At 71.4% G+C, this 57,303-nt stretch carries 53 protein-coding genes and 1 tRNA gene (1 of these 54 cut by a window edge); 30 read left to right on the forward strand and 24 right to left on the reverse strand.

All coding sequences use genetic code 11. The annotated features are described in order from the left end of the window. Together AB0M36_RS21915 and AB0M36_RS21920 are read right to left on the reverse strand one after the other, a co-directional pair. Window positions 1–916 carry the 5' portion of a long-chain fatty acid--CoA ligase gene (locus tag AB0M36_RS21915; RefSeq protein WP_364160236.1) on the reverse strand. The gene continues 908 nt to the left of window position 1, outside the view, so the window shows 916 of its 1,824 coding nt (coding positions 1–916); it begins with the start codon at window positions 914–916; its stop codon lies off the left edge, out of view. Between the two features lie 176 nt (window positions 917–1,092). After that, a complete protein-coding gene (locus AB0M36_RS21920) occupies window positions 1,093–1,539 on the reverse strand; it encodes a hypothetical protein (protein ID WP_364160238.1) in 447 nt (148 codons plus the stop codon). Window positions 1,540–1,641: 102 nt separating this feature from the next. Between AB0M36_RS21920 and AB0M36_RS21925 the strand changes: the two genes are divergently transcribed. The 4 genes from AB0M36_RS21925 to AB0M36_RS21940 all read left to right on the forward strand — a co-directional run bounded on the left by AB0M36_RS21925 (window position 1,642) and on the right by AB0M36_RS21940 (window position 5,770). After that, window positions 1,642–2,325 (forward strand): response regulator transcription factor, encoded by a 684-nt coding sequence (locus AB0M36_RS21925; RefSeq protein WP_364160240.1) that lies wholly within the window; start codon window positions 1,642–1,644, stop codon window positions 2,323–2,325. Further along, on the forward strand, window positions 2,322–3,572 hold the full coding sequence (locus tag AB0M36_RS21930; RefSeq protein WP_364160242.1) for a HAMP domain-containing sensor histidine kinase: 1,251 nt from the start codon (window positions 2,322–2,324) through the stop codon (window positions 3,570–3,572). Before AB0M36_RS21925 ends, AB0M36_RS21930 begins: the two co-directional genes overlap by 4 nt. 74 nt (window positions 3,573–3,646) lie before the next feature. Continuing rightward, entirely contained in the window at window positions 3,647–4,285 is a 639-nt protein-coding gene (locus tag AB0M36_RS21935) for a PepSY domain-containing protein (protein WP_364160244.1), read from the forward strand. A gap of 87 nt (window positions 4,286–4,372) precedes the next feature. Next, complete coding sequence (locus tag AB0M36_RS21940) at window positions 4,373–5,770, forward strand: PLP-dependent aminotransferase family protein (RefSeq protein ID WP_364160246.1); 1,398 nt, start codon at window positions 4,373–4,375, stop codon at window positions 5,768–5,770. On the opposite strand, the gene AB0M36_RS21945 is transcribed toward AB0M36_RS21940, so the two are convergent. Then, window positions 5,662–6,954, reverse strand: coding sequence for an amino acid permease (locus AB0M36_RS21945; RefSeq protein ID WP_364160248.1), 1,293 nt, complete (start codon window positions 6,952–6,954; stop codon window positions 5,662–5,664). The genes AB0M36_RS21940 and AB0M36_RS21945 overlap by 109 nt on opposite strands. Window positions 6,955–7,021: 67 nt before the next feature. After that, window positions 7,022–7,639, reverse strand: a complete 618-nt coding sequence (locus AB0M36_RS21950) for a TIGR03085 family metal-binding protein (RefSeq protein ID WP_364160250.1) — start codon at window positions 7,637–7,639, stop codon at window positions 7,022–7,024. A gap of 172 nt (window positions 7,640–7,811) precedes the next feature. On the opposite strand from AB0M36_RS21950, the gene AB0M36_RS21955 reads away from it, so the two are divergent. Together AB0M36_RS21955 and AB0M36_RS21960 are read left to right on the forward strand one after the other, a co-directional pair. After that, the gene (locus tag AB0M36_RS21955; protein WP_364160252.1) at window positions 7,812–9,599 is read left to right on the forward strand and encodes an ABC transporter ATP-binding protein; all 1,788 of its coding nucleotides are present in this window, start codon (window positions 7,812–7,814) and stop codon (window positions 9,597–9,599) included. Next, a complete protein-coding gene (locus AB0M36_RS21960; protein WP_364160254.1) occupies window positions 9,596–11,368 on the forward strand; it encodes an ABC transporter ATP-binding protein in 1,773 nt (590 codons plus the stop codon). The genes AB0M36_RS21955 and AB0M36_RS21960 overlap by 4 nt, the downstream gene beginning before the upstream one ends. Before the next feature lie 83 nt (window positions 11,369–11,451). On the opposite strand, the gene AB0M36_RS21965 is transcribed toward AB0M36_RS21960, so the two are convergent. The 3 genes from AB0M36_RS21965 to rpsD form a co-directional block, all read right to left on the reverse strand. Next, window positions 11,452–12,501: a LacI family DNA-binding transcriptional regulator gene (locus AB0M36_RS21965; RefSeq protein WP_364160256.1), complete on the reverse strand. Its 1,050-nt coding sequence runs from the start codon at window positions 12,499–12,501 to the stop codon at window positions 11,452–11,454. Window positions 12,502–12,612: 111 nt separating this feature from the next. Further along, complete coding sequence (locus AB0M36_RS21970; RefSeq protein ID WP_364160258.1) at window positions 12,613–12,804, reverse strand: hypothetical protein; 192 nt, start codon at window positions 12,802–12,804, stop codon at window positions 12,613–12,615. A gap of 118 nt (window positions 12,805–12,922) precedes the next feature. Continuing rightward, window positions 12,923–13,531, reverse strand: coding sequence for a 30S ribosomal protein S4 (gene rpsD, locus AB0M36_RS21975; RefSeq protein WP_364160260.1), 609 nt, complete (start codon window positions 13,529–13,531; stop codon window positions 12,923–12,925). Window positions 13,532–13,617: 86 nt separating this feature from the next. Here rpsD and AB0M36_RS21980 point away from each other — a divergent pair, with 86 nt between their 5' ends. Continuing rightward, complete coding sequence (locus tag AB0M36_RS21980) at window positions 13,618–14,358, forward strand: DUF2470 domain-containing protein (RefSeq protein ID WP_364160262.1); 741 nt, start codon at window positions 13,618–13,620, stop codon at window positions 14,356–14,358. On the opposite strand, the gene AB0M36_RS21985 is transcribed toward AB0M36_RS21980, so the two are convergent. The 4 genes from AB0M36_RS21985 to AB0M36_RS22000 form a co-directional block, all read right to left on the reverse strand. Continuing rightward, window positions 14,355–14,957: a TetR family transcriptional regulator gene (locus tag AB0M36_RS21985; protein ID WP_364160264.1), complete on the reverse strand. Its 603-nt coding sequence runs from the start codon at window positions 14,955–14,957 to the stop codon at window positions 14,355–14,357. The two genes, AB0M36_RS21980 and AB0M36_RS21985, sit on opposite strands and share 4 nt — an antisense overlap. Window positions 14,958–14,978: 21 nt before the next feature. Next, entirely contained in the window at window positions 14,979–15,716 is a 738-nt protein-coding gene (locus AB0M36_RS21990; protein WP_364160266.1) for an ABC transporter permease, read from the reverse strand. Then, complete coding sequence (locus AB0M36_RS21995; protein WP_364160268.1) at window positions 15,713–16,438, reverse strand: ABC transporter ATP-binding protein; 726 nt, start codon at window positions 16,436–16,438, stop codon at window positions 15,713–15,715. Before AB0M36_RS21995 ends, AB0M36_RS21990 begins: the two co-directional genes overlap by 4 nt. Window positions 16,439–16,606: 168 nt before the next feature. Beyond that, a complete protein-coding gene (locus AB0M36_RS22000) occupies window positions 16,607–18,046 on the reverse strand; it encodes a hypothetical protein (protein ID WP_364160270.1) in 1,440 nt (479 codons plus the stop codon). Between the two features lie 215 nt (window positions 18,047–18,261). Between AB0M36_RS22000 and hisI the strand changes: the two genes are divergently transcribed. From hisI to AB0M36_RS22015, 3 genes are read left to right on the forward strand one after another with little or no spacing between them, the layout of a single operon-like run. After that, complete coding sequence (gene hisI, locus AB0M36_RS22005) at window positions 18,262–18,678, forward strand: phosphoribosyl-AMP cyclohydrolase (protein ID WP_364160272.1); 417 nt, start codon at window positions 18,262–18,264, stop codon at window positions 18,676–18,678. Further along, window positions 18,675–20,213: an anthranilate synthase component I gene (locus AB0M36_RS22010; protein WP_364160274.1), complete on the forward strand. Its 1,539-nt coding sequence runs from the start codon at window positions 18,675–18,677 to the stop codon at window positions 20,211–20,213. Before hisI ends, AB0M36_RS22010 begins: the two co-directional genes overlap by 4 nt. Beyond that, on the forward strand, window positions 20,210–20,884 hold the full coding sequence (locus AB0M36_RS22015; RefSeq protein ID WP_364160276.1) for a Trp biosynthesis-associated membrane protein: 675 nt from the start codon (window positions 20,210–20,212) through the stop codon (window positions 20,882–20,884). Before AB0M36_RS22010 ends, AB0M36_RS22015 begins: the two co-directional genes overlap by 4 nt. A gap of 16 nt (window positions 20,885–20,900) precedes the next feature. On the opposite strand, the gene AB0M36_RS22020 is transcribed toward AB0M36_RS22015, so the two are convergent. Next, window positions 20,901–21,185: a hypothetical protein gene (locus AB0M36_RS22020; RefSeq protein ID WP_364160278.1), complete on the reverse strand. Its 285-nt coding sequence runs from the start codon at window positions 21,183–21,185 to the stop codon at window positions 20,901–20,903. Between the two features lie 352 nt (window positions 21,186–21,537). Here AB0M36_RS22020 and trpC point away from each other — a divergent pair, with 352 nt between their 5' ends. The 5 genes from trpC to AB0M36_RS22045 all read left to right on the forward strand — a co-directional run bounded on the left by trpC (window position 21,538) and on the right by AB0M36_RS22045 (window position 26,783). After that, on the forward strand, window positions 21,538–22,341 hold the full coding sequence (trpC, locus tag AB0M36_RS22025) for an indole-3-glycerol phosphate synthase TrpC (RefSeq protein WP_364160425.1): 804 nt from the start codon (window positions 21,538–21,540) through the stop codon (window positions 22,339–22,341). Beyond that, complete coding sequence (trpB, locus tag AB0M36_RS22030) at window positions 22,338–23,579, forward strand: tryptophan synthase subunit beta (protein ID WP_364160280.1); 1,242 nt, start codon at window positions 22,338–22,340, stop codon at window positions 23,577–23,579. The genes trpC and trpB overlap by 4 nt, the downstream gene beginning before the upstream one ends. Before the next feature lie 76 nt (window positions 23,580–23,655). After that, window positions 23,656–24,462: a tryptophan synthase subunit alpha gene (gene trpA / locus AB0M36_RS22035; RefSeq protein WP_364160282.1), complete on the forward strand. Its 807-nt coding sequence runs from the start codon at window positions 23,656–23,658 to the stop codon at window positions 24,460–24,462. Window positions 24,463–24,496: 34 nt separating this feature from the next. After that, window positions 24,497–25,576 carry a prolipoprotein diacylglyceryl transferase gene (gene lgt, locus AB0M36_RS22040; RefSeq protein WP_364160284.1) on the forward strand — a complete coding sequence of 360 codons (1,080 nt, stop codon included), beginning with the start codon at window positions 24,497–24,499 and terminating at the stop codon, window positions 25,574–25,576. Between the two features lie 16 nt (window positions 25,577–25,592). Beyond that, on the forward strand, window positions 25,593–26,783 hold the full coding sequence (locus AB0M36_RS22045; protein WP_364160286.1) for an NAD(P)/FAD-dependent oxidoreductase: 1,191 nt from the start codon (window positions 25,593–25,595) through the stop codon (window positions 26,781–26,783). A gap of 19 nt (window positions 26,784–26,802) precedes the next feature. On the opposite strand, the gene AB0M36_RS22050 is transcribed toward AB0M36_RS22045, so the two are convergent. The 3 genes from AB0M36_RS22050 to AB0M36_RS22060 are packed head-to-tail and all read right to left on the reverse strand — an operon-like array spanning window position 26,803 to window position 28,574. Beyond that, entirely contained in the window at window positions 26,803–27,231 is a 429-nt protein-coding gene (locus AB0M36_RS22050) for a nucleotidyltransferase domain-containing protein (protein WP_364160288.1), read from the reverse strand. Next, window positions 27,231–27,764, reverse strand: a complete 534-nt coding sequence (locus tag AB0M36_RS22055) for a flavoprotein (RefSeq protein ID WP_364160290.1) — start codon at window positions 27,762–27,764, stop codon at window positions 27,231–27,233. The genes AB0M36_RS22050 and AB0M36_RS22055 overlap by 1 nt, the downstream gene beginning before the upstream one ends. A 30-nt stretch (window positions 27,765–27,794) precedes the next feature. Then, the gene (locus tag AB0M36_RS22060; protein ID WP_364160292.1) at window positions 27,795–28,574 is read right to left on the reverse strand and encodes a HEAT repeat domain-containing protein; all 780 of its coding nucleotides are present in this window, start codon (window positions 28,572–28,574) and stop codon (window positions 27,795–27,797) included. A gap of 89 nt (window positions 28,575–28,663) precedes the next feature. On the opposite strand from AB0M36_RS22060, the gene AB0M36_RS22065 reads away from it, so the two are divergent. Then, window positions 28,664–29,326 carry an ankyrin repeat domain-containing protein gene (locus AB0M36_RS22065; RefSeq protein ID WP_364160294.1) on the forward strand — a complete coding sequence of 221 codons (663 nt, stop codon included), beginning with the start codon at window positions 28,664–28,666 and terminating at the stop codon, window positions 29,324–29,326. On the opposite strand, the gene AB0M36_RS22070 is transcribed toward AB0M36_RS22065, so the two are convergent. The 4 genes from AB0M36_RS22070 to AB0M36_RS22085 form a co-directional block, all read right to left on the reverse strand. Further along, window positions 29,251–30,021 carry a rhomboid-like protein gene (locus AB0M36_RS22070; protein ID WP_364160296.1) on the reverse strand — a complete coding sequence of 257 codons (771 nt, stop codon included), beginning with the start codon at window positions 30,019–30,021 and terminating at the stop codon, window positions 29,251–29,253. The genes AB0M36_RS22065 and AB0M36_RS22070 overlap by 76 nt on opposite strands. Further along, entirely contained in the window at window positions 30,018–31,118 is a 1,101-nt protein-coding gene (locus AB0M36_RS22075) for an AAA family ATPase (RefSeq protein ID WP_364160298.1), read from the reverse strand. The genes AB0M36_RS22070 and AB0M36_RS22075 overlap by 4 nt, the downstream gene beginning before the upstream one ends. After that, complete coding sequence (gene pnuC / locus AB0M36_RS22080; RefSeq protein WP_364160300.1) at window positions 31,115–31,744, reverse strand: nicotinamide riboside transporter PnuC; 630 nt, start codon at window positions 31,742–31,744, stop codon at window positions 31,115–31,117. The genes AB0M36_RS22075 and pnuC overlap by 4 nt, the downstream gene beginning before the upstream one ends. A gap of 206 nt (window positions 31,745–31,950) precedes the next feature. Then, a complete protein-coding gene (locus AB0M36_RS22085; protein WP_364160302.1) occupies window positions 31,951–32,832 on the reverse strand; it encodes a GNAT family N-acetyltransferase in 882 nt (293 codons plus the stop codon). 130 nt (window positions 32,833–32,962) lie between these two features. Between AB0M36_RS22085 and gltB the strand changes: the two genes are divergently transcribed. After that, on the forward strand, window positions 32,963–37,534 hold the full coding sequence (gltB, locus tag AB0M36_RS22090) for a glutamate synthase large subunit (RefSeq protein ID WP_364160304.1): 4,572 nt from the start codon (window positions 32,963–32,965) through the stop codon (window positions 37,532–37,534). Beyond that, window positions 37,527–39,005 carry a glutamate synthase subunit beta gene (locus tag AB0M36_RS22095; RefSeq protein WP_364160306.1) on the forward strand — a complete coding sequence of 493 codons (1,479 nt, stop codon included), beginning with the start codon at window positions 37,527–37,529 and terminating at the stop codon, window positions 39,003–39,005. Before gltB ends, AB0M36_RS22095 begins: the two co-directional genes overlap by 8 nt. A gap of 44 nt (window positions 39,006–39,049) precedes the next feature. On the opposite strand, the gene AB0M36_RS22100 is transcribed toward AB0M36_RS22095, so the two are convergent. Genes AB0M36_RS22100 through AB0M36_RS22110 form a run of 3 tightly spaced genes read right to left on the reverse strand, consistent with a single transcriptional unit; the run spans window position 39,050 to window position 41,106 of the window. Continuing rightward, window positions 39,050–39,655 carry a hypothetical protein gene (locus AB0M36_RS22100; protein ID WP_364160308.1) on the reverse strand — a complete coding sequence of 202 codons (606 nt, stop codon included), beginning with the start codon at window positions 39,653–39,655 and terminating at the stop codon, window positions 39,050–39,052. A gap of 1 nt (window position 39,656) precedes the next feature. After that, window positions 39,657–40,154, reverse strand: a complete 498-nt coding sequence (locus AB0M36_RS22105; protein WP_364160310.1) for a hypothetical protein — start codon at window positions 40,152–40,154, stop codon at window positions 39,657–39,659. Further along, complete coding sequence (locus tag AB0M36_RS22110) at window positions 40,132–41,106, reverse strand: hypothetical protein (protein ID WP_364160312.1); 975 nt, start codon at window positions 41,104–41,106, stop codon at window positions 40,132–40,134. The genes AB0M36_RS22105 and AB0M36_RS22110 overlap by 23 nt, the downstream gene beginning before the upstream one ends. Before the next feature lie 490 nt (window positions 41,107–41,596). Between AB0M36_RS22110 and pyk the strand changes: the two genes are divergently transcribed. Further along, window positions 41,597–43,033, forward strand: coding sequence for a pyruvate kinase (pyk, locus tag AB0M36_RS22115; protein WP_364160314.1), 1,437 nt, complete (start codon window positions 41,597–41,599; stop codon window positions 43,031–43,033). Beyond that, a complete protein-coding gene (locus tag AB0M36_RS22120; RefSeq protein WP_364160316.1) occupies window positions 43,030–43,905 on the forward strand; it encodes an acyl-CoA thioesterase II in 876 nt (291 codons plus the stop codon). Before pyk ends, AB0M36_RS22120 begins: the two co-directional genes overlap by 4 nt. Before the next feature lie 85 nt (window positions 43,906–43,990). Here AB0M36_RS22120 and AB0M36_RS22125 read toward each other — a convergent pair whose 3' ends face one another. Beyond that, the gene (locus AB0M36_RS22125; protein WP_364160318.1) at window positions 43,991–45,367 is read right to left on the reverse strand and encodes a hypothetical protein; all 1,377 of its coding nucleotides are present in this window, start codon (window positions 45,365–45,367) and stop codon (window positions 43,991–43,993) included. Window positions 45,368–45,470: 103 nt separating this feature from the next. Next, window positions 45,471–45,544, reverse strand: a tRNA-Leu gene (locus AB0M36_RS22130). Window positions 45,545–45,770: 226 nt separating this feature from the next. Here AB0M36_RS22130 and AB0M36_RS22135 point away from each other — a divergent pair. From AB0M36_RS22135 to polA, 10 genes are all read left to right on the forward strand, one after another. Further along, complete coding sequence (locus tag AB0M36_RS22135; RefSeq protein WP_364160320.1) at window positions 45,771–46,388, forward strand: response regulator; 618 nt, start codon at window positions 45,771–45,773, stop codon at window positions 46,386–46,388. A gap of 218 nt (window positions 46,389–46,606) precedes the next feature. Next, window positions 46,607–47,773, forward strand: a complete 1,167-nt coding sequence (locus tag AB0M36_RS22140; RefSeq protein ID WP_364160322.1) for a branched-chain amino acid ABC transporter substrate-binding protein — start codon at window positions 46,607–46,609, stop codon at window positions 47,771–47,773. A 79-nt stretch (window positions 47,774–47,852) separates the two neighbouring features. After that, window positions 47,853–48,803, forward strand: a complete 951-nt coding sequence (locus AB0M36_RS22145) for a branched-chain amino acid ABC transporter permease (protein ID WP_364160324.1) — start codon at window positions 47,853–47,855, stop codon at window positions 48,801–48,803. After that, window positions 48,800–49,939: a branched-chain amino acid ABC transporter permease gene (locus AB0M36_RS22150; protein ID WP_364160326.1), complete on the forward strand. Its 1,140-nt coding sequence runs from the start codon at window positions 48,800–48,802 to the stop codon at window positions 49,937–49,939. Before AB0M36_RS22145 ends, AB0M36_RS22150 begins: the two co-directional genes overlap by 4 nt. Before the next feature lie 128 nt (window positions 49,940–50,067). After that, window positions 50,068–50,832, forward strand: a complete 765-nt coding sequence (locus AB0M36_RS22155) for an ABC transporter ATP-binding protein (RefSeq protein WP_364160427.1) — start codon at window positions 50,068–50,070, stop codon at window positions 50,830–50,832. Next, window positions 50,822–51,532 carry an ABC transporter ATP-binding protein gene (locus AB0M36_RS22160; protein WP_364160328.1) on the forward strand — a complete coding sequence of 237 codons (711 nt, stop codon included), beginning with the start codon at window positions 50,822–50,824 and terminating at the stop codon, window positions 51,530–51,532. The genes AB0M36_RS22155 and AB0M36_RS22160 overlap by 11 nt, the downstream gene beginning before the upstream one ends. 28 nt (window positions 51,533–51,560) lie before the next feature. Then, window positions 51,561–52,469: an ABC transporter substrate-binding protein gene (locus tag AB0M36_RS22165; RefSeq protein ID WP_364160330.1), complete on the forward strand. Its 909-nt coding sequence runs from the start codon at window positions 51,561–51,563 to the stop codon at window positions 52,467–52,469. Window positions 52,470–52,476: 7 nt separating this feature from the next. Further along, window positions 52,477–53,502 carry an amino acid ABC transporter permease gene (locus AB0M36_RS22170; protein WP_364160332.1) on the forward strand — a complete coding sequence of 342 codons (1,026 nt, stop codon included), beginning with the start codon at window positions 52,477–52,479 and terminating at the stop codon, window positions 53,500–53,502. Then, window positions 53,499–54,263 carry an amino acid ABC transporter ATP-binding protein gene (locus AB0M36_RS22175; protein WP_364160334.1) on the forward strand — a complete coding sequence of 255 codons (765 nt, stop codon included), beginning with the start codon at window positions 53,499–53,501 and terminating at the stop codon, window positions 54,261–54,263. The genes AB0M36_RS22170 and AB0M36_RS22175 overlap by 4 nt, the downstream gene beginning before the upstream one ends. Window positions 54,264–54,330: 67 nt before the next feature. Further along, entirely contained in the window at window positions 54,331–57,030 is a 2,700-nt protein-coding gene (gene polA / locus AB0M36_RS22180) for a DNA polymerase I (protein WP_364160336.1), read from the forward strand. The last annotated feature ends 273 nt before the right edge of the window (window positions 57,031–57,303 follow it).

A 57,303-nucleotide genomic window follows, 5' to 3' on the forward strand; every position in this document is an offset into this window, starting at 1 on the left:
CCACCGCCCAGCTGAAGATCTTGGCCTTGAGGCCGCCGGCGCTGACGGCGGTGGTCACGGTCTTGTTGTAGACCTTCTCGAAGATGCGCGGTGCGGCGCACATCAGCGTCGGCTTGACGACGGAGAGCATGTCGACCAGCTTCTCGACCCGGCCGTCGATGTACGTCGGGACGCCCACGTGCAGTATTCCGCAGAGCAGCGTCTTGCCGAACGAGTGCGACAGCGGAAGCCAGAGGTACTGCAGGTCGGTGGACTCGAACAGGCCGAGTCCCGCCTGGGCGACGCCTTCCCAGGTCCAACCTCCGTGCAGCAGTTGCACGCCCTTGGGCCGCCCGGTGGTGCCCGAGGTGTAGATCAGCGTGGCGAGGTTGTCCGGCCCGATGTTCTCGACGATCCCCTCGATGAGGTCGGGGGTCTCGGCGAGCGCGGCCCGGCCGCGCTCCTCGAGCTCGGCGAGGGTGAGCTGGGGCGGTTGGGCAGCGGGGTCGGCGGCGCCGTCGATGAGCACCACGTGGGTCACCGAGGTGGTGGCGCCGGAGATCTTGAGCGCCTGCTGGGGGTTTTCCGCGACGAGGATCTTGGAGCCGGAGTCCGTCACGATGTAGGCGGCGTCCTCGGGCTCCGTCGTCGGGTAGACCGTGGTGGTCGCACCGCCGGAACAGTTGATGCCGAGGTCGACCAGCGCCCACTCCAGGCGGGTGTTCGACAGGATCGCGACGCGGTCCTCCAGGCCGATCCCCAGGCCCACCAGTCCGGCGGCGATCGCCTTGGCCCGCTCGCCCACCTGGGCCCAGCTCAACCACACCATGCCGGAGTCGTCGGCGTTGGGAGCGGCGAACGCCCGGCCGTTCGGAGTCGCTCGCACGCGCTGCAAGAACATATCTGGGATCGAGCGGTAGGGAACCTCGAGAACCATAAGGCGCCGCCTTTTGCGTCTAAGGGGGTTACAGCCGTGTTACCGGAGAGTATTGCCTTGGTAGTGAGAGCACCAGAGCGCTCCGGCACCGGCGAATTGATCCTATCCGCCGGTCAGTACGCATCTCGGACGCGAAACGGCTCAATAATCGGCGACAAAACCCGTCGATGCCGTGATCAGCGGCTGACCAGGGAGGGACGGCCACCCGAACAGACGATCGTGAACCGGACCCGATCGTGATTGTCGGAGGTGCCGCGGAACTCGCCCTCGTCGCCCTCCTGCTCGTGCAGGGCGAAGCCCTGCGCCGGCGACATGGAGACGATTCGGGGACCGGTCGAGGCGCAGCGGGCGACAACCGTGCCGCCGCGAGTGGGCAGGGTGCGGCTGGCGGCGGGCCGGCTCGAATTCCCACTCGGCCTGGGCTCCGAAGGCGTGGGCCGCGCCGACGGCCCGGGCGACGGCAGTTCCGCCAGCTCGCGAGCCACCTGGGCCTCGCTGCGCGGGCTGTTTCCGGCCGAGGTCAGGCCGGCGCCGAGGACACCGATTCCGGCGATGCCGGCCAACACCGCGAGGAAGGCCGCTCCGGCCCACCCCGCGGTCACGAGCAGCGTACGACGGTTCACCCGGTCGACTATGCCCGGACACGGGCTAAGGCGGGCTCGCGGCGACGATAAAGGAAGGTTAAGGTCCGCGCCTGGCGCCGTATGCCGGGATAGGTTCCGTGCGTGGCACACCTGTTGCTGATCGAGGACGACTCGGCGATCCGGACGACCCTCCTGCGCGCGTTGCGCGAGCGTGGGCACGCCGTCGCCGCCTCGCACACCGCGATGGACGGGCTGCGGACCGCCCTCGACGAGCGTCCCGAGCTGGTGGTGCTCGATCTGGGGTTGCCCGACCTCGACGGGCGGGAGCTGCTGCGGATGCTGCGGGCGGTCAGCGCCGTCCCGGTGATTGTGGCGACCGCCCGCGACGACGAGACCGAGATCGTCCAGGTGCTGGACTCGGGTGCGGACGACTACATCGTCAAGCCCTTCACCGCCGCGCAGCTCGACGCGCGGGTGCGGGCGGTGCTGCGCCGGGGCGCCGGGCCCGGGACCGCGTCGGCGGCGCTGACCGTCGGCGGGCTGCGGATCGACGCCGGCGCGCGCACGGCGACACTCGACGGCGCGAGTCTCGACCTCACCCCGCGCGAGTTCGATCTGCTGCACCACCTCGCGGCCCGGGCCGGGCAGGTCGTCACCAAGCGGGAACTGCTCAGTGAGGTGTGGCAGGTCCCGTACGGCGGCGCCGACAAGACGGTCGACGTGCACCTGTCCTGGCTGCGGCGCAAACTCGGCGAGACCGCGCAGGAGCCGCGCTACCTGCACACGGTGCGCGGGGTGGGCGTGCGGTTGAGCGAGCCGGCGTGAGACGGCGGCTCGCCCTGCTCGTCGCGGCCACGACCTGCCTGGTGCTGATCGCCTTCCTGGTGCCGCTCGCGCTGCTGGTCCGGCAGGTCGCCGAGGACCGCGCGGTCAGCCGCGCCCAGGGGGTGCTGCAGACCATCGTCCCGCTGATCGGCACCAGCGAGCTCGTCCTCGCCGTCGAGGGCCAGCCGGTGCCGGTCAGCGTCTTCGTCCCGACCGGGGAAGTGATCGGACAGGACGCGACCCGCACCCCGGCCGTCGAGTTGGCCGCCGCGCGGCGCGAGTCGTTCACCGTCGACACCGCCGCGGGCCGGGAGCTGGTCGTGCCGGTCGTCAGCGACGACACCGGCACCTATGTGATCCGTACGGTCGTGCCCGCCGCCGAGCTGACCAGGGGCGTCACCAACTCCTGGCTGGCGCTCGCCGGGCTGGGCGCGGCGCTGGTCGTGCTCGGGTTGCTCGTCGCGGACCGGCTGGCGCGCACCCTCGTCGCCCCCATCGCCGATCTCGCCGCGGTCTCACACCGCCTGGCCCGGGCGGAGCTGTCCGCGCGGGCCGCACCCGCCGGCCCGCCCGAGGTGCGCGAGGTGGCGGCGGCGCTCAACCACCTCGCCGGGCGCATCCAGGATCTGCTCCGCGAGGAACGCGAGCAGGTGGCGGACCTGTCCCACCGGCTGCGGACCCCGCTGACCGCGCTGCGGCTGGATGCCGAGTCGCTGCGCGACCCGGAGGAGTCGGCCCGGGTCGCGGCGGCCGCGGACGGCATCGCGCGGGCGGTCACGGCGGTGATTCAGCAGGCCCGCCGCCGCGGCGGCGAGCAACAGGCCTGCGACGCGGCGGCGGTGGTCGCCGACCGGCTCGCCTTCTGGGCCGTGCTCGCCGAGGACACCGATCGACCGGTACGCCGGCAACTGCCGCCCGGTCCCCTCCCGGTGGCGATCCCCGCCGACGAGTTGGCGGCCGCCCTCGACGCCCTGCTCGGCAACGTGTTCGCGCACACCCCCGACGGCACGGCGTTCGAGGTGACGCTGGCGCCCCGCCCCGGCGGGGGAGCGGTGCTCACAATCGCCGACGACGGCCCGGGCTTCCCGCCGGACTCCCTGCGCCGCGGCGCGTCCGGCAGCGGCTCGACCGGTCTGGGGTTAGACATCGCCCGTCGCGCGGCGGAGGCCGGCGGCGGCACCCTGCGGGCCGACGCGGCACCCGGCGGCGGTGCCCGGGTCACCCTCGAGCTCTTAACCCGCCTTTAGGGATCACACAGCGTGGCCATAGCGCGCGCCGAGGCACCTTGTCGGTGTCAGATTCACCGATCTCGGAGGTTCTCATGATCAGGCTTCGTACCGCTTCCGCACTGGCCGCGGGTGCGGTCGCCGCCCTCGCGCTCGGAGGCGTGGCTCTCGCGGCCGACGGCGCCGACGACTCGTCCGGCGCGGTGCGGATGCTGCCCAACGGCGACGTGGTCACGCCTTCGCCTTCTTCCTCTTCGTCCTCCGCCGACGACTCCGACGACTCTGCCGATGACTCGTCGTCGGCCTCGGCGGGTGCGGGTCCGGCCGCCGCGGGGGCCATCAGTCTCGACGCGGCCAAGGCGATCGCGATCCGGGCGGCCGGTGGCGGCCGGGTGGAGAAGATCGAGAGCGAGACCGAGCACGGCCGCGCGGTGTGGGACGTCGACGTCGTTGTCGGCGGCGTGGAGCACGACATCCACGTCGACCGGGCGACCGGCGCGGTGCTGCGCAACCGCACGGACGACAAGGGCGGCGACCGTGGTCGCGGCCGGGGGAGCGACGACGCCGCGGGCGATGACCGTGGTCGCGGCCGGGGGAGCGACGACGCCGCGGGCGACGATCGGGGTCGGGGGCGTGGCAGTGACGACGCCGCGGGTGATGACCGTGGTCGTGGCCGTGGCAGTGACGACAAGGGCGGCGACGACCGTGGCCGGGGGCGTGGATCCGACGACTGATCTTGCGGGTGCCGGGAGAGCGGCGCGGGGGGCTGGAGCATTCTTCAGCCCCCAGCGCCGTTCCACGCGCACCCGGAGAATGAGCACGTGGACCTGATCATCAGCCTCGACGGCGCGGGTGGGACGACGGTCCGGGTCTACCGCGCGATCCGCCAGGCGATCGCGGACGGCCGCCTGCCCGCGGGGCACCGGCTGCCGGCGACCCGGGTGCTCGCCGCCGATCTGGGCGTGGCGCGCAACAGTGTGGCGACGGCCTACGAGCGGCTCGTCGCCGAGGGACACCTGGTGGCGCGGACGGGATCGGGCACGTTCGTGGCGGCCGCCCCCGCCGCGCCAGCGCCGCGCCTCGCGCCGGCCGACCCGCTGCGGCCCCGGGCGGCCTGGACCTACACCCCGTTGCCCACCAGCGCCGGCGTGCTCGCGCCGCGCTACGACTTCCGCACCGGCATCCCGGACGCGCGGCTGTTCTCCTTCGAATCGTGGCGCCGGCTCGTGGCGGCCGAGCTGCGCCTGCGGGCGCACGACCCCGGCGGGTACGCCGACCCCTTCGGCCATCCGGCGCTGCGGGCGGCGATCGCCCGCTATCTGGGCTACTCGCGGTCGCTGCGGGCCGACGCCGAGGACGTGCTCGTCACCAACGGCGCCCAGCACGCGCTCGATCTGATCGGGCGGGTGCTGCTGCGCCCCGGTGACGTCGTGGCCGTCGAGGAGCCCGGTTACCCGCCGGCACGGCGGCTGTTCGCGTCGCTCGGCGCGCGCGTGGTCGGCGTACCCGTGGATTCCGAGGGGCTGGTGGTCGACGCGCTGCCGCGCGCCGCGCGGGTGGTCTACACGACGCCGTCGCACCAGTTTCCGCTGGGCCGAACCATGGGCGTCGACCGCCGGCGGGCGTTGCTGGACTGGGCGGCCGGCCGGCGGGTCGCGGTGGTCGAGGACGACTACGACACCGAGTTCCGGTTCTCGGCCCGCCCGCTGGAGCCGCTGTACGGCCTCGACACCGCCGGGCGGGTGCTCTATGTCGGCACCTTCTCCAAGACCATGGTGCCCAGCGTGCGGACGGGTTTCGTGCTCGCCCCGGCCGCCCTGCGCCCGGCGCTGGCGGCGGCGCGGCAGCTCGGCGACGGTTTCGGGCAGATCGCCGTGCAGGCGGCGCTCGCCCGCTTCATCGACGAGGGGCAGTTGGCCCGGCACGTGCGGCGGGCCGTCAAGGCGTACGCCCAGCGCCAGGCCCGCATCGTCACGGCGCTGAGCGCGCACCGCGGCCTCGAGGTCGTCCCGTCGGCGGCCGGGTTGCACGTCACCGCGCTGGCGCCCGGCTCGGCCCGGGTCGTCGCCGCGGCCGCCGCCCGGGGCGTCGCGGTGGAGGACCTCGGCGCCTACGGCAGCGACTCGACGGGGTTCGTGTTCGGCTTCGGCGCGATCGACCCGGCGTTGCTGGACGAAGGGCTGGCTGTCTTCTCCGAAGTGCTGCGGCGGGAGACGTAGGCCACGGCGCCGGCCGCGACGATCAGGCTGAGCAGGGCGGGCGGTCCGGTGAGCGCCAGCAGGCCCAGGGTCGCCGCGAACGCCAGGCCGGCGCCGCGGCGCGACCATCCCGGCGGCAGCAGCTTGAGGGCGGCCGCGGTGCCCAGGACGTACACCAGCGTGAAACATCCGGTGACCAGCAGCATCGCGGTGTGCAAGCCGATCGGCAACGTCACCGACACCAGGCTGCCGGCGGTCACGACGGCCAGCGATCTGCGCGGGGTGCGCACCGGTCCGGCGGGTAGCGCGCCGTCGCGGGCCAGGGCGACCCCGAGCCGGGAGGCGCCGGCGAGGTAGGCGTTCACCGCGCCGATGGTCAGCAGGACCGCGACGGCGGCGGTGATCACGCGGACCGGCCCGCCGAGCCCCACCGCGAGCAGGTCGGCGAGCGGCGCCGGACTGGTGGCGACGGCCGGACCGAGGACCAGCACGCTCGCGGCGGCCACCGCCAGGTAGAGCACGCCCACGATGGCCACGGCGGCGGCCGTGGCGCGGGGCACGTCCCGGCGCGGGTCGCGGTACTCGCCCGACAGCGACGAGACGGCCTCCCAGCCGGCGAAGCCCCAGACCAGGATCGCCGCGGCGGCGCCGACGCCGGCCCAGCCGTGCGGGGCGAACGGCGTGAGGTTCGCCAGGCGGGCGTGGGGCAGGGCCGCCACGACCGCGACGACGAGCAGCGTGGCGAGGGCGGCCGCGAGGTAGAGCTGCACGCGGCCGGAGATCCGCAGCCCGAACCAGTTCATCGTGGCGACGACGGCGACGATGACCAGGAACGTCGCGACGACCGTTGTGCGCCCGCCGCCGAGCACGTCGGCGACGTACCCGCCCGCGAAGGCGGCGGCCGCGGGCGCGCCCAGCGGCACGGCGAAGTAGAAGCACCAGCCCACCGCCGCGGCGGCGCGCGGCCCGAAGGCGATTCGGACGTACGTGGACACCCCGCCGCCGTCCGGGTAGCGGGCCCCGAGGGCGGCGAACGTCCAGGCCAGCGGCGCCGAGAGCAGGACCAGCGCCAGCCAGGCGAGCAGCGAGGCGGGGCCGGCCACCTGGGCGGCCAGCGCCGGCATGGAGATGACGCCGGTGCCGAGGACGGCGCCGACGCAGAGCGCGGTGCCCTGCGCCCGGGACAGGGTGCCGGTGATGATCATGCGAACACGATAGGCGTCGATTGGCCCCGAGTCCGGACCAATTCCGGGCCGATGAGAGGGGCCAATCTCACATGCTCAGCCGCGCGGTGCGGATGCTGTCGTCGCCGGTCACCTCGACCCGGGCGACCCGCTGCCGGCCGGCGAGGAAGAGCACGAGCTCGCCCGGGGTGCCGGTGAGGCCGGCGGCCGGCGCGCCGTCGCCGACCTGGAATTCGCCGAAGCCCGGCGCCTGGACGCGTACCGGCCGGCGCCACCGGCGCAGGGTGAGCCGCCCGGTGAACCTCGCCGCGCGCCAGAGCGCGGCCTGCTGGCCGTGCGTGAGCTGCCGTGGCTCCCAGTCCGGCCGGGCCCGGCGTACGTCCTCGTGGTGGATGAAGAACTCGACGGTGTTGGCGAGCTCGTCGGTCAGGGGATTGCTGACGGGGCTCCACCAGGGTGGATTGCGCACCTCGTGGACCACGTCGGCGTATTGCCGGGCGGCCGTGGCCCGCCGGACGTGCTCGGTGTGCCCGGCCAGCGGTGGGACCAGCACGCCGAGCATCGCGTCCGGGCGGCGCTCGCGGACGACGAGGTGGGCGGCGAGGTCGCGGGTGGTCCAGCCGGCGCACATGGTCGGCGCGTCCGGGCCCACCTCGAGCAGCAGGCCGGCGAGCAACGTCCGTTCAGTGCGCGCATAGTCACTCATGGGGGCGATCGTAGGCAGTCGCGGGCCGGTTCGCCCGGCGGCGATGACCGGGGCTGCGCGCGGGTGTAACAGCGGACACAATGTAAATCCCGTGGCAATGGGCGGCCGGTTCGGCAGGATGGATAGGTAAGGCCGAAACAGGCCAACGGGCACTTACCAGAAGCGGGGGATCTTGACCACGAAGGCCAGCCGCGACGTGCTCGGCCGCGGCCTTCGCGTCCTCGGCCGCGCGATCCGCACCGAGCCCCGCCTGTTCGCCATCGGCACCGCGGGCAGCAGCCTCTTCGGGCTGCTCGTCATCGCCAACGCGTTCGTGGTGGGCGCCGTCATCGGCCACGTGGTCGTGCCCGCCTTCACCGAGCGCCGCGCCGGCACGGCCACGCTGGCGCTGATCGCGGCGGTGTTCATCGGCATCTCCGTCCTGCGCGTGGCCGCGATCTTCGGCCGTCGGCTCGGCGCGGGCTTCATGCAGTTCCGGTTGCAGGCGCGATACCGCCGGGCGGTCACCCGCCGCTACCTCTCCCTGCCGCCCGCGTGGCACCAGCGGCACGCCACCGGCACCCTGCTGTCGAACGCGAACTCGGACGTGGAGGCCGCGTTCGTGCCGATCGCCCCGCTGCCGTTCGCGGTCGGGACGATCGTCATGATCTTCGCCGCGATGGTCTCGCTGTTCCTCACCGACTGGGTGCTCGCCCTGGTCGGCGCCGCTCTCTTCCCCACGCTGTTCGGCCTCAACCTGGTCTACTCCCGCCGCATGTCGCCCCGGCAGATCCGTGCCCAGCGACTGCGGGCGGCGGTGAGCGCGGTCGCGCACGAGAGCTTCGACGGCGCCCTGGTGGTCAAGACCATGGGCCGCGAGGCCGACGAGGCGCGGCGCTTCCGCGAGCACGTCACCGAGTTGCGCGACGCGCTCGTCTCGGTCGGCCGGCTGCGCGGCCTCTTCGACCCGCTGATGGACAGCCTGCCCAGCGTGGGCACCCTGGCCGTGCTGCTGCTCGGCGCCTGGCGGCTGCAGACCGGCGCGCTCACCGTCGCCGAACTGGTCAGCGTCGCCTTCCTGTTCACCGTTCTGGCGTTCCCGGTGCGCGCGATCGGCTGGGTCGTCGCCGAGCTGCCGCGCAGCGTCGCCGGCTGGGAGCGGGTCCAGGCCGTGCTCGCGGCCGACGGCGACCTCGCGTACGGGCCGGTCGAGCCGGCGGGTCACAGCCCGGCGGCGCTCACCTTCGACCAGGTCCACTTCGCGTACGGCGAGGGCGCCGAGGTCCTGCACGACGTCTCCTTCACCGTGCCGGCCGGCAAGACGGTGGCCCTGGTCGGCGCGACCGGCTCCGGCAAGTCCACGATCGCGTCGCTGGCCGTACGCCTGGTCGACCCGGACAGCGGCACGGTCCGGCTGGACGACGCGCCCCTTCCCGACCTCAGCGAGCCGGCCCTGGCGTCGGCGACCGCGCTCGTGCCGCAGGTCCCGTTCATCTTCGACGACACCGTGCGCGGCAACGTGACCCTGGACCGCGAGGGCGTCGACGAGGCCGCGGCCTGGTCGGCGCTGCGGTTGGCAGAGGCCGACGGCTTCGTCGCGAGCCTGCCGGAGAGCCTGGACACCGCGGTCGGCGAGCGCGGCACCTCGCTCTCCGGCGGCCAGCGGCAGCGGCTCACGCTGGCCCGAGCCCTGGCCGGGCGGCCGCGCCTGCTCGTGCTGGACGACGCGACCAGCGCCGTCGACCCCCGGGTCGAGGCGGCGATCCTGGCGTCGCTGCGCGGCAACGACGCCGGCGCCTCGATCCTCGTGGTCGCCTACCGGCGGGCCACGATCGCGCTCGCCGACGAGGTGGTCTACCTGGAGGACGGCAAGGTGGTCGCCACCGGCACCCACGTGCGGCTGATGGACACCGAGCCGGGCTACCGCGCGCTGGTCACCGCGTACGAGAAGGCCCACGCCACCGAGGCGGTGCAACCATGACAGCGGCTGTCGCCGAGCAGGGGATGCTCGCCACCGTGCGGCGCGGCATCGCGCTCTCGCCCGAGCTGCGGCCCGGGCTCGCCGGAACGCTCGCGCTGGCGTTCGTGTCCATGGCCGGCCGGGTCGCCGTGCCGATCGCCGTCCAGCAGGGCATCGACCGCGGCATCCGCGCGCCGGGCGGCCCCGACCTGGGCGTGGTCGGCCTGGTCGTCCTGCTCACCCTGGCGGTCCTCGCGGTCTCGACCGCCTGCGCGTACGCGATGACGCGCCGGCTGTTCACGGTCAGCGAGACCGCCCTGGCCGCCCTGCGCACCCGGACGTTCCGCCACATCCACGATCTGTCGATGCTGCACCAGCAGTCCGAGCGGCGCGGCTCGCTGGTCTCCCGGGTCACCGGCGACGTCGACCAGATTACCCAGTTCCTGCAGACCGGCGGCGTGATGCTGCTGATGACCATCGGCCAGGTCGTGGTCACCACCGTGGTGATGTTCGTCTACTCGTGGCAGCTCACGCTCGTGGTGTTCGCCGCGTTCGTGCCGGCCGTCATCGTGATCCGGCTGTTCCAGCGGCGGCTCGCCGGCGCCTACCGGATCGTGCGCGAACACACCGGGGTCATGCTGGGCACGGTCGCCGAGAGCGTCGTCGGGGCCACGGTGATCCGGGCGTACGGTGTCGCCGGGCGCACCGGCAAGCGCCTCGACGGGGCCGTCGAGGACCTGCGGGTCGCTCAGCAGCGGGCCCTGCGTACCAGCGTGATCAGCTTTTCCACCGGTGAGGTCGCGGCCGGTGTCGCGCTGGCGGCCACCGTGGTGGTCGGCGTGCTGCTCGGGGTCGACGGCGGCCTCAGCATCGGCAAGCTCACCGCCTTCCTGTTCCTGGTGACGCTGTTCATCCAGCCGGTGCAGATCGCCACCGAGGTGCTCAATGAGGCGCAGAACGCGGTGGCCGGCTGGCGCCGGGTGCTGGACGTGCTCGACGTCGAGCCGGACGTGGCCGACCCGGGCACCGACGGCGTGGCGCTGCCGCCGGGGCCGCTGTCCGTGCGGTTCCGGGACGTCTCGTACCGCTACCCCGGCGGCCCGGTCGTCCTCTCCGGGGTGGACCTGGAGATCCCGGCGCGGACCAGGGTGGCGGTGGTCGGCGAGACCGGCAGCGGCAAGACGACCTTCGCGAAGCTGCTCACCCGGCTCATGGACCCGGCCGGCGGCGAGGTGCTGCTGGGCGGGACGCCGCTGGCCGCCGTACGTTTCGACTCTCTTCGGTCGCGGGTGGTGATGGTCCCGCAGGACGGCTTCCTCTTCGACGCGACCGTGGCGGAGAACATCCGCTTCGCCCGGCCGACGCTCACCGACGCCGAGCTGACGGCGGCGTTCGAGGAGCTGGGCCTCGCGGACTGGCTGGCCGGGCTGCCGGGCGGCTTCGACACCCCGGTCGGCGAGCGCGGCGAGGCGCTGAGCGTGGGGGAGCGGCAGCTCGTCGCGCTGGTCCGGGCGTACGTCGCCGACCCCGACCTGCTGGTGCTCGACGAGGCCACCAGCGCCGTCGACCCGGCCACCGAGGTGCGGTTGCAGCACGCCCTGGACGCGGTCACCCGTGGGCGCACGACCGTGGCGATCGCGCACCGCCTGTCCACGGCCGAGTCCGCCGACGAGGTGATCGTCGTCGACGCCGGCCGGGTCGTCCAGCGCGGACCCCATGCCGAACTGCTTCGCGACCCGGAGTCGATCTACGCCAAGCTGTACGCCAGCTGGCTCGAGCAGACGCACTGAGGCTTCCGAGCACACCCGCCGGTCACGCAGTGCTCGGCGAGCCCGGACCCGGGCTGGCGATCGACGGCGGTTGTCGACGGTGGTCAGGCCGGGGCCGGTCCGGTGCTGTCGCGGATCACCAGCGTCGCCGGGAGTCGGACGTGCGACACCGGCCCGGTCCCGCCGGTCCGGGATCGGCGGATCGCCTCAGTCAGCGCTGCCGCCGCGACCCGCCCCTTCTCCTCGACGTCCTGACGCACGGTGGTCAGGGCCGGTGTGAGCCGGGTCGCCAGGGGGCCGTCGTCGAAGCCCACCACGGACAGCTCGTGCGGCACCCGTAGGCCCAGGTCGTCGGCGGCCAGCAACACACCGACCGCGGTGGCGTCGGAGAAACACAGGACGGCGGTCGGCCTCTCGGAGCGGCTCAACAAGGTGCGTGCGTCCCGGCGTACGTGATCGGTCTGGTCGAAAGGGTGACAGAGGACGACCGGCTTGATCCCCGCGGGTCGCAGAACGTCGAACCAGCCGAGCCGGCGTTGGCGGGAGGCGTGTCCCTCGACGATGTCGTCCGGGTCGGTGACGAAGCCGTGCTGCCCGTGGTGCCCTTTCATCACGATCGCGATCCGGCGGTGGCCGAGGTCGAGGAGGTGCTGGGCCGCGGCTCGGGCGCCGTCCCGATCGGCGATGTTGACGGTCGGCACGTCGTCGGCGGGATCCTGGTCGACGTAGACGATCGGCAGCCCGCGCCGGCGCAGCCAGGACACGGCCGATGAGGTGGGATCACAGGAATAGACCAACGCCCCGTCGATCGCCACGTCCCGGGCCGGAACGAGATCGGCCGATGCGGATGAGGTGAGCAGGGTGATGGCCAGGCCGGTCGGTGCCAGTTCCTCGGCGATCGCGCCGAGAAAGCCGCCGGCCACCGGGTCGGTGAAGGCGTAGCGCAGGGAATCGGTGAGCAGGATCCCGACCGCGCCGGTGGTGCCCTTGGCGAGCGCCCGGGCGGTGGGGTCGGGTCCGACGTAGCCGAGGTCCTGTGCGGCGGCGAGGATCCGGTCACGCAGGGCGGGAGAGAGCTGATCAGGGCGGGAGAACGCGTTCGACACCGTCATCCGGCTCACACCGACCCGGTCGGCGATGGTCTGCAACGTCACCCTGGGCACTGATCACCGTTCCCTTCCGCAGCCCACACGGTAGCGCCGGTGCCGCCGATTGCCTCCCACCGGACGGTGGGGGAGGAGATCGGCGACCTGCAGAGGCGGTTCTCAGGCGGGGTGATGCCCGGCAGGGGCGACCGCGACGGACGCACGGTACAGCGCGCGGGACACCGTCAGGCGCAGAAGGGAGGTGCGGCGTAGGCGTTGCCGGTGGGGGACGACCGGCGCGTCCGGACGGGCGCTGTTCATCTCGCGGGTCACCTCCTGAACTGCGCGGAGGTACGCGGCGGGCGATTCCATGACAGCCTCCTCAAGCGTCTGTACCGGTACAGTAGATGTCTTTTCTGTACCGGTCAAGAGAGAGGAGAAGCACTGAGGCCCCGGCACGCCGAGGGGTGCCGGGGCCTTCGGTCGGTGCTCAGCGGGCGTAGAACTCGACGACGAGCTGCTCGTCGCAGACCACCGGCACCTCGGAGCGCTCCGGCTTGCGGATCACCGTGGTGCGCAGCTCCTCGATCACCGTCGACAGGTACGGCGCGGTCGGGCCGTCGAGGTGGGCGCCGGCGGCCGCGACCTGGAAGGGCGGCTTCTGCCGGCTGCTCTCGCGGACCTCGACCACCTGGCCGGGCTTGAGCCGGTAGGACGGGCGGTCGACCTTCTTGCCGTCCACCAGGAAGTGGCCGTGTGCGACGAGCTGACGGGCCTGGTAGATGGTGCGGGCCAGGCCGGCGCGCTGCACGGTGGCGTCGAGGCGGCTCTCCAGCAGGGCGACCATGTTCTCGCCGGTCTTGCCCTCCTTGCGGTGCGCGTCGTCGTACGCCCGGCGCATCTGCGCCTCGCTGATGTTGTACTGGTGCCGCAGCCGCTGCTTCTCCAGGAGTCGTACCTGGTAGTCGGACTGCTTGCGCCGGCCCCGGCCGTGCACGCCGGGCGGGAACGGGCGCCGCTCGAAATATTTCACGCACTTGCGCGTCAGCGGGATGCCGAGGGCCCGCGACAGCCGGGCCTTGGGTCGGGAGTTGTTCACGGGCGATCTTTTCCTTCTCCGACGAGGTGCTACGGTAAGCCTCACCTTACTAAGGTCAGCCTAACCGAGGCCCGGAGGTTCCCGACATGCAGCCCACCCATGCCGAGGTCGCAAGGACGCTCGCGGCCGGTCACCTGCCCGCCACCGCGCACATCGCCTGCCGACCGGGCCCGCTGCCGGTGCGTCACGTGACCGACGCCCAGGGCCGAGTGCTGCTGCTCTCGCCGAGCGACGGCGCGCTCGCCGCCGCGCTCAGCCCCGCACCCGGCACCCACGACACCGCCCTGGTCCTGGACATCTCCGATGTGCCGCCGGTCGCCGGCTCCCCGTCACACGGCCGGGTGTGGGTCTCGGGCTGGGCCACCCTGCTGACCGGCGAGGAAGCGCGCCAGGCCGCGCTCGACTACGCCGACTGCGACCCCGCCTCCGACCTGCTCGACGTCGGCACCACCCAGGTCATCCACCGGATGGACGTCGCCGAGGTGCGCTACGAGCGCAAGGGCACCCTGGTGGAGATCGACCCGGACGAGTTCGCCGAGGCGGGCCCGGACCCGCTGCGCGCCGTCGAGTTCGACCTCGTCACCGATCTCGCCGACCACCACGTCGAGGAGATCGACGGCTACCTGCGCCGGCGGCTCGGCCCGGCCCTGCACCCCGGCGACGAGCCGCGCATCGTGCGCATGGACCGCTACGGCTTCCTGGTGCGCCTCGGCTCCCGCCTGGCCCGCCTGTCGTTCCCCCGCCCCGTGGCCGACCGCCACGACCTCGCCCACCTGCTGCACCCGGTGCTGTGCACCCGGTGCTCGCACCAGAACGAGGCGGCCTAGAAGACTCCGGCGAGATCGTCGGTCAGGTAGCGCTGCACGTTCGGGCCGATCGCCGCCACCAGCCGCTCGGGGTCGGCCGACGCGACCGGCTCCACCTTGAGGACGTAACGGACCACGGCCAGCCCGGCCATCTGCGTGGCGACCAGGGCGGCGCGGGTCGGTGCCTCCGCCGCGTCGATGTCCAGCTCGACCATCGCCCGGCGCAGCACCTGCGTGACCACGAACTCGCGCATCAGCCGGGCGGTCCACTCGTTGCTCATCGCCGAACGCATCAGCGCCACCGCCGCCGCACCGGCGGGGGAGTCCCAGACGCTCAGCACCATGCGGACCAGGCGCGCACCGGCCTCCTCCCGGGGCCCGGCGAGGGCCTTGGGGATCAGCTCGGCGGGGTTCACCGGCGAGTTCATGCTCGCCAGGAAGAGCTTCTCCTTGGTGCCGAAGTAGTGATGCACCAGTGCCGGATCGACCCCGGCCCCGCCGGCGATCGCCCGGATCGAGGCCTTGTCGAAGCCGCGCTCGGCGAAGATCGTGCGAGCGGCCTCCAGGATGGACTGCTTGGTGTCCTGGTTGCCCGGACGCCGCCCGCTGCGCCGTACCAAAGAAGATCTCTCCCGTTCGTCTCAGCCGGTGCGTCGGCGCAGGGTCGCGGCCGCCAGCACCAGGGCCACGATCGCCGCCCCGGTCACGATCGCGAGGTCGCGCCACATGGTCGTGGTCGGATCGGCGTGCATGCCGACCTGCGCCAGGGCGTCCACCGCGTAGGACAGGGGGAACGCGTCGCTGACCGCCTGCAGCCAGCCCGCCATCTGCCCCCGCGGCACGAACAGCCCGCAGAGCAGCAGCTGCGGCACGACCACCACCGGTAGGAACTGTACGGCCTGGAACTCGGTGCGAGCGAAGGCGCTGCAGAACAGCCCCAGGGCCACCCCGAGCACCGCGTTGACCACGGCGATGAGCACGACGAGCCCGGCGCTGCCGACGGTGTCGAGCCCGAGCAGCCAGTACGCCGCGCCGACCGCCACCGCCGCCTGCACCGCGGCGGCCAGGCCGAACGCGAGGCCGTAGCCGAAGAGCAGGTCGAGCTTGCCGAGCGGGGTGGTCAGCAGCCGTTCCAGGGTGCCGGTGGTGCGCTCGCGCAGCATCGCGATGCTGGTCACCAGGAACATGATCACGAAGGGGAAGATGCCGAGCATCACCAGCGCGATCCGGTCGAAGGTGGGACCGGCGTTCTCGTACATGTAGAACAGCAGGGTCAGCAGTGCCGCCGGGACGACGATCAGGAGTGCGACCGTACGCCGGTCGTGGCGCAACTGGCGCAGGATCCGCGCCGCCGTGCTGAAGGTGATCCTCAGGCTCATCGCGCCTCGACTCCCTCGCGGTCGCGGATCAGGCGGAGGAACGCCTCCTCGAGATCCTCGGTGCCGGCCGTCGCGCGGATGGCCGCAGGCGAGTCGTCGCCGATCAGCTGCCCCTCGCGGATGAGTAGCAGCCGGTCGCAGCGCCCGGCCTCGTCCATGACATGACTCGACACGAGCAGCGTCGTGCCCTCGGCGGCGAGCGTGTGGAATTTCCCCCACAGGTCGGCGCGCAGCACCGGGTCCTGCCCGACGGTCGGCTCGTCCAGCACCAGCAGGCGCGGCTTGCCGATCATCGCGCAGGCCAGCGAGGCGCGGCTGCGCTGCCCGCCGGAGAGATTGCCGACGAGTTGGCCGGAGGCGCTGCTCAGGCCGACGTCCGCGATGGCTTGCTCGGCGTCGGCCGCGGACAGGCCGTGGAGCGAGGCGAAGTACCGGGCGTTTTCCCGTACGGACAAATCGGCGTAGACGCTGGGCGCCTGCGTGACGTAGCCGACGGTGTGGCGCAGGGCCGCCGCACCCGCCGGCTGACCCAACACGGTGACGGTGCCCGAGCGGACGATCTGCACGCCGACGATCGCCCGGATGAGCGTCGTCTTGCCGCTGCCGCTGGGACCCAGCAGGCCGGTGACGCTCCCGGCCGGCACGGTGCAGGAGATCCCGTGCAGGACCCGCCGTCTGCCGCGCTCGACCACGAGGTCCCGGACCTCGATGGCGCTGGTCATGGTTGCCTCCGAAGAACTCATCAAGTGTTGAGTTCAACGGTAGGTGAATTCTGCGGGCGGGGCAATGACACGGCGGCAAGGTGGCACACCGGCATGACAAAGGCCGCGATCCCGCGCGAAGCGGGACCGCGGCCTGCGGTCGGTTCAGGGGATGCCGGTTCCGGGTGCTTAGAGGGCCAGAATGCGGTCGAGGAACTCGCGGTAGCCGCGCATCGCCATCCGCATGCTCTCGGTGTCTGTGATGGCCGCGTCCCGCAGCGGGTCGAGTTCGTCCCGCTGGGTCAGCATCGACTCGGTCAGCTCCCGCACCGCCTCGGTGAGCAGGTCGTGCGCCCGGGTCAGCGCGGTCACCGGGTCGTCGACGAACTGCGCCTTGACCTCGTGCCACTCACCCCGGAACCGCTCGCTGGCGGTCTCGTCCCAGAACGCGATGGGGCTGTGGTGCAGGTCGCCGGGGCGCAGCGGACCGGCGTCGTCGGCGGCCCGGCGCCCGGCCGGAACCTCCCCGGCGGCCCGCCGGCTCGCCGGCCGGGCCCCGGCGGACTCGTCCCGTCCGGCGGTGCGGGTCTCCGGCTCGGTCTTGGCGCGGGGAGCGTCTGGCGTGATCCCGTAGCGGGTGGTGTCGCGCGCTGCCTCGTCACGGGCGCGCCGTCCGCCCTCCGGCTGCTCACCGCGCACCGGCTCCGGACGCACCGACTCCGGACGCACCGGACTCGGCGGCAGCGGGTCGGTGCGGAACTGGCTGGTGCCCGCGCTCGCCTCGGGGCGGATCCACCGCTCCGGGCCGTCCGCGGACTTCTGCTGCGGGGTGAACGCGTCGGGGAACGGGTCGAGAGACGCCGCGATCCCGTCGGCGGCACCCAGCGGGCTCTCGTGGTGTGACGGCAGCGCCCAGGCGTCGTGCCTGCTCTCGTGCCTGTCCGGATCGGGCGCGGGCGCGTCCGGGCCGGTGTCGGCGGCGCCGCGCCGGGACTCGCTCGCGGGACGGGTGCCGGCGGTGTCGGCCGGGTTGCTCGACGGCGGCGGGACCGAAGCCGATCCGGTCGCCGGCGGCCCGCTCACCGGCAGTCGGGCGGGAGCGTGGCCGTCCGGCTCGTCGGCCGGGGAGTCCGGCCGCGCGGAGGCGAACGGGTCGGGCGGCGGGTCCGGCAGCAGGGGGTTGCTCGCAGCCGCGAACGGCGACGGTGCGTACAGCGGCGGGGTCTCCGGCGGGGGCGCGAACGGCGAGCGTGACATCGGCAGCGAGCCGTTGATCACCGGCGACTGCCCGTTCGTCAGCGGCGTGCCGTTGGCCTGCGCCCGGCCACCGTGGCGCGGTCCGGTCTGTCCATTGCGGTGCCCGTTCGTCTCCACGGGGTGGAAGCCTCCCTGATCGTTCCAGCGCGGTCCGTTGCTGATGCCGCTCGGCCGCGGCCCCGGCTTGGTGAGTGGCGGTCCGTCGGCGCCGGGCCCCGACTCGGTGTCGCTGAGGCTTGGCTCGGTGGTGCTCGGCCGGGCGTGTCCGTTGACCGAGGCGTCGCGCTCCGGCGTCGGCGTCCCCTCCGCCGGCCAGAAGCGAGCGAGGTCACGGGACTGCCGGCCGTCCTCGGGGTTGGCCGTCGGTTCCATCGTCGAGACTCCCGTCGCGGGTGGCGGCGCGACCCGTCCGGGCGAGCCGGGCGGGACGCGGGCGCGCCGGACCCAGGGCAGGCACGGCGCACGACGACGGTACCGTCCCCGGCTGCGCCGTCACACCCCCTGTGCGGGTTGGTGACCGGATCGTGGGTTAGGGGGCCCGAGGGGCAGTCTCGGCGCGCGGCCCCCGTACGGGACAATCTGGCACTGTGCCTGTCACAAACTTCGATAACCAGCCCGCCCGGCCGTCCGCCCTCGACCCGGCCATCGCCGACCGCCTGCGCCGCGACCCGGACGGCCTGGTCGCCGCCGTCGTGCGGGAGCACGCCACCGGCGACGTGCTGATGCTGGCATGGATGGACGACGAGGCGCTGCACCGCACCCTCACCTCGGGGCGGGCCACCTACTGGTCGCGCAGCCGCCGGGAGTACTGGGTGAAGGGCGCGACGTCGGGGCATCACCAGTACGTCCGTTCGGTCGCCCTCGACTGCGACGGAGACGCCCTGCTGGTCACGGTGGACCAGGTCGGGGCCGCCTGCCACACGGGGACGCGTACGTGCTTCAGCGATGAGCTGCCCGTCGCCGGCCCCGCGAATGAACTCACGACCACGGAGGAGAACTCATGACCAGCGGTGCCGTGACGCCCGACGAGGCCGGCTTCGTCGCCGAGGCGGCGCAGCGGCGGGTGGTGCCGGTGACCCGGCGGCTGCTGGCCGACGGGGAGACCCCGATCGGCGTCTACCGCAAGCTCGCCGGCGGCCCGGGCACCTTCCTGCTCGAGTCCGCCGAGCAGGGCGCCGGGTCCGCGGCCTGGTCGCGCTACTCCTTCGTCGGGGTACGCAGCGCCGCCACGCTGGTCGAGCGCGATGGCGAGGCGGTCTGGCTGGGCAACCCTCCGGCGGGCGTACCGACGGGCGGTGACCCGGTGGTGGCGCTGCGCGAGACGGTCGCGGCCCTCACCGCTCCCGACGGCGAGCCGGTCGGCGACGGTCTGCCCCCGCTGACCGGTGGCATGGTCGGATTCCTGAGCTACGACCTGATCCGCCGGTTCGAGCGCCTGCCCGCCACCGCCGCGGACGACCTGCCCCTGCCCGAGCTCGGCATGATGCTGGCGACCGACCTCGTCGTGCTCGACCACTTCGACGGCTCGGCCATCCTGGTCGCCAACGCGGTGCTGCCCGCCGGAGCCGACGAGGCCACCGCGCGCGCCGCGTACCACCAGGCGGTGGGGCGGCTCGACGCGATGACCACCGCGTTGTCCCGGCCCACGCCGCCGATGATCTCCACGGTGGAGCGGGTGCCCCACGAGGTCGTCAGCCGCACCGCGCCGGGCGACTACCGCAAGGCGGTCGACGCGGCCAAGGAGGCGATCCGGGCCGGCGAGTGCTTCCAGATCGTCGTCGCCCAGCGCTTCGAGCGGGCCACCGACGCCGATCCGCTGGACGTCTACCGGGTGCTGCGGGCGACCAACCCGAGCCCGTACATGTATCTGCTGCGGTTCGACGATTTCGACATCGTTGGCTCGTCGCCGGAGGCGCACCTCAAGGTCAGCGCCGACGAGGGTGGCGTACGCCGGGCCCTGCTGCACCCCATCGCCGGCACCCGGTGGCGCGGCGCGACCCCGGAGCGGGACAACGCCCTGGCCGCCGAGCTGCTCGCCGACCCGAAGGAGCGCGCCGAGCACGTGATGCTCGTCGACCTCGGCCGCAATGACCTGGGGCGGGTCTGCCGGGCGGGCACTGTCGAGGTGCCCGACTTCGCGCGCATCGAGCGGTACAGCCACGTCATGCACATCGTCTCCACGGTCGTCGGCGAGCTGCGCGACGACCAGACGGCCTTCGACGCGCTCGCGGCGACGTTTCCGGCCGGCACGCTGTCCGGTGCGCCGAAGGTCCGGGCGATGGAGATCATCGAGAGCCTGGAGCCGACCCGACGCGGCCTGTACGGCGGCACGGTCGGCTACTTCGGCTTCGCCGGCGACATGGACATGGCCATCGCGATCCGTACGGCGCTGATGCGTGGCGGCACGGCCTACGTCGGCGCGGGTGCCGGCATCGTGGCCGATTCCGATCCGGCCGCCGAGGAGCAGGAGACCCGCAACAAGGCGGCCGCCGTGCTCGCCGCGATCGCCGCCGCCGAGACCCTTCGCGCCGCCCGGTGACCGGCTCCGGCCGCGGTCTCGGCGTCACGGTCCTGTGCTGCGCCGCGGGCGCCGGCCTGGCCCTGTACGGGATCACCCGCACCTGGTCGGTCGAGGTGACCACCCGGCCGGGGCTGCCCGACCTGACGGCCACCCGCACCGGCGCCGATCTCGCGCCCTGGGTGGTCGGCCTGGCGCTCGTCGCCCTGGCCGGGGGCGGCGCGCTCCTGGCCACCCGGGGCGCGGCCCGGCGCGGCCTGGGCGCGCTGCTGGCGCTCGCCGGTGCCGCGATGGCGGCCGGGGCGATCGTGGGCCGGGCCGGGGTCGACGCCGGCTCGGCCGGGGCGGGCGCCACGCTGTGGCCGATCGTCTGCGCCGTCGGTGGCCTGCTGGTGGTCGCCGCCGGCGGGCTGGCGCTGCGGCATGGCCATCGGTGGCCGGCCATGGGCGCACGCTACGAGCGCCGTCCGGCGGCGGCCACGCCGCCGGCGGACGGCGAGAATCAGCGGGTCGCCGAACCCGGGGTCGGCACCGATCAGCGGGCCGACGTCGATCAGCGGGCCGACGTCGATCAGCGGGCCGACGTCGATCAGCGGGCCGACGTCGATCAGCGGGCCGACGTCGATCGGAAGGTCGATACCAGGGCGGCGTGGGATGCGCTCGATCGCGGGGACGATCCCACCGCGTCCTGAGCCGGCGCTCGCGGACTCAGCGGGCCGAGACCAGGGTGGCGCGGGAGCCGCCGCGCGAAGACGCGCCCTGACCGGCGTTGCGGCGGCGGGGATGGGCCGCGAGGGTGGCCACCATCGCGTCCGTGTCCGCGCGGGCCTGGGCCCGGGCGCGGTCGGCGCACATCGCGGCCCAGGCGTTGCCCTGGGCGGTGCGCACGTTCTCCTCACCGACGAGCTTGCGCTCCACGCCCGCGATCAACCCGGCGGCATACGAGACGAGGGTGCGGGAGACGGCGGTGAAGCCGATCTCGTCGCTGGTCATGGTCACCTCCACTGTGCTCGCGCGCGGTCCGCCGGACGGGACGCCGCGGACCAGTCTGCCCGATTCCCATGCTGCCGGAGTCGTGTTTCCGACTGGTGACACCCGCATCAACGCAGAGTGCGATCAGCCGATCATCCAGGGGGTCCCAGCTAGGCGCGAGATGCGAAGGGGGAGGATGTGACGGAGGAGACAAGCTCCGCCCGGCAGCGCATTATGCCGCAGCCCACCTCGTGAGGCTCGCCATACCCCGGGCGGCTGGACACGTCGGCGGCCACCTAGCATCGGGCCGAGGACACCCGGAGAGGGGAGTCATTAGGTGACATCCGATCAGCGTGGTGCGGGATCGCAGAACGTGCTGGAAGAGATTCTGACGGGAGTGCGCGAGGACGTCGCGGCACGCCAGGAAGAGGTCTCGCTCGAGCGGGTACGCGAGCTCGCGGCGGCGGCTCCGCCGGCGATCGACGCGTACGCGGCCCTGCGGAAGCCCGGGGTGGCGGTGATCGCTGAGGTCAAGCGATCTTCGCCGTCGAAGGGCGCCCTGGCCGACATCCCCGACCCGGCGGAACTCGCGGGCGAGTACGCGGCGGGCGGCGCCCGCTGCATCAGCGTGCTCACCGAGGGCCGCTGGTTCGGCGGCTCCCTCGACGACCTCGCCGCGGTGCGGGCGGCGGTCGATGTGCCGGTGCTGCGCAAGGACTTCGTCGTCTCCAGTTACCAGGTGCACGAGGCCCGCGCCCACGGCGCCGACCTGGTCCTGCTGATCGTGGCGGCGCTCGAGCAGAACGTCCTGGTCGGCCTGCTGGAGCGGATCGAGTCGCTGGGCATGACGGCGCTCGTCGAGGTGCACAACGAGGAAGAGGCCGACCGGGCACTGGACGCCGGCGCTCAGGTCATCGGGGTGAACGCCCGCGACCTGCGGACGCTGGAGGTCGACCGGTCCGTCTTCGAACGGATCGCGCCGGGCCTGCCCAACAACGTCGTCAAGATCGCCGAGTCGGGGGTGCGCGGCCCGCACGACCTCATTCGGTACGCGTCGGCCGGCGCCGACGCGGTCCTGGTCGGCGAGGGGCTGGTGACGAAGAAGAGCCCCCGCGACGCGGTGGCCGAACTCGTCAACGCGGGTAACCACCCCGCGACGCCCCGGCCCGTCCGATGAGTGCTCCGGCCCTGCCCGACGTCGCCGGTCACTTCGGCCGGTTCGGCGGGCGTTTCGTCCCCGAGGCACTCGTGCGGGCGCTCGACGAGCTCGACGCGGCGTACCGGGAGGCCAAGAACGACCCGGCCTTCCAGGAGCGGTTCACCGGCCTGCTGCGCGACTACGCCGGCACGCCGTCGCTGCTCTACCGCGCCGAACGGCTCTCCGCGGAACTGGGCGCGGAGATCCTGCTCAAGCGCGAGGACCTCAACCACACCGGCGCCCACAAGGTGCGCAACGTGCTGGGCCAGGCCCTGCTCGCCAAGCGGATGGGCAAGCCGCGGGTCATCGCCGAGACCGGTGCCGGGCAGCACGGCGTCGCCAGCGCCACCGCGGCCGCGCTGCTCGACCTCGAGTGCGTCGTCTACATGGGCCAGGTCGACACCGAGCGGCAGGCGCTCAACGTGGCGCGGATGCGGATGCTCGGTGCGACCGTGGTGCCGGTGACCAACGGCTCGCGCACCCTCAAGGACGCCCTCAACGAGGCGCTGCGGGACTGGGTGTCGAGCGTCGACAACACCCACTACCTGCTCGGCACGGCCGCCGGCCCGCACCCGTTCCCGGAGATCGTCCGCGACTTCGTCGGCGGCATCGGCACGGAGGCCCGCGAGCAGTGCCTGACGCGGCTGGGGCGGCTGCCCGACGCGGTCGCCGCCTGCATCGGCGGCGGCTCCAACGCGATCGGCATCTTCCACGCCTTCGTCGGCGACGAGGGCGTCCGGCTCTACGGCTTCGAGGCCGGCGGGGACGGCGTCGAGACCGGCCGGCACGCCGCGTCGATCACCGGCGGCTCGACCGGGGTCCTGCACGGGTCCCGCACGTTCGTGCTGCAGGACGACGACGGCCAGACGATCGAGTCGCACTCCATCTCGGCGGGCCTGGACTATCCGGGCGTCGGGCCCGAGCACGCCTGGCTGCACGACACCGGCCGGGCGGTCTACGAGCCGGTCACCGACGACGAGGCGATGGCCGCCTTCCAGCTGCTCTGCCGCACCGAGGGCATCATCCCGGCGATCGAGAGCGCGCACGCCCTCGCCGGGGCCGCCCGCATCGTGCCGCGGCTCACCGAGGAGCTGGGTCGCACCCCCACCATCGTGGTCAACCTGTCCGGTCGAGGCGACAAGGACGTGCACACCGCGGGCGCCTACTTCGGCATCCTCGACGAGCGTGAAGTTCTCGTACCCGGGGAGCAAGAATGACGCAGCGCAGCGGAGTCATCATCAAGCTCAGCGCATTCGTGCCTCGCGGCGCCACGGAGCGAAGCGGAGTGGTGGCGTGAGCATCGCGGACCTGTTCGGTAAGGCCCGGGTCGAGGGACGGTCGTTGCTGGTCGGCTGCATGCCGGCCGGCTTCCCGACCGTCGACGACAGCATCGCGTCGATGGTCGCCATGGCCGAGGCCGGGTGCGACGTCATCGAGGTCGAAATGCCGTACAGCGACCCGGTGATGGACGGCCCGGTGATCCAGAAGGCCTCCGACATCGCCCTGGCCGGCGGCGTACGCACCCGGGACACGCTGCGGATCATCGAGGCGGTCGCGAACACCGGCGCCGCCGTCGTGCTGATGACCTACTGGAACCCCGTCGAGAAGTACGGCGTGGACGCGTTCGCCCGCGACCTCGCCGCCGCCGGCGCGACCGGCATGATCACGCCCGACCTCATCCCGGACGAGGCCGCGGAGTGGATCGCCGCCGCCGACCGGCACGAGATCGACCGTACGTTCCTCGTCTCGCCGTCCTCGACCGACAAGCGCCTCGCGATGACCGTCGCGAACTGCCGGGGCTTCGTCTACGCCACCGCGCTGATGGGTGTCACCGGCGCCCGCACCTCCGTGTCGTCGCAGGCGCCGGAGCTCGTCGCCCGCGTCCGTGCGGTCGACCCGGACATGCCGGTCGGCGTCGGCCTGGGCGTCGGCACCGGCGCGCAGGCGGCCGAGGTGGCCGCGTTCGCCGACGGCGTGATCGTCGGAAGCGCGCTCATCCGCTGCGTGCTCGACGCCCCCGACCTGGCGACGGGACACCAGCGGCTGCGCGCGCTCAGCGCCGAGCTGGCCGCCGGCGTACGGCAGAGCAAGCCCTCCTGACAACGCGCGCAGGAATCGGCGGTAGGGTGCGCCCGTGACCCTCGCCGCTATCCCCAGCCCCGCGACGTCGGTATGGCACGTCGCCGGCCTTCCCATCCGGGCGTACGCGCTGTGCATCGTCGCCGGCATCGTCGTCGCCGTCCTGGTGATGGAGCACCGGCTACGCCGCCGCGGCGTGGCGCCCTGGGCCTCGCTCGACATGGCCGTGTGGGCGGTGCCGTTCGGCATCGTCGGCGCGCGGATCTACCACGTGATCACCTCGCCGGACGAGTATTTCGGCGACGGCGGCCATCCCATCCGGATCTTCCAGATCTGGGAGGGCGGCCTGGGCATCTGGGGCGCGATCGCCGGTGGCGCGCTCGGCGCCTGGTTCGCCGCCCGCCAGCTGGGCATCCCGTTCGTGGTCTTCGCGGACGCGCTCGCGCCCGGCCTGCCGCTGGCGCAGGCGGTCGGCCGCCTCGGCAACTGGTTCAACAACGAGCTGTACGGCAGCGTCACGACCCTGCCGTGGGGCCTGCGCGTGCACGACATGGACCGCTCCAACCCCGGCCATGCCACGGTCATCGACGGCAAGCCGGTGACCCTGTCCGACCTCTACCACCCCACCTTCCTCTACGAGGCGGTCTGGGACGTCGGCGTGGCGGTGCTCGTCCTGCTCCTCGACCGCCGGTTCAAGTTCGGCCGCGGCCGCGCGTTCGCGCTGTACGTGATGGCGTACACGGTGGGCCGCTGCTGGATCGAGATGCTGCGCATCGACGACGCCACCACGTTCTTCGGCATCCGCCTCAACGTCTTCACCTCCATCGTGGTGTTCGTGGCGGCGCTGGCGTACTTCGTGCTGGTCAAGGGCCCCCGAGAGTACGTGGTGCCGATCGACGCGCCCGAGACCGAGCCGGTGAGCGGGCCGGACAGCGACGTGGACCAGATCGACGTCGGCGCCACCGAGCGGGTCGCCACGGCACCGACGGCCTACCAGGTGGTCAGCGAGGAACGGTTCCGGGCGTACGAACGTACGGGCGTGCTGCCCCCGAACGGCCTCGCCGCGGAGCAGCCGACCCCGGACGGCGACGACGACGCCCGCCCGGCCGCCTCCACCTCCGCCGACGAGCGTTAGGGACCGGGCCGGCGACATGCGCACCGCCGTCGTGGTGGGGGCGGGCATGGCGGGCCTCGCCGCCGCCGGCGCCCTCGCCCGCGACGGTTGGCAGGTCACCCTCCTCGAACGCGGCGAACGGGTGGCCGCGCCGCCGACCGCGCTGGTGCTCTGGCCCAACGGCCGCCGAGCCCTGGAGTCGCTCGACCCGGACGGCGGCTGGCCCGCCATCGCCGCGCCGCTGCCCGACGGCGGCGTCCGCCGCCCCGACGGCCAGTGGCTGTGCGCACCGCGCAACCGCCCGGGCGCGGGCCTGGCCCCCGCGGCAGTGCACCTCGAGGACCTCTACGACGCCCTGATGGCCGGGCTCGGCGACCGGGTCGACATCCGCACCGGAATGCAGGTCACCCGGGTCAGGGCCCGCCACGGGTCCCGGCCGGCGGTCGGCGACGGCAAGACGCTGTTCGAGGCCGACCTGATCGTCGCGGCCGACGGCATCGACAGCCCGATCCGCCAAACGGTGGCCCCCGAGGCCGTCGTCGTGGGCTCCGGCTTCGCCGCCTGGCAGGCGGTCGTGCCCGGCTTTCGCGCCCCCACCCTGCCACCGGACCATCAAGCCGGCGGCGAAACCCTCGGCGCGGGCTACCGCTTCGTGTCGATGCCGCTCGGTGAGCGTGCGGCCGGCCGCGGTGGCATCTACTGGGTGGCGACCGCCGCGGGCGCGCCCCGCCCGGAGTCACCCGCGACCCAACTGACGCTGCTGCGCCGATGGTTCGCCCCCTGGCACGATCCGATCGGGCGGCTGCTCGCCGCCACCCGCCCCGAGGACCTGATCCCGCAGGAGGTCCGCGAGCTGCGGCCACTGCCCCGGGCGTACGGCTTCCGCTGCGGCTCCGGCGGTGTGGTCCTGCTCGGCGACGCCGCCCACGCGATGCCCCACCACCTGGGCCAGGGGGCCTGCCTCGCCTTCGAGGACGCGGCGACGCTGCGGTCCCTGGTCGCGACCGCGCAGCCGGGTCCGGAACTGGGCCAGGCCGTCGAGGCGTACGACCGAGCCCGCCGCCCCCGCACGACGGCGGTGGTGCGGCAGAGCCGGCGCATGTCCGCGGTCGTGCAGGCGCGCGGCCGCCTGGCCCTCCGGGCCCGCGACGCGGCCCTGGGTTCGCTGCGGCCCCGGATGCTGGGCCACGCCAACGGCCTCGCCGCGGACTGGCACCCCCCGGAATAGTCGGCCGCCCGACGCCCGCTCACCGACACGCGGCGGACAGGGCAGCGAGTCTCCCGTCAGGGTCATAGACGACCCGGTGCCCAGCTGTGATCACCCGCGCCGTCCCGGCGTCGACGGGGTCGGTATCCGCCCAGCTCAACGGCGCGATCCCGATCTCGACCTCGAAGCCCGAGGGCTGTTGCAGCCGAACTTCCCGCAGTGGCCCCCACTGCTGCTCGCGAAGGAGCCGCCCGCCGAGCAGCCGCGACCACACCTCGGGGTCGGCGTGGGCGGCGGTGTCGGTGAGCACGACAATGTCGACATCGGAATCCATCCGAGCCTTGTCCAGGGCCCATGAGCCGACGACCACCACGCCACGGACGTCATCGTGCGCAGCGGCCCACCGTTCGACCTGCCGCACGACGGACAGACACTCCTCACGCCGCTGCCGCGTCACCACGCCCGTCATCAGAGTTCTCTGCGGAGCTTGCTGACGGCGGATGCCAGGTCATCCCACGGAAAGAGCGCAGCAGCCGGCGATCCCATGTTCGGCGTCGGGAGTGGATAGCGGTCCGGGTCGAAGAGCAGCTCGACGCCCCACGATCTGAGCGCCTTCACACTGGCGAGGAAAGCCGGGTGCCGGGCGAGCGCCGCATTCGGCGTAGGAACCGCGATGATGGGCAGCGGCAGGCCGACTGCCTCGTTCAGCATGCCGAGCGCGAGCGTGTCGCTCGCTCCCGACGCCATCTTGTTGATGGTGTTGAACGTTGCCGGAGCGATCACATAGGCATCGGGAGGCGGCAGCACATCCGGCTCATCCGGCTGCTTGTAGTCGTAGCGGACCGGGTGACCGGTGAGGGCCGCCAGCGCCTCGACATCGATGAACTTCACGGCAGAGGGCGTGGCGACGACACACACGTGCCATCCGTCAACCTGCACCTGGGTCACAAAGGTGGGCAGATCGGCGGCGGGCCGACCTCCACAGGCCACGACGTAGAGCACGGGTTGACCATGGATGGGCATACCACTCCATTACTCGACCGGTGACCTAAGCGTGCAGGAGATGTCGGGGTCCGGCGCGGCCGGTTCGTTGTCCTGCAGCCGTTGACGCAGCCGCCGCGCCTCGCGGCCCCGATAGACCTGTAGGACGCTGTCCAGGGTGTCACGGACATACGGGTCCGGGTGATCGACCAGATAGGCCAGTTCCTCGGCGCCGCCGCGCCGGCCCCGACCCAGCTCGCTGAGCACGTCGATGATCTCATCGGCGGTGCCCGCGGCCCGCAACCGCGCCATCAGCTCGCTCTTCGGCCGGGGCGGCTCATCGTAGGGAAACCGCCGGCGCAGCTTCGCCACCTTGTACCCGCCCCGGGGCACGCAGCCCGGGCACGGGCACGGGCGGCGGCCGTGGGCTCCTGGCACATAACGCCAGCCCACCCCCTGCGGCACAGCACGGACCCGCCGCACCTCGGCCGCTGTGATCGTCCGGGGCACGAACACCTCATAGCCTCGCGGATCATCCAGGCCACGAACCACAGCGACCGCCTCCGCGGCGGTGACTCGCCGCGGTGGGGCACCGTAGTGGCCTACCGATACCGGCTCGTCGTCGCCCAGCCGCAGCTGCACCGCGACCAGCACGCCGGGCTTCCAGCGCCGCAACTCTCGTACCCATTGATAGGTGAGCGTGAACGACGGGAGCACGGGCATGCAGTAGACGCCGCGTCCGCCGGCACCTCCGAAGCTGCGCGCGGCGATACCCGAGCGCTGGATACGTTGAGCCGCCCGCGTGCTGGTGATGTGTACGAACTCTGCCATCGCGAGCACCGTAGCGGAGGGCGAGCAATGATGATCACGAATTTTCTGGCTGCCGGAGAAGCGTGAGAATCGATCACTAGTGTGCACGCATGGACGCTCTGCGGGAGGGGCCGCTGCACATTGCCGCCAGGGCTGGCGATGGGCCGGAAGTGGCTCGGCTGGTGGCGGCAGGCGCCGTCGTGGATGCTGGCAACTACCGCAAATACACGCCGTTGCATATAGCCGCCGGGATGGCGGCGTCCGGGGTCGTCGCGGTGCTGCTGGCCGCCGGCGCGGACGCGTCAGCCCTCACGGTCTTTAACAACACGCCGCTGCACGAGGTGGCCTCAGGGCGAGTGGGCACTGCTGAGGCGGCGCTGGAGATTGTCGACAGTCTCCTCGGCGCCGGCTGCCCGATCGACGCGGTGGACAGCGGTGGACGCACCGCGCTGTGGTACGCCGCGGCCACCGGTACCGTGCCGTGGGCAGCCGGACAACATGCCGTTCGCTTGCACGTCCTGCGGCGCCTGCTCGATCGAGGCGCCAGTCCGAGCATCGCGGCGCGCGGCGAGCAGGGCCGGCCGATCGACGCGGCTCGGGGACTGCACCAGCCCGACAAGTATCGGATCGAGTGGGCCCAAGGCGCAGCGCTGCTGGAGAGCGCGACCGTGGAACAGATCCTTCAAAGGCCGTGGCCTTACGGCAGCGGATCCGGGACGCCTGCCGGTGACGTCGGTTCCGGAACACGGCTCGGGCCCGGCCCGGCGCCGTGACCCGTAACGGCGCGCGGCCGCCGCACAGCCGGGACGGCGAGCAACGCGAAGCCCAGCGTCGCCGCGACCAGATGGCCGACCGTGGCGAAGTCGGGCAGCGGCCCGGTCGAGTCGTCGGCCCCGCCGATGGGCCAGGCGAGAACGAAGAGCGCCCAGGGCAGCCGCCCCCAGCGAGGAACGGCGAGGGTGCCGATCGCCAGCACGGTCTGCGCGCCGTAGCTGATTCCGAAGTCCGGGGCGTGCCGCACGGCCGCCGGATACCAGCCCTCCCGCAGGGCGACGGTGATGACGACGGCGGTGAGCAGAGTCGCGGCGACATGGCCGAAGAGGAAGAGGGCCACGGCGCGCCGCTTGCCCCAGCGGTGTTCCGCCCAGGCGAGGAAGCCGCAGACGCCGAGACCCAGGGTGATCACCGTGCCGACGAACTCGAGGGATGTGACGTCCGTGAGCGGTGTCTGGATGAACAGCACGCTGGCGAGCATCGCGGTCACCGGATGGTTCTGGAGGTTGTCCAGGTTGGTGCTGACGTAGTCCAGCAGGCGGTCCGCCCGGTCCTCGGGCAGACCGAGGTGGACCACGGCGTGGACGGCCAGGAGCAGGCAGACGTAGCCGAGGGTCAGCGGTGCGCGGCGCGGGTATTCCCCGACAGCGCGCAGCAGTCCATCCAGAGGTCCCGACTGGGGCTGAGGGTTCATGGCCCGACATTGTTCAAGGCGCTGTCCACCGCCGGCCGCAAAGGCGTGGCGAACTGCCACCCCCGCGCGAGCACCGCGTCCGTCGCCGAGACTGCCGCGCGGAGCCGTTGTGCGTAACCGCCGGTCAAGACGTGATGGGGTACGCCCTGAGCAGCCAGTTCGCTGCGGAACCGGCCGGTCATCCAGGGCCGGATCGACTCCCCGTCGCGGAGCCCGTCGTCGTCGAACGGCACCCCGACATCGTCGGTGAGCAGATACAGGTCGGGTGGTCGCACCTGTGCCCGAACTGCCGGCGATGTGCTGCCCAAATAGCGCTCTTCCCAGATCGTCGTCGCGAACGCGTCGGTGTCGCCGAAGAGCACCGGGGAGCCGGCGCGGGCGGCCGCGTCCTCCGCGGCGTTCTGCTCGGTCGCTACCGTGGCGAAGTCGTCGCGATCCCACGTCACGTCGAAGACGGTCGCGTCGGGGCGGCGTCGGCGCAGGGCGGCCAGCTTGCGTTCGGTGAGCTCCCGGCCGTACTCGGGGACCCAGCGCGTGCCCGCCCAGACGCCGCCGCGCAGCCGGAAGTGTCGGGCCAGGGCCCGGGCCATGGTGGTGGTGCCGGTGGATTCGGCGCCGACCACGATCACCCGTTTGGCCAGCCAGCCGCGGGCTCCGGGACCGAGGGAGTTCCAGTGCGCGACCGGGTCCGCGCGGATCGCCGTCCCGGAGACGGGCACGGCCGTGCGGTCCAGGTCGACGATCACGGGTACGGCGTGGAAGCGGCGGGCGAGTTCGACCCCGTACGCCTCGGAGGAGAACACGGCGTCGACCCGGTCCGTGCCCGCCGCGGCGCGGAAGACGGCCATGTGCAGGTCCCAGACCTGGGGGTCGGCGTAGTCGATCGGGTGGTCGTCGTAGACGCCGACGAAGGTGACGTTTCCGTGTGCCTCGCGCAGCCAGGACAGCCGTGGCTCGAGCGGGATGCTCTCGCGCCGGGACGGGGCCACCACCACGGTGAGCCGGTCGCAGGCGGCGGCCGCCGCGTCGATGAGCGCGTGGTGTCCGGCGTGCGGCGGATAGAACTTGCCCACGATCAGGCCGTGCCCGTACGTCACCGGGCGACCGCCGCGGGCGCGAGTCGGACGAGCGCGGCCCGCCACGCGCGGAGTCCCAGCACGCAGAGGATGAGGAAGGCGACGTACAGGATCGCGGTGAGCCACAGGTCCTTGTAGGCGTAGAGCGGGATGTAGATCAGGTCCGCGACGATCCAGATCCACCAGCTCTCCACCAGCTTGCGCGTCTGACCGTACGTCGCGAGCAGGGAGAGCGCGGTGGTGAGCGCGTCGGCGAGCGGCACCGTGGAGCCGGTGAGTCGGTCCAGGAAGAGCCACAGCCCGACGGTCACCACGGCTCCGGCGAGCGCCAGCCCGACCCACTCGGCGCGGGTGGTGGTGCGGACCTTCAGCGCGGTCCGGTCGTGACCGCCGTAGAGCCAGGACCACCAGCCGTAGGCGCCGAGCACCACATACAGCACCTGCAGCGCGGCGTCGGCGTAGAGGCCGACGGACCAGAACACGACGATCAGCAGCAGGACGTTGAGGATGCCGACCGGCCAGTTCAGGATGTGCCGACCGACCAACAGGCCCACGGTCAGCAGGCCGGTGACGAAGCCGAGCAGTTCGGCCCAGGTCGTGGCGGCGCCGAACGCCGTGACCGCGGGGGAGTTCAACCAATCGATCATGGGCGACAGCATGCCGGGAAGACCCGCCGCACTCCAGAGGAAATTCTCCGGCGACGACGCGACCGCGACGCGACGGCGACGCGACCGCGACGCGACGGCGACGCGACGGCGACGCGACGGCGACGCGACGGCGACGCGACGGCGACGCGACGGCGACGCGACCGCGACGCGACCGCGACGCGACGGCGACGCGGCGCGAGGGCGGCTCAGACCGGTGCGACGGCGGGGGCGGCGATGCAGGCCGTTCCGATGCGGCGGAAGCCCACCCGCGAGTAGAGGCGGGCGGTGTCGTCGTCGCCCGCCGACAGGAACACCAGGTCGTCGCCGGCCTCGAGGGCGCGGCGGGCCAGGCTGGCGGTGAGCTGCGAGGCGTACCCGCGGCGCCGGGCCGACGGGAGCGTCGCCACGCCCGCCACCTCGGCGACGCCGCCGACGCGTTGGACCGAGCCGCTCGCGATGATGCCCTCGGCGGGAGACTCGACGACCGCGCTGAAGAAGCGGCCCGAGGCGTGCCGGCGGGTCTGGTCGGCGATCACGTCCTCGGCCGGGTCGGGGAACGCGTCCCGCTGCGCGGGGTCGGCCGGCTCCTTCGCCAGGTCGCCGGCCCGGTCCGTCGTCGGTGCGGCCCCGGTCGCCGACGTGGGGGCGCCGAAGCCCAGGTGGGCGACGGCCCGGCTGGCCGCGATGTCGGCGGCGAAGCCGGGCAGGGCCGGGTCGAGGAAGCGGATCGCGGCGCCGACGACGGGCAGGTCCGGCACCAGCGCGGCCCGGTCGAGCACCATCAGCGGGGCGAGCAGCACCTCGAGACCGGCGGAGCGGGCGATGGCCAGCAGGTCCGGCGTCGTCTCGTGCACCCACTCGAAGGCCTCGGGGACGCCGAGCTCCCGTTGCCGGGCGCGCACGGCGGTGACGTCGGCGGCGGAGGGGGTTTCACCCCCGACCCGGGGCCGCGCGTAGTAGGGCCACCCCGCTCCCTCGCGGATGAAGAGTACGAATTCGCCGATGTCCTCCGTGACGGTGGCATCGCGGGGCACGGAATCGTAGAAACGTTCCAGCCGGGTGAAGACGTCGGTATCCTCTAGCGCCACCGCGCGAGACTACCGAACCCGCCACCACAAAGTGTGATCCATCCGTACCTGGCGGAGATCGGTGACTCCTAACGTAGTATCGAGAGACTCTGCTGGGCCGACGTCGTCCCGACCTTGAACGGAAACATTCGTGACGATCGGAGGCCCGGTGGCTTTTCCGCACCCCCAGGGTTTGTACGACCCGCAGCACGAGCGCGACGCGTGCGGTGTCGCCTTCGTCGCCGATCTGCACGGCCGGCGATCCCACGATGTGGTAGCCAAGGGTCTGTCCGCGCTCATCCGCCTCGATCACCGCGGCGCGCGTGGCGCCGAGTACAACACCGGTGACGGCGCCGGCATCATGCTCCAGGTTCCGGACGCCTTCCTGCGCGAGGTCGTGGATTTCGCGCTGCCCGAGCCCGGTGCGTACGCGACCGGCCTGGTCTTCCTTCCGACCGATTCCTCCGAGGCGGCCCGCGCGATCGCCGTCTTCGAGAAGTACGCCCTGGTCGAGGGCGGCGACATCCTCGGCTGGCGCGACGTTCCCGTGGACGCGTCCGGGCTGGGCGAGAGCGCGGAGGCGGCCCGGCCCGCGATCAAGCAGGTCTTCCTGGCGGCGCGCCGGCTCACCGGCGCGGGGAACGGGCGGGCCGGCGAGCGGCTGTCCGGCATCGACCTCGACATCGTCGCGTACTGCATCCGCAAGCAGGCGGAGCGGGAGACCTCGCAGCGCGGCATCGGCGCCTACTTCCCGTCGCTGTCCGCGCGCACCATCACCTACAAGGGCATGCTCACGCCCGACCAGCTTCCGGAGTTCTTCCCGGATCTGACCGACGAGCGCGTCGACAGCGCCATCGCGTTGGTCCACTCGCGATTCTCGACGAACACGTTCCCCTCGTGGCCGCTGGCCCACCCTTACCGGTTCATCGCGCACAACGGCGAGATCAACACGATCCGCGGCAACCGGAACTGGATGGCCGCCCGCGAGGCGCTGCTCGCCTCGCCCGAGCTGCCCGGCAGCATCAAGCGGCTGTTCCCGGTCTGCACGCCTGAGGCCTCCGACTCGGCCAACTTCGACGCCGTCCTGGAGTTGCTGCACCTGGCGGGGCGCAGCCTGCCGCACGCCGTCCTGATGATGATTCCCGAAGCGTGGGAAAACGACCCGGGCATGGACCCGGCTCGGCGGGCCTTCTATCGCTTCCACGCCAGCCTGATGGAGCCGTGGGACGGCCCGGCGAGCGTGGCGTTCACCGACGGCACGGTCATCGGCGCGGTCCTCGACCGCAACGGCCTGCGCCCGGGCCGCTGGTGGCACACCAGCGACGGGCTGGTCGTGCTCGGCTCCGAGGCGGGCGTGCTCGACCTCGACCCGGCCACCGTCGTCGCCAAGGGGCGGCTCCAGCCGGGTCGCATGTTCCTGGTCGACACCGCCGCCGGCCGCATCGTGCACGACGACGAGATCAAGGCCGAGCTCGCCGCCGAGAAGCCGTACGACGAGTGGCTGCACGCCGGGCTGATCGACCTGCGCGACCTGCCCCCGCGCGAGCACGTCCTCTACACGCACGACTCGGTGATGCGCCGCCAGCAGGTCTTCGGCTACACCGAGGAGGAGCTGAAGATCCTGGTGGCGCCGATGGCCCGGGCCGGCGCCGAGCCGCTCGGCTCGATGGGCACCGACACCCCGATCTCGCCGCTGTCCACCCGGCCCCGGCTGCTGTTCGACTACTTCCATCAGCTGTTCGCGCAGGTCACCAACCCGCCGCTGGACGCGATCCGCGAGGAGCTGGTGACCAGCCTGTCGTCGACCCTGGGGCCGGAGGGCAACCTGCTCGACCCGGGGCCGGCCAGCTGCCGCCAGGTGGTGGTGCCGTGGCCGATCCTCGACAACGACGAGCTGGCCAAGCTGCTCTCCATCGACGAGGACGGCGACCTGCCCGGCTTCAAGGCGGTCCGGGTCTCCGGGCTCTACCCGTTGCGCGACGGCGAGGAGGGCATGAAGGCCCGCCTCACCGAGATCTGCCGGCACGTCTCGGAGGCCATCGAAGACGGCGTCCGCATCCTCGTGCTGTCCGACCGCGACTCCAACGCCGACCTGGCGCCGATCCCGTCGCTGCTGCTCACCGCCGCCGTGCACCAGCACCTGGTGCGGGAGCAGACCCGCACGCAGGTCGCGCTCGTCGTGGAGAGCGGCGACTGCCGGGAGGTGCACCACGCGGCCGTGCTGATCGGGTACGGCGCCGCCGCGGTCAACCCGTACCTGGCCTTCGAGAGCGTCGAGGACCTCATCGCCACCGGCCCGCTCGCCGGCATGGAGGCGGGCAAGGCGATCGGCAACTACGTCAAGGCGCTCGGCAAGGGCGTCCTGAAGATCATGTCCAAGATGGGCATCTCCACCGTGTCGTCGTATTGCGGCGCCCAGGTGTTCGAGGCGGTCGGCCTCGCCGACGAGCTCCTCCAGCGCTACTTCGCCGGCACCTGGGGGCGCATCGGCGGCGCCGGACTCGCCGAGATCCACGCCGAGGTGGCGGCGCGGCACGCCAAGGCGTACCCGAAGAACCCGGCCGAGCGCAGCCACCGCCGCCTCGAGGTCGGCGGCGAATACCAGTGGCGTCGCGAGGGCGAGGTCCACCTGTTCAACCCGGAGACCGTCTTCCTGCTGCAGCACGCCACGCGATCGAAGCAGTACGACGTCTTCCGTCAGTACACGGAGAAAGTGGACGCTCTGGCGGCCGAGACGGGGTCGCTGCGCGGGCTGTTCCGCTTCCGCTCCGACCGCCCGGCGATCGACATCAGCGAGGTCGAACCGGCCAGCGAGATCGTCAAGCGGTTCGCCACCGGCGCCATGTCCTACGGCTCGATCTCGGCGGAGTCGCACGAGACGCTCGCGATCGCGATGAACCGGCTCGGCGGCAAGTCCAACACCGGCGAGGGCGGCGAGGACGTCGAGCGCCTCTACGACCCGGCTCGGCGCTCCAGCGTCAAGCAGATCGCCTCCGGCCGCTTCGGGGTGACCACGGAATACCTGGTCAACGCCGACGACCTGCAGATCAAGATGGCGCAGGGCGCGAAGCCCGGCGAGGGCGGCCAGCTGCCCGGCAACAAGGTGTGGCCGTGGATCGCCAAGACCCGGCACGCCACCCCCGGGGTCGGCCTGATCTCCCCGCCGCCGCACCACGACATCTACTCCATCGAGGACCTCGCCCAGCTGGTGCACGACCTCAAGAACGTGAACCCGGCTGCGCGCGTACACGTCAAGTTGGTCTCCGAGATCGGGGTCGGCACCGTAGCGGCGGGCGTGGCCAAGCTCAAGGCCGACGTGATCCTGATCTCCGGCCACGACGGCGGAACGGGCGCGTCGCCGCTGAACTCCCTCAAACACGCCGGCTCGCCGTGGGAGCTCGGCCTGGCCGAGGCCCAGCAGACGCTGCTGCTCAACAAGCTGCGCGACCGGGTCACCGTGCAGGTCGACGGCCAGCTCAAGACCGGACGCGACGTGGTGATCGCGGCACTGCTGGGCGCCGAGGAGTTCGGGTTCGCGACCGCGCCGCTGATCGTCTCCGGCTGCATCATGATGCGCGTCTGCCACCTGGACACCTGCCCGGTCGGCATCGCCACGCAGAACCCGGTGCTGCGCGAGCGCTTCACCGGCAAGCCGGAATTCGTGGAGAACTTCTTCCTGTTCCTCGCCGAGGAGGTCCGCGGCTACCTGGCCGAGCTGGGCTTCCGCAGCATCGACGAGGCCATCGGGCACGCCGAGGTGCTCGACGTGGCACCGGCCCTGCACCACTGGAAGGCCCAGGGCCTCGACCTGGCCCCGGTGCTGCACGTGCCGGATCTGCCGGAGGGCGCCGCCCGGCGCGGCGTCGTCGCGCAGGACCACGGCCTCGACAAGGCCCTCGACAACGAGCTCATCGCGCTCGCCGAACCGGCGCTCGCCGACGGCCGCGAGGTCCGCGCCGAGCTCACGGTCCGCAACGACCACCGCAGCGTGGGCGCGATGCTCGGCGGCGAGGTCGCCCGGCGTTACGGCGGCAACGGCCTGCCCGACGACACCATCGCCTTCACCCTGCGGGGCACCGGCGGCCAGTCGTTCGGCGCGTTCCTGCCGCGCGGCGTGACCCTGCGGCTCATCGGCGACACCAACGACTACGTCGCCAAGGGACTCTCCGGCGGCCGGGTCGTCGTGCGGCCCGCCGAGGAGGCGCCGTTCGCCGCCGAGGAGAACATCATCGCCGGCAACACCATCCTGTACGGCGCCACCGCCGGCGAGGTGTTCCTGCGCGGCCGCGCGGGGGAGCGGTTCGCGGTGCGCAACTCCGGCGCGTCGGCGGTCGTCGAGGGCATCGGCGACCACGGCTGCGAGTACATGACCGGCGGCGTCGTGGTGGTGCTCGGCGCGATCGGACGCAACTTCGCCGCCGGCATGAGCGGCGGCAAGGCGTTCGTGCTCGGCCTCGACCAGAGCCTGGTCAACCCCGAACTGGTCGACCTGGCACCGCTCACCGGCGACGAGCGGGAACTGCTGCACGGCCTGGTGACCAGGCACTACGCCGAGACCGGCTCGGCCGTCGCACAGCGGCTGCTGCGGGACTGGTCCACCGCGGTGGCGGAGTTCACCGCCGTCGTACCGCGCGACTACAAGCGAGTGATGGAACTGATCAAGACCGCCGAGGCTGCCGGTCGCGACGTCGACGAGGCGGTTATGGGGGTCTCCCGTGCCTGATCCGAACGGATTCCTGCGCTACGAGCGCCAGCTCCCGGCGCGACGCCCGGTGCCGGTGCGCATCCGCGACTGGCGGGAGGTCTATCCCCAGGCCGGCGAGGATCTCATCCGCGACCAGGCCACGCGGTGCATGGACTGCGGCATCCCCTTCTGCCACGAGGGCTGCCCGCTCGGCAACCGCATCCCGGACTGGAACGACCTGGTGCGCACCGGAGCCTGGGCGTCGGCGGCCGAGAGCCTGCACGCCACGAACAACTTCCCGGAGTTCACCGGCCGGCTCTGCCCCGCGCCCTGCGAGGCGGCCTGCGTGCTCGGCATCTCCGACGACCCGGTCACCATCAAGCAGGTCGAGGTCGAGATCGCCAACCACGCCTTCGACCTCGGGTACGTCAAGCCGCAGCCGCCCGTGACGCGGTCCGGCAGGTCCGTCGCCGTCGTGGGTTCCGGACCCGCCGGACTGGCCGCCGCGCAGCAACTGGCCCGGGCCGGGCACGCGGTGACGGTCTTCGAGCGCGACGACCGCATCGGCGGCCTGCTGCGCTACGGCATCCCCGACTTCAAGCTCGAGAAGGACCGCGTCGACGCCCGCCTCGCGCAGATGGAGGCCGAGGGCGTGGTGTTCCAGACCGGCGTGAACGTCGGCGTCGACGTGACCGCCGACGACCTGCGCGAGCGTTTCGACGCCGTGCTGCTGACGTGCGGTGCCCTGGCCGGCCGGGACGCCCTGGAGACGCCGGGACGTCAGCTCGCCGGCGTACACCTGGCCATGGAACATCTCGTCCCCGCCAACCGGGTGGTCGCCGGCCTGCAGCAGTCGGCCCCGATCGACGCCAAGGACAAGCACGTCGTGATCATCGGCGGCGGCGACACCGGCGCCGACTGCCTCGGCGTCGCCCACCGCCAGGGCGCGACCAACGTCATCCAGCTCGACCAGTACCCACTGCCCCCGGACGTCCGTGCGGGAGACCTCCACCCGTGGCCGACCTGGCCCGTCATCCTGCGCAACTACCCGGCACACGAGGAGGGCGGCGAGCGGGTCTTCGGCGTGGCGGTCCAGGAATTCGTGGACGATGGCCAAGGCAACGTCACGGCGGTCCGAGTCGCCGACGTCGTCGTCGAGCGGATCGACGGCCGCCGCACGGTCACCGTTACCCCCGGCTCCGAGCGCGACCTGCGCGCCGACCTGGTCCTGCTCGCGATCGGATTCGAAGGTACGGAGCAACAGCCACTCCTGGACCAGTTCGGCGTAACCCGCAACGCCCGCGGCGCGGTGGACGCCCGCGAGGACTGGCAGACCTCGGCGGACGGCGTGTTCGTCGCCGGCGACATGCACCGGGGCGCCTCGCTGATCGTGTGGGCGATCGCGGAGGGCCGCTCGGCAGCCGCGGCTATCCACCGCTACCTCGGCGCGCACGGCGACCTGCCGGCACCCGTACGCCCGTCGTCGCAGCCCCTGGCCGCCGCCCGCTGACGCGGCCCGCGGGCGGGACGGCCCCGGCGGCCGTCCCGCCCGCGTCAGCCCAGCGGCTCGACCGCGTCCGCGGGGATCTCGGTGCACTCCAGGAAATGCTGGAGGACCTGGCGCTGGTCGTCCTGGCGACGTCGCAGCACCGTGAAGGACTCGCGCGGGTCAGCTGAACCGATCACCGCGACCCTCTCCCCGGTGCGCAGCTCGAGCAGGATGACCGGGACCTTGCCGTCGCCGAGAGGGACCCGGTCGAATCTCTTCAGATATCCCTGCAACTGCATCTGCGAGAGCCTGACGCGCGCGACGACCTCATCGAGCGCCACGTCGTCCCATCGGCTCGCCGGAATCTTGCGGAACGGCGGGCGGGGCCAGGGCTTGCGATCCTGCATCCGCTGGAAGAGGTCGGCCAGGAAACCCAGCAGCTCGGCCTCGCCGTACCGCTGGCTGAACCCGAGGCTTCGCGCGCTCAGCGCCCCCTTGCCCAGCGTCGCGGCGACGGCCTGCTCGTACTCCTCGATCGGGCGGGAGAAGTACCGCTGGTTGATCATGAAGGTGACGTACCGGTCGAGCAGGTCCGGGTCCTTCAGGTTCTCATCCTGGTCGATGCCGTAGAGGATGTGATTGGTCAGGCCTTCCGCCTGCAACTCGTCCATGTCACCGCGCCCTGTTGTCGAAGCCGAACTGCTGGAAGTCGTCGGAGGGCCGCAGACCCTGCGCACGAAGCGCGGCGAGCGCCCGATCGTTGACCGCCGGCGCGGGCTGATAGTGGCCGCTCCGGTCGGTGAACTCGACGAGCCTGCCGTCGATGACCTTGATCTCGCCGGCCCCGGCAACGTCGGCGCCGCTCAGCAGAGAAGAATGGTGGATGACACCGACCTCCTGATCGAGCGTCGCGTACAGGTTGCCGTTCCCGTCCATCACGAAGATCGCACGGCCCTCACCGCCTCTGTGCACGCTCGCACCGCGGGTCGAGTCGAAGACGTTGCCGGCGGCATCGCGCAGGCGCCCGTCGGCGTCGACGAAGAGCCGGTGCGCCTCGCGTTCGGCTTCATCCATGTAGTGCACTGTCGTCGGGAACGGCCGGTCCCACGGATCGGCGTCCGGGTCGGCCTCGTTCCGGTAGTGGTCCTTAAGCGTGGCATCGGTCGGCACTCCGCCACCGTCGAGCGGCGGCGGGATCGGGTCGCCTTCGCGCCAGCCACCGAACGAAGGACTGTCCGGGCCGGAGCCGCCGGGACCATCCGGGCCCGGGGCCGGGGCTGGGGCTGGGGCTGGGGCTGGGTCCGGAACCGCCGTCCTGGCCGTCCGGGCTGCTGCGGCCGGTGGGGACGCCGCCGCGGGACAGGTCGTCGGCGTACCGCTTCAGCCCGGTGAGTACCTCGCCGAGCTGGCCGAGCTTCGGATGGAGCCGGCGCAGGCTGTTCAACAGTGCCCGGATGAAGTGCTGGATCTTGTCGACCCACTTGGCGACGAGCACGCCGACCTGACTGATGACCAGCGGAGTGGCGATACCCAGTGTGATACCCGCTTCGGCCAGCCACTGCGGCAGGCGCGCGGCGAGGGTGCCGATGAAGTCGGCGATCAGGTCGCGCACGATGCCGCGAACAAGCGCCACGAGCAGTCCGGCACCCTCCACGGCGTACGAGATGCCGTTCGCCGCGGTGGCGAGGCACTCCATGACCTTGAGGTGCCTGCCCGCGTGATCACGGTAGGCGTCCCCGGAGCTTCCGAACCAGGACGACACCTCGGATGCCAGGCGGGCCGAGAACTCCGCCGCCGCCTCGTCGGTGAGCCGCGCCACGTTCTTCCAGGTCGCGGCGTGCGCGGCAACCTCATCCGCGTTGCCGGCGAGCCAGTCGAGCGCGTCCTTGAGCGGTTTGACGTGTTCCATGAGCCAGGCGACACCCCACGACGCGAGCGTGCCCAGCGGGTCGATCGCCAACGACAGCATGTCGAGCGCACCGCCGACCCCGCCGAGAGTGCCGTCCACCCAGCTGTTGTCGTGAATTCCGGCGCAGATCAGGGTCGCATCCTCGACGAGACCCAGCCCGGTGTACCAGCGCGTCGAGTCCTGTACCGGCGCGACGAGCCGATCGTTGCTCAAAGCGGCAGGTCCAGCCGGCGAGCCGAGCCGCGGACGCGCTCCGCGGAGACCGAGTCCGTCGATGCCATCTCCGCAGCCGTGGTCCGCAGGGCTGCCGCGGTCTCCTCCAACGCCGCCGCCGAGGTGCTCAACCCATCACCGGTCCTCCCGCGGCTTCCCGCCGGCGTCCACCGTCGCGCCAATTCGTTCTCCGGGATCGTCATTATCCCCCGGTTCGCCGTCACCTGGTCCGCCCGCGGTTTCGCCAGGGCTGGCCTCGCTCCAGGCAACACGGACCGTGTCTCGAGTGGGTGACGCGATGATGCGCACGGGTGGGAAGTGGGATGCGCGCGATCCGGCCGGCGAACGCCCGATAGGCTGGGCTTGCGGTCGATGACGCCCGCTGTGCCGGCGCAGCGTGCCCCCGAGGGAGAGACCTCGCCGTCACCCGCAGTTAAGCATCCCGACCGGGTGTCGGCCCCTGGGTCGATCCGAAAGAGAGACTAGCCTGATGGCTGTGACACGCCGCGCAAAGATCGTTTGCACCATGGGTCCCGCTACCGCCTCGTCCGAGCGCATGCTCGGTCTGGTCGAGGCGGGCATGGACGTGGCTCGGATGAACTTCAGCCACGGCACTCAGGACGACCACCAGAAGATCTACGATCTGGTGCGCTCCGCGGCGAGGCAGACCGGTCGCGCCGTCGCTGTCCTCGCCGATCTGCAGGGGCCGAAGATCCGGCTGGGTAAGTTCGCCGACGGTCCGCACATGTGGAACAGCGGCGACGTGGTGACGATCACCAGTGAGGACGTCCTGGGCCTGCGGGAGCGGGTCTCCTGCACGTACAAGAGGCTTCCGCAGGAGGTCAAGATCGGTGACCGCCTGCTGATCGACGACGGCAAGGTCGCCGTCGAGGTTTCCGCGGTGCAGGGTGACGACATCCGGTGCCTGGTCACCGAGGGTGGCCCGGTCTCCAACAACAAGGGTGTGTCGCTGCCCAACGTCGCCGTCAGCGTGCCCGCGCTGAGCGAGAAGGACGCCGACGACCTGCGCTTCGCCCTGCGGCTGGGCGTCGACCTGGTGGCGCTGTCGTTCGTGCGTTCGCCGGACGACATCAAGCTGGTGCACCAGATCATGGCCGAGGAGGGCAGGTCCGTCCCGGTCATCGCCAAGGTGGAGAAGCCGGAGGCGGTCACCCACCTCGAGGCGATCGTGCTCGCCTTCGACGGCGTCATGGTGGCCCGCGGTGACCTCGGCGTGGAGTTGCCGCTGGACGAGGTGCCGCTGGTGCAGAAGCGCGCCGTGCAGCTGTGCCGGGAGAACGCGAAGCCGGTCATCGTGGCGACGCAGATGCTCGACTCGATGATCGAGAATTCGCGGCCGACCCGCGCCGAGGCCTCCGACGTGGCCAACGCCGTCCTCGACGGCGCCGACGCGGTCATGCTGTCGGGCGAGACCTCGGTCGGCAAATATCCGGTGCTCACCGTCAGCACCATGGCGAAGATCGTCACGACCACCGAGAACGGCGCGTTCGGCGTGCCGGTCCTGCAGCACGACCCGCGTACCCATAGCGGTGCCCTGACCGTCGCCGCCTCGCGCATCGCCCGCAACATCGGGGCCAAGGCGCTCGTCGCCTTCTCCCAAACCGGGGACACCGTGCGCCGCCTGTCCCGGCTGCACTGCGAGTTGCCGCTGCTCGCCTTCACTCCGGTGGCCGCGGTCCGCGACCAGCTCGCCCTGTCCTGGGGGGTCGAGACCTTCCTGACGGACTTCGTCGAGCACACCGACGACATGTTCCGCCAGGTCGACCAGAGCATGCTCGGCCTCGGCCTGGCCAAGCCCGGCGATTACGTCGTGGTCGTCGCCGGCAGCCCGCCGAACGCGCCCGGCTCCACCAACACCCTGCGCGTGCACCAGCTCGGCTCGCTCGTCGACCCGAGGACCGTGTGACCGCCGACAAGGGGCAGGCCGCGGTCGACCAGCTGCTCGAGGTGCTCGACCTCAAGCAGCTCGACGTTGACCGGTTCGAGGGGGAGAGCCCGCAGACCGGCGCCCAACGGGTCTTCGGCGGCCAGGTGGCCGGGCAGGCCCTCGTCGCCGCCGGCCGCACGGTCGACCCGGAGCGCCCGGTGCATTCGCTGCACAGCTACTTCGTACGCCCCGGCGATCCCACGGTCCCGATCGAATACTCGGTCGAGACGGTCCGCGACGGCCGCTCCTTCTCGGTGCGCCGGTGCACGGCACAGCAGCACGGCAAGGCCATCTTCCTGATGTCGGCGTCGTTCCAGGTGGCCGAGGAGGGCCTGGACCACCACTCGGCGCCGCCGGAAGGCGTGCCGGGTCCGGAGGAGACCCCGACGACCCGCGACTGGCTCGCCAAATATCCGGAACGTCGGGAGGCGCTGAGCTGGGGTCCGCGGGCGATCGACGTGCGCTATGTGAACACCCCCGGCTGGGTGCCGCCGGGCGACCGCGCCGCCGCCAAGCAGCAGCGCGTCTGGATGCGCATCAACGGCAAGCTGCCGGACGATCCGCTGATCCACGCGTGCGCGTTGACGTACGCGTCGGATCTGTCGCTGCTGGACGCGGTGCTGTCGGTGCACGGCGAGGTCTGGGGCCCGGGCGGCGTCATCGGGGCGAGCCTGGACCACGCGCTGTGGTTTCACCGGCCGTTCCGGGCCGACGAGTGGTTCCTCTACGACTGCACCAGCCCGTCGGCGAGCGGAAGCAGGGGATTGGCCGCCGGCCGGATGCTCACCCGCGACGGGGTGCACATCGCGAGCGCGGTGCAGGAGGGGTTGCTCCGCCGCATCGGCGACTGAGCCGCGACGGCGGGGCCCTGCCGGAGCGGGACCTCGGCCCGGCGACTGGCCGTCATGCTGGTCCCACTCCGGCGGGCAGGGGAGATCAGTCCACCAGCCGCCCTCGGGTGATGATCGACGTGTCGTCCATGCCGGGCATCGCGGCCCGCGCCGCCTGTGCCGTCGGGTCCAACAGGGGCAACGCTTCGTCGCTCTGCGGTGGCCGCCCGGCCGCCGGCATCCCGGAACCGCCCGCGGTGGAGGGCATCGCGACATTGCCGGAGGCGTACGCCGGCGGCCCGAAGTTGCTCGCGGCGTTGGCGGGCGGCCCGAAGTTGCTCGCGGCGTTCCCGGGGAACCCCGCGCCGCCCGTGGTGCCGGTGCCCGTCGCGGCGCCGGTCGGCCCGGGAGCCCGCTGGGTCCCGGACGGGTTCTGCCAGCCCGCGCTCTCCGGTGCGGCGGCCTGTGTCGTTCCCTCGGCCGCGCCGGTCCACTCGGCGGCGTGCGCGCCGCTGGGCCGCGACCCGATCTCCGCCCGCCCCGACGGCTCCGCGCCCGGCGTCCGCCTCGGCAGCTCCGCGCCCTCGGGGGTGTCCGGCACCTGGACCCGCTCCGCCTCGGCGTGAGCGGCCGAATTCGCCGGTTCCGTGCCGGTCACGCCGGCCAGCGCCAGCATCGCGTCCAGGTCCGCGGTGGTCCGCAGCACCTCGTCGTGGAAGCTGCCCGTCCGGCCGCCGGCGGGCTTCGTCCGGTCCCCGGGCGAAGCCGGCGATGGGCCGGAAAGATCGTGCATGCCGGCGGCGGACGTCCGAGGCATGGCCCGGTGCCGTGCCCGCGACTCCTGCGCCGGCGCGTCTTCGAAATCCGTCATGCCCGCCGAATAGCCGGCTACTCCGACGGCGCGCTCCGCGGGCAGGTCCAGCAGTCGCCCGGCCCGTGCCGACGCCGACGCCTCGCGCAGCCGCAGGGACGCCACCAGGTCGGCGACCCCCCGGATCAGCGCCGCTCCGCCGAGGATCACGGCGACCATTTCCGCCGTACGCGCGAAAGAGCCGGCGGCGAAGAAGCCCAGCCCGAGCTCGACGAGGCCGACGACGGTGAGCAGGCCCCAGATCCGGTCGGTTTCCCGCGTCATCATCGAGATGGCGACGTCCGCAGCGCCCCGCACCATGAGGTACCAGCCGATGAGCGCGGCCGGGGTCGTCCACGACTCGCCGCGGTCGAGGATCAGGACCATCCCGGTCGCGACGAACAGCAGGGCCATGCCCGCGTTCAGCCACCAGGTCCGGGTCCCGGCGAGGGCGCGCACCACCTCGGTCACCGCCGCGAACAGCACCACCGGACCGGCTACGTTCGCGATGTCGGCGGGCTCGAGGCGGAGCACGCTCCAGGAGATCGCCAGCCATCCCACGCCGGCGAGCAGAAGGAATCCCCACATCCCGTCACGCACGACGGTCAGGGGCGACGAGCCGGACCACAACATGAAGCCTCCTGGCAGTACTGGTACTGCCATGACAACACCGAGGACAGCGCCGAGCCGGCCTTTCCCGGAAAACCGGGACTTCTGCGGCGGGGTGTGGTGTCGGTGTCCCCGGTGGGATTCGAACCCACACTGAATGGATTTTGAGTCCATCGACTCTGCCGATTGGTCTACGGGGACGAGTCAGGCCCGGTCATCGCCGAGCCGGAGTACACACTACCCACTCGGGCGACTGGTGGGACATCCGGATACCGGAGTGTCGAGGAGGTGCCGCGGAGGCGCCTGGTGCTCGCTGGCCCGGGTCAACGCGCCACGAGCCTGGGCGGCGGCACCTACTACGCTGTCGGAGGTGATATCCGGACACACGGGTGTCACGACTTCGCAGAGCAATGGGGGTAGGAGATCCGTGGGCGACACGCAGGCGGGTGCCGAGCGCAGGCGGGTTTTGATCGCCGAGGACGAGGCCCTCATTCGGCTGGATCTGGCCGAGATGCTCGTGGAGGAGGGTTACGAGGTCGTCGGGGAGGCCGGTGACGGCGAGACCGCCGTGCGACTGGCCGAGGAGCTGACGCCGGATCTCGTCATTCTCGACATCAAGATGCCGATCATGGACGGCCTGGCCGCCGCCGAGCGGATCGCCGGCGGGCGGATCGCCCCGGTGGTCATCCTGACCGCCTTCAGCCAGCGCGATCTGGTGGAGCGGGCGCGGGCCGCCGGCGCCATGGCATACCTCGTGAAGCCGTTCCAGAAGTCGGACCTGGTGCCGGCTATCGAGATCGCGCTCTCCCGCTATGCCGAGATCGCCGCGCTGGAGTCCGAGGTCGCGGGCCTGACCGACAGGCTGGAGACGCGGAAGTCGGTCGAGCGCGCCAAGGGCGAGCTCATGACGAAGTATTCGATGACCGAGCCGCAGGCGTTCAAGTGGATCCAGCGCACCGCGATGGATCACCGGATGACGATGCGTGAGGTCGCCGACCGCATCCTCGCCGAGAGCGGAGAGCCCTCCGAACCTACCGCTGAGTAACCGCACCTGTCCCACGCACTGCCTGTTTGTTACACCTTTCTCGTTCTGGCATCACCGGACGTAACGGTTCGGTGAATGCCCGTGTGAACCCTTACGAGTTCACCGGAAGGTGGGATAGCGTCCGGCCCCATGACGGGCGGCGTTGTGTCGTGGAGCACTGCAAGTGCCAATCGACCTGCGGTGGCTCGGTGGGTTCGGTATGGAGGAGGGTTCCAACCTTGAGGCAGGTTCTCGCACGAGCCATCGGCGGACTGGCCGTGATCGGCCTCGTCGCCGGTGCCGCTGCTTGCAACAGCAGCAGCAGCACTGAAACCAAGGCCGGCGGCGGCAACTGTGGCTACGAGCTCGCGTTCTTCGGCGCCCTGACGGGATCCGCCGCGAACCTCGGTGTCAACATCGAGCAGGGCTTCGAGCTCGCGGTCCAGCAGTACAACACCAAGAAGGGTTCCGAGTGCATCAAGGTGCAGAAGTTCGACTCGCAGGGCGAGCCGGCCATCGCACCTGGTGTCGCTCGTAGCCTCGTCGCCAACAAGAAGATCCTGGGCATCGTGGGCCCGCCGTTCTCGGGTGAGTCCGAGGCCGCGGACCCGATCTTCGAAGAGGCCGGCATCCCGACGATCACCCCGTCCGCGACGCGCACCTCCCTGTCCTCCAAGGGCTGGAAGACGTTCCACCGCGCGGTCGCGAACGACGACTCGCAGGGCCCGGCGGCCGCGAGCTACATCAGCGACGTGCTGAAGGCCGAGAAGGTCTTCGTCGCCGACGACCAGTCCGCGTACGGTGCGGGCCTGGCCGACGTGGTGAAGGCGAAGCTCGGCGCCAAGGTCGTTCAGACCGACAAGACCGAGGCGGACGGCAAGCAGACCGACTTCTCGACGGTCGTGCAGAAGGTCATCGCCTCCAAGGCGACGGCGATGTTCTACGGCGGCTACTACCAGAACGCCGGCCTCATCCGTAAGCAGCTCACCGCTGCGAACTGGAAGGGGACGCTGGTCGGTGGCGACGGCATGAAGGACCCGGGTCTGGCCAAGGCCGCGGGTAACGCCAACGCCGTGGGCACGGTCGTGACCTGCCCCTGCTCCCCGCCGGAGAAGGCGGGCGGCACGTTCGTCGCCGACTACAAGGCGAAGTGGAACGTCGACGCCGGTACGTACAGTGACGTCGCGTACGACGCCGCCAACATCTACCTCGCCGGCATCGAGGCGGGCAACACGACGACCGAGAAGATGAACACCTACTTGTCGTCGGTGAACTACACCGGTATCGCCAACGTATACAAGTTCACCGCGACCGGTGAGCTGGACCCGGCGTCCATCAAGGTCTGGGCGTTCAAGTTCGACGCGTCGGGCAACACGATCGCGGACCAAGAGATCAAGACCGCCTGATTCTCTGGTAACTCGCTGTAGGGCCGGTGTGGCCGGATGATCTCCGGCCGCACCGACCTTCTCGTTTCAGGAGCCCCTTGTGAACTTCTCCGGTCTGATTGAGAACTTCGGGCCGCTCACGATCACGGGTCTGGCCCAGGGCGCGATCATCGCTTTGTTCGCGCTCGGCTACACCCTCGTCTACGGCGTGCTTCGCCTCATCAACTTTGCTCATTCCGAGGTCTTCCTGCTCGGTTCCTACGCCTGTCTCGTGGTGTGGGGCATGTTCGGGCTGGACCAGAACTCGGTTACTCCCAACGTTTTCTCGGTGATCGGCCTGCTTCTGCTGGGCCTCGTTGCCGCGATCGTCATATCCGGCGTTACCGCGCTCGGCGTGGAGCTCGTCGCGTACCGGCCGCTGCGCAAGCGCAACGCGCCGCCGCTGGCGTTCCTGATCACCGCGATCGGGGCCTCGCTGTTCATCGCCGAGTCCGTCGGCGTGGTCACCAAGCGTGGCGTCATGGGCGTCCCGCCGCTGATCCGGCCGACCGACGTCTTCGTGATCGGCAACATGCACGTGACGAATCTCCAGATTCTGATCATCGTGCTGGCGCTCGTGATGATGTTCGTGCTCGACCGCTTCATCAACCGTTCCCGGATGGGCCGGGGCATCCGCGCGGTGGCGCAGAACCCCGACAGCGCGGCGCTCATGGGCGTCAACAAGAACCGGGTGATCGCGCTCGTCTTCCTCCTCGGCGGCCTGATGGCCGGCGTGGCGGCGGTGATGTACGACCTGAAGATCGGCGTCACCAAGTACGACGCCGGCTTCCTGCTCGGCATCGAGGCGTTCACCGCGGCGGTGCTCGGCGGTATCGGTAACCTCCGGGGCGCCCTTCTGGGCGGTCTGCTGCTGGGCGTGCTGCAGAACTACGCGGCCGGCCTGCTCGGCACGGAGTGGCTGCATGCCGCGTCGTTCGTGCTGCTGGTGTTGATCCTGCTGGTCCGCCCGACGGGCCTGCTGGGCGAGTCTCTCGGGAGGGCCCGAGCATGAGCGAGGCAACTGTGACTTCGGCTCCCGCGCCGGTGAAGAAGAACTGGCGAGAGTCGGGCGGTACCCGCGGCTGGTTCGGCCGGCAGCACTGGGCCGTCCGGGTGGGCCTGTCGGTCGTGTTCGCGCTGGTGGCCTACCTGCTGCCGTACGTCGGCCAGGTGCCGGTTCTCGGCCCGCAGGTCATCACCCAGGGCATCGACTGGTCGAGCGCCCTGTTCAACATGTCGTACTACGTGCTGCTGGCCCTCGGCCTCAACGTGGTGGTCGGCTTCGCGGGCCTGCTGGACCTCGGCTACGTCGGCTTCTTCGCGGTCGGTGCCTACACCGTCGCGATGCTGACCTCGCCGGACAGCGTCCTGAAGACGGAGTGGGGCTGGGTGGCGGCCATCCCGGTCGCGCTGGCGATCACGATGCTCTCCGGTCTGCTGCTCGGCTGGCCGACGCTGCGGCTGCGCGGCGACTACCTGGCGATCGTGACGCTCGGCTTCGCCGAGATCATCCGCATCTTCGCGACGAGCTCGGAGACGCTGCGCGGTGACCGGGGCTTCTCGAGCATCCCGCACCCGCCGGGCACGTACGCCGACGGCAAGCCGATCTTCGGCGTGGCGGACGCGACGCCGTACTACTGGCTCGGTCTCACCGTGGTCATCCTGGTCATCCTGGGCGTGCAGAACCTGGACCGCAGCCGGGTCGGCCGCTCGTGGCTCGCCATCCGCGAGGACGAGGAAGCCGCCGAGATCATGGGCGTGCGGACGATCAAGTACAAGCTGTGGGCGTTCGCGATCGGCGCGTTCATCGGTGGCCTGGGCGGCGTGATGTTCGCCGGCCAGCAGGGCTTCATGAACTCGCAGACGTTCGTCCTCCAGTTCTCGATCCTGGTGCTGGCGGGTGTCGTCATGGGTGGCTCCGGCAACATCTTCGGAGCGATCCTCGGCGGTGCGCTGATCTCGTACATTCCGGACCGCCTGCGCGGCATCAAGGACCCGATCTGGGACACCGATCTGTACGAATACCGCTTCGCGATCTTCGGCCTGGTGATCCTCGCGATCATGATCTACCGGCCGCAGGGCCTGATCCCGAGCCGCCGTCGCGCGATGGAGCTCAAGGACCGTGAGAAGGAGGTGGCTCCCCAGTGAGCGAGCCACACATCGAGACTCCGCAGGAGCTCGACGAGGCGAACGCGCGTCCGGTCGACCGGGCCATCCCGACCGGCGGCAAGTCGTCGGGCGGCGCTCCGCCGCCGCAGGGCGGCGCCAGCGACGCGCTGCTCGAGGTCCAGAACGTCACGCTGCGCTTCGGCGGCGTCGTGGCGCTCAACGACGTCAGCTTCAGCCTGCGCAGGGGTGAGATCTTCGGTCTGATCGGCCCGAACGGTGCCGGCAAGACCACCTGCTTCAACGCGATGACCGGCGTCTACCGGCCCACCAGCGGAGCGATCCGCTTCAACGGTGAGTCGATCGTCGGCAAGAAGAAGCACGAGATCACCCGGGGCGGCATCGCCCGCACCTTCCAGAACGTGCGGCTGTTCCCCGAGATGACGGCGCTGGAGAACGTGATGGTGGGCGCGGACGCCCACCACAAGACCAGCGTCATCAGCGCCCTCTTCCGCCTGCCGCGGCACTGGAACGAGGAGAAGTCGGGCCGGGCCAAGTCCCTGGAACTGCTGCGCTTCGTGGGCATCGCCCACCGGGCCGGGGACGTCTCGCGCAACCTGTCGTACGGCGAGCAGCGCCGTCTGGAGATCGCCCGCGCGTTGGCGACGAACCCGACGCTGCTGTGCCTCGACGAGCCGGCGGCGGGCTTCAACCCGGCGGAGAAGGAAGAGCTGCTCGCCCTGATCCGCAAGATCCGTGACACCGGGGTGACCGTGCTGCTCATCGAGCATGACATGCGCCTGGTCATGGGCGTCACCGACCGGATCGTGGTGCTGGAGTTCGGCAAGAAGATCGCCGAGGGTACGCCCGCCGAGGTGCGGGACAACCCGGCTGTGATCGCTGCGTATCTGGGGGTCCCGACCGATGCTGCTTGAGTTGCATGACTTGACGCTGCTGTACGGCCGCATCCAGGCCCTCCACGGCATCAGCCTGACCGTCGGACAGGGTGAGATTGTCGCCCTGATCGGCGCGAACGGTGCCGGAAAGTCGACGACAATGCGGGCGATTTCGGGCTTGCGCCCGGTGGCCGAGGGGCGCATCATTTTCGACGGTGAGGACATCACCAAAATGCGTGCCGACCTGCGGGTCGTCCGGGGCGTGTCGCAGTCGCCCGAGGGCCGGGGCATCTTCCCGGGCATGACGGTTCGCGAGAACCTGGAGATGGGCGCCTACACCCGCCGGAACAGGTCCGAGATCAACGAGGACATGGATCGTGCGTTCAGCCTGTTCCCTCGGCTCAAGGAGCGCGAGAAGCAGGTCGGCGGCACGATGTCCGGCGGTGAGCAGCAGATGCTGGCAGTCGGTCGCGCGCTGATGAGCCGGCCGAAGCTGCTGCTGCTCGACGAGCCGTCGATGGGCCTCGCGCCGATGTTGATCCAGCAGATCTTCGACATCATCGTCGAGATCAACCAGCAGGGCACGACGGTCCTCCTGGTGGAACAGAACGCGCAGCAGGCACTGTCGCGGGCGCACCGCGCGTACGTGCTGGAGACCGGCCGCATCGTAAAGACCGGCACCGGCGCCGAACTGTTGCACGACCCCTCGGTGAAGGACGCCTATCTCGGCGTTGCTTAACCACCCCCCGCATAAGGAGTATTTGACGATGTTCCGCATCTCATCTGGTCGTCGTGCGGCCTTCGGCCTGGCCGTCGCGGCCGCGATGACCGTGTCGCTCGCCGCCTGTGGCAAGGAGTCCAGCGACGAGACAGGCTCGGGCACCCCCGTCCCGGCCGCTTCCGCCGACACCGCGCTGGCCGACAAGGTTCCGGCCGAGATCAAGTCGGCCGGAAAGATCATCATCGGTACGGACTCCACGTACGCGCCGAACGAGTTCCTCGACGCGGACGGCAAGACGGTCAAGGGCGTCGACGTCGACCTGTTCAACGCGGTCGCGCAGAAGCTCGGCCTCAAGACCGAGTGGCAGTCGTCGACCTTCGACGGCATTATCCCGGGGGTCACCAGCAAGAAGTACAACATCGGCGTCTCGTCGTTCACCGTCAACGCCGAGCGGATGAAGGAGACCACGATGGTCTCCTACTTCTCCGCCGGTACCCAGTGGGCGGCCAAGGCCGGCACGACGATCAACGCCGACGACGTGTGCGGCAAGAAGATCGCGGTCCAGACCGGCACCGTGCAGGTCGACGACGTCACGGCCCGCTCCAAGAAGTGCACCGAGGCAGGCAAGGCGAAGATCACCATCGACCAGTACCAGGCCCAGAGCGACGCCACCAACGCCGTCGTGACCGGCAAGGACGACGCGATGCTGGCCGACTCGCCGGTCTGCGCGTACGCGGTGAAGCAGACCAACGGCCAGCTGGCCCTGGTCGGCGACATCTACGACTCGGCGCCGTACGGCTACGTCCTGCCCAAGGACCAGGCCGAGTTCGGCGGGGCCATCGAGAAGGCGCTCGAGGCGCTGATCGCTGACGGCACCTACAAGACGATCCTCAGCAAGTGGGGCGTCGAGGCCGGCGCCATCACCGACCCGGCCGTCAACCCGCAGGTTTCCTGAGCCGCGGATGAGCGACCAGACAACGACCGAACGGGCACGGCCGGAGGCCATCAAGGCCGTGCCCGTACGGCACCCGGGACGCTGGCTGGCAATCGGGGTGATCGCGGTACTCGCCGCGATGTTCATCCACATGCTGGTCACGAACGATCAGTTCCGCTGGTCGTTCATCTTCACCTCGTACATGCCCGGCAAGAACGGTGCCATGTTCACCGGGCCGGTGCTCGAGGGACTGCGCGGCACCATCCTGCTCACCATCACGTCGATGGCCATCGGCGTGGGGCTGGGCATCGTCATCGCCGTGATGCGGCTGTCGGACAACCCGATCCTGCGCGGCGTGGCCTTCGGTTACACCTGGTTCTTCCGGGCGGTGCCGCGGCTCGTGCTGGCGGTGCTCTTCGGCAACCTGAACATCCTGTACTCGCGGATCGGCTTCGGTCTGCCGTTCGACAAGCAGATCGGCCAGCTGTTCGGCATCGACAACTTCAACGGGCAGTTCTACAGCATCAAGGCGAGTGACCTGCTGGCCGGTTTCGTCGCCGGCATGCTGGCGCTGGGGCTGTCCGAGGCGGCGTACATGGCCGAGATCGTGCGCGCCGGCATCCAGTCGGTCGACCCCGGTCAGAGCGAGGCCGCTGTGGCGCTGGGGCTGTCCCGCGGGCAGGTGCTGCGCCGGGTCGTGCTGCCGCAGGCCATGCGGGTGATCGTGCCGCCCACCGGCAACGAGATCATCGCCATGGTCAAGGACACGTCACTTGTCGCGTTCGTACCCGTAGCCGGTGAGCTGTTCTTCCAGCTCACCGCGATCAAGTCGCGGACCTTCGTGGTGCTGCCGGTGCTGATCGCGGCGGTCCTCTGGTACCTGATCATCTGCAGCGTGCTGATGGTGGTGCAGTTCTTCGTCGAGCGACACTTCAGCAAGGGTTACGGTGCGGCCGGCAAGGCCCAGCAGAAGCTGGCGGGCATCGCCGCCGAAACAGGCGGAATCCCGCCCTACGCCGGGCCCAGAAACATCGGAGGAGGAGGCGGGATATGACGGACGAGATGGTGCGCGCCGACAACGTGCACAAGTCCTTCGGCTCCCTCGAAGTCCTCAAGGGTGTCGACCTGGTCGTCAAGAAGGGCGAGGTGTCCTGCGTGCTCGGCCCCTCGGGCTCGGGCAAGTCGACCTTCCTGCGCTGCATCAACCACCTGGAGAAGATCAACGCCGGCCGCATCTTCGTGGACGGCGACCTGATCGGCTACCGGGAGCGTGGCGGCAAGCTGCACGAGCTGAAGGAGAAGGAGGTCGCTGCGCAGCGCCGGTCCATCGGCATGGTGTTCCAGCGGTTCAACCTCTTCCCGCACATGACGGTCCTCGACAACGTCATGGAAGCTCCCTGCCGGGTCAAGCGGGAGAACAGGTCCGAGGTACGCGACCGCGCGGTCGCCCTCCTCGACCGCGTCGGTCTCGGCGCCAAGAAGGAGAACTACCCCGGTCAGCTCTCCGGCGGCCAGCAGCAGCGGGTCGCGATCGCCCGGGCGCTGGCGATGCGGCCCAAGCTGATGCTCTTCGACGAGCCCACCAGTGCGCTCGACCCTGAGCTCGTCGGCGAGGTGCTGGACGTCATGAAGGACCTCGCCCGCGACGGCATGACCATGATCGTCGTGACCCACGAGATCGGCTTCGCCCGCGAGGTGGGCGACTCGCTGATCTTCATGGACGGCGGCGTCGTGGTCGAGCAGGGCCCGCCGCGGGAGGTCATCGGCAACCCGCAGCAGGAACGTACGAAGGCATTCCTGAGCAAAGTGCTCTAAGAAGGCCTTCGGCGGCAGGCGGGGCGGTCGGTGGAGTTGTCGTACCCCGGGACTAGAGTTCTCGGACGTGAGCGCCGACGCACAGACCCCCCGCTTGCTGCTGCTCGATGGCCACTCGCTGGCCTACCGAGCCTTCTTCGCGCTGCCGGTGGAGAATTTCTCCACGCAGACGGGGCAGCCGACCAACGCCGTGTTCGGCTTCACCTCGATGCTGATCAACATGCTGCGCGACGAGAAGCCGACCCACATCGTGGTGGCGTTCGACGTCTCGCGGCAGTCGTTCCGCACCGAGAAATACGCCGAATACAAGGCCGGCCGCGCCGAGACCCCGCAGCCGTTCCAGGGCCAGGTCAGCCTGGTCAAGGAGGTGCTCGAGGCGCTGCGCATCCCGGTGGTGGAGAAACCCGGCTACGAGGCCGACGACGTCATCGGCACCCTCTCCTGCCAGGCCCGCGACGCCGGCTTCGAGGTGGTCATCTCCACCGGTGACCGCGACGCCTTCCAACTCGCCGGCGAGCACGTCACCATCCTCTACCCCGTGCGCGGCGTCTCCGAGGTCTGGCGCATGACGCCCGACGCCATCGAGGCCAAATACGGCGTGCCCCCCGAGCGCTACCGCGACAAGGCCGCGCTGGTCGGCGAGACGAGCGACAACCTTCCCGGCGTCCCCGGCGTCGGCGACAAGACCGCCGCCAAATGGATCAATCAGTACGGCGGCCTCGACGGCATCGTCGCCCACGTCGACGAGATCAAGGGCAAGGCCGGCGAGAACCTGCGCGCCCACCTGGCCAACGTGATGCGCAACTACGAGCTCAACGCGCTGGTCTGCGACCTCGAGCTGCCGTTGCGCCCCGAGGACGTCAAGTGGCAGGGCTGGGACCGCGAGGCGGTGCACCAGGTCTTCGACGCGCTTGAGTTCCGGGTGCTGCGCGAGCGGCTCTACTCCTACCTCGAGTCCGTCGAGCCCGAGGCCGAGTCCGGCTTCGACCTCGCGGGCACGGTGCTGCGCCCCGACGAGGTGGCCGCCTGGCTGGCCGAGCACGCCCAGGAGGCCCCCGTCGGCGTCGCCGTCACCGGCCAGTTCGGTCGCGGCACCGGCACGGTGACCGGCATCGCGGTGGCCACCGGTGCCGGCCCGGCCGCCTGGTTCGACCCGGCCGCCCTCGACGAGGGCGACGAGCGGGCGGTCGCCGCCTGGCTCGCCGACCCGGAGCGCCCCAAGATCATTCACGACGCCAAGCCGGCGATGCTGGCGCTGCGCGCGCACGGCTGGGCGCTGCACGGCGTCCGCGTCGACACCGCCCTCGCCGCCTACCTCGCCAAGCCCGACCAGCGGGCCTACGACCTGACCGACCTCGCCCTGCGCTACCTCAAGCGCGAGCTGCGCGTCGACGTCCCCGACAACGGCCAGCTCACCCTCGACGGCCTCGGTGGTCTCGGCGACGAGGGCGCCGCCGAGCAGAACGTGATGCTGCGCGCCCGCGCGACCCTCGACCTCGCCGACACCCTCACCGAGGAGCTCTCCCGCGACGACGGCGCCTCCCAGCGCCTGCTCGCCGAGGTGGAGCAGCCGCTCGAGATCGTGCTGGGCGAGATGGAGCACGTCGGCATCGCGGCCGACACCGACTACCTGTCCGAGCTCGAGGCGCACTTCGCCGCCGAGGTCAAGGCCGCACAGCAGGCCGCGCACGAGGTGGTCGGGCGTGAGTTCAACCTCGGCTCGCCCAAGCAGCTCCAGGAGATCCTCTTCGTCGAGCGCAACCTCCCCAAGACCAAGAAGATCAAGTCCGGCTACACCACCGACGCCGACGCGCTGCAGAGCCTGTTCGCCCAGACCGGCGACCCGGTGCTCGAACACCTGCTGCGGCACCGCGACGTGGCCAAGCTCAAGTCCACCGTGGACGGCCTGCTCAAATCGGTCTCCGACGACGGCCGCATCCACACCACGTTCAACCAGACCGTGGCGGCCACCGGCCGGCTCTCGTCGACCGACCCCAACCTGCAGAACATCCCCATCCGCACCGAGGAGGGCCGCCGCATCCGCCGCGCCTTCGTCGTGGGGGAGGGCTTCGAGTCGCTGATGACGGCTGACTACAGCCAGATCGAAATGCGCATCATGGCGCACCTCTCCGGCGACGAGGCACTCATCGCGGCCTTCAACTCCGGCGCCGACTTCCACGCCGCCACCGCCTCCTCGGTGTTCCACGTCCCGCTCGACGAGGTCGTCCCCGACCAGCGACGCAAGATCAAAGCCATGAACTACGGCCTCGCGTACGGCCTGAGCGCCTTCGGCCTGAGCAACCAGCTCAGCATCTCCACGGAGGAAGCCCGAGGCCTCATGACCGAGTACTTCGAACGCTTCGGCGGCGTCCGCGACTACCTCCAGGCCGTGGTCCGCCGCGCCGTCCAGGACGGCTACACGGCGACGATCCTCGGCCGCCGCCGCTACCTGCCCGACCTGAGCAGCGACAACCGCCAACGCCGCGAAATGGCCGAGCGCATGGCCCTCAACGCCCCCATCCAAGGCTCGGCCGCCGACATCATCAAGGTCGCCATGCTCCACGTCGACGCCGCCATCCGCGCCGAGGGCCTGACCTCCCGCATGCTCCTCCAGGTCCACGACGAACTCGTCTTCGACGTCGCCCCGGGCGAACGCGAACCCCTCGAAACCCTCGTCCGCCGCGAAATGGGCGCCGCCTACCCCCTATCCGTCCCACTCGAAGTCTCGGTAGGCCTAGGCCAAGACTGGAACGGCGCCGACCACTAGTCCGGTTGGGTTCGCGGCTGAGCGTTGGCTCGGTTGGGTTCGCGGCTGAGCGTTGGCTCGGTTGGGTTCGCGGCTGAGCGTTGGCTCGGTTGGGTTCGCGGCCGAGCACTAGTCCGCCTCGGCTCACGGCCGAGCACTAGTCCGCCTCGGCTCGCGGCTAACCACTGGCCCGGCTCGGCTCGCAGCCGACCACTAGCCCGCCTCGGCTCACACGGTGTGGGGGCCGCCGACGCGCCCGCCCGAGCTGTCTCGCGCGGAGCGCATGCGGCTCGA

It is taken from the genome of Actinoplanes sp. NPDC051346, assembly GCF_040682215.1.
Lineage (GTDB): Bacteria > Actinomycetota > Actinomycetes > Mycobacteriales > Micromonosporaceae > Actinoplanes.

Bases quoted from the DNA above. Each gene is read 5' to 3' on its own strand.
- AB0M36_RS21935 (WP_364160244.1), top strand. From the start codon at position 3,647: ATGATCAGGCTTCGTACCGCTTCCGCACTGGCCGCGGGTGCGGTCGCC.
- AB0M36_RS21945 (WP_364160248.1), bottom strand. From the start codon at position 6,954: ATGATCATCACCGGCACCCTGTCCCGGGCGCAGGGCACCGCGCTCTGC.
- AB0M36_RS21950 (WP_364160250.1), bottom strand. From the start codon at position 7,639: ATGAGTGACTATGCGCGCACTGAACGGACGTTGCTCGCCGGCCTGCTG.
- AB0M36_RS21960 (WP_364160254.1), top strand. From the start codon at position 9,596: ATGACAGCGGCTGTCGCCGAGCAGGGGATGCTCGCCACCGTGCGGCGC.
- AB0M36_RS21970 (WP_364160258.1), bottom strand. From the start codon at position 12,804: ATGGAATCGCCCGCCGCGTACCTCCGCGCAGTTCAGGAGGTGACCCGC.
- AB0M36_RS21980 (WP_364160262.1), top strand. From the start codon at position 13,618: ATGCAGCCCACCCATGCCGAGGTCGCAAGGACGCTCGCGGCCGGTCAC.
- AB0M36_RS21990 (WP_364160266.1), bottom strand. From the start codon at position 15,716: ATGAGCCTGAGGATCACCTTCAGCACGGCGGCGCGGATCCTGCGCCAG.
- AB0M36_RS21995 (WP_364160268.1), bottom strand. From the start codon at position 16,438: ATGACCAGCGCCATCGAGGTCCGGGACCTCGTGGTCGAGCGCGGCAGA.
- AB0M36_RS22000 (WP_364160270.1), bottom strand. From the start codon at position 18,046: ATGGAACCGACGGCCAACCCCGAGGACGGCCGGCAGTCCCGTGACCTC.
- AB0M36_RS22010 (WP_364160274.1), top strand. From the start codon at position 18,675: ATGACCAGCGGTGCCGTGACGCCCGACGAGGCCGGCTTCGTCGCCGAG.
- AB0M36_RS22020 (WP_364160278.1), bottom strand. From the start codon at position 21,185: ATGACCAGCGACGAGATCGGCTTCACCGCCGTCTCCCGCACCCTCGTC.
- trpB (WP_364160280.1), top strand. From the start codon at position 22,338: ATGAGTGCTCCGGCCCTGCCCGACGTCGCCGGTCACTTCGGCCGGTTC.
- AB0M36_RS22045 (WP_364160286.1), top strand. From the start codon at position 25,593: ATGCGCACCGCCGTCGTGGTGGGGGCGGGCATGGCGGGCCTCGCCGCC.
- AB0M36_RS22050 (WP_364160288.1), bottom strand. From the start codon at position 27,231: ATGACGGGCGTGGTGACGCGGCAGCGGCGTGAGGAGTGTCTGTCCGTC.
- AB0M36_RS22060 (WP_364160292.1), bottom strand. From the start codon at position 28,574: ATGGCAGAGTTCGTACACATCACCAGCACGCGGGCGGCTCAACGTATC.
- AB0M36_RS22065 (WP_364160294.1), top strand. From the start codon at position 28,664: ATGGACGCTCTGCGGGAGGGGCCGCTGCACATTGCCGCCAGGGCTGGC.
- AB0M36_RS22070 (WP_364160296.1), bottom strand. From the start codon at position 30,021: ATGAACCCTCAGCCCCAGTCGGGACCTCTGGATGGACTGCTGCGCGCT.
- pnuC (WP_364160300.1), bottom strand. From the start codon at position 31,744: ATGATCGATTGGTTGAACTCCCCCGCGGTCACGGCGTTCGGCGCCGCC.
- AB0M36_RS22100 (WP_364160308.1), bottom strand. From the start codon at position 39,655: ATGGACGAGTTGCAGGCGGAAGGCCTGACCAATCACATCCTCTACGGC.
- pyk (WP_364160314.1), top strand. From the start codon at position 41,597: ATGGCTGTGACACGCCGCGCAAAGATCGTTTGCACCATGGGTCCCGCT.
- AB0M36_RS22125 (WP_364160318.1), bottom strand. From the start codon at position 45,367: ATGTTGTGGTCCGGCTCGTCGCCCCTGACCGTCGTGCGTGACGGGATG.
- AB0M36_RS22150 (WP_364160326.1), top strand. From the start codon at position 48,800: ATGAGCGAGGCAACTGTGACTTCGGCTCCCGCGCCGGTGAAGAAGAAC.
- AB0M36_RS22160 (WP_364160328.1), top strand. From the start codon at position 50,822: ATGCTGCTTGAGTTGCATGACTTGACGCTGCTGTACGGCCGCATCCAG.
- AB0M36_RS22165 (WP_364160330.1), top strand. From the start codon at position 51,561: ATGTTCCGCATCTCATCTGGTCGTCGTGCGGCCTTCGGCCTGGCCGTC.
- AB0M36_RS22170 (WP_364160332.1), top strand. From the start codon at position 52,477: ATGAGCGACCAGACAACGACCGAACGGGCACGGCCGGAGGCCATCAAG.
- AB0M36_RS22175 (WP_364160334.1), top strand. From the start codon at position 53,499: ATGACGGACGAGATGGTGCGCGCCGACAACGTGCACAAGTCCTTCGGC.